The sequence below is a fragment of the Pseudoxanthomonas gei genome (assembly GCF_010119615.1).
Lineage (GTDB): Bacteria > Pseudomonadota > Gammaproteobacteria > Xanthomonadales > Xanthomonadaceae > Pseudoxanthomonas_A > Pseudoxanthomonas_A gei.
In genome coordinates, this window is record NZ_QOVG01000001.1 from 341052 (window position 1) to 397873 (window position 56822).

The window sequence follows — 56822 nt, forward strand, 5'->3', positions numbered from 1 at the left end:
CCATTGCCGGCCAGGCCGCGCTTCCTGATTACACCGGCGGCAGGTCGAAGACCAGCACCTCGGCATCGTGACCACCGGAAATATCGATGTCCGGCTCATCCCGGTAGAGCAAGGCATCGCCCGCGGACAGGGCGCGCCCGTTGACCACTACCTGGCCGCGTGCAACGTGGACATAGGCCAGCCGGCCCGTGGAAACTTGAAGACTGGCTTTCTCCTCGCCGTCGAACAATCCCGCATACATGCGCGCGTCCTGATGGATGCCCACCGAACCTTCCGCTCCATCCGGACTGATGACCAGCCGCAGCCGACCGCGCTTTTCGGCAGCCGGAAACTGCTTCTGCGCATAGGAAGGCGCCACGCCCTGCTCGGCCGGGATGATCCATATCTGCAGGAAATGGGTGGTGCCGGTTTCGCTGTAGTTGAATTCGGAATGCTGCACGCCGGTGCCGGCGCTCATGCGCTGCACATCACCCGGCACGATGCTGGAACTGGTGCCCATGGAATCCTTGTGGCCCAACGCGCCGTCCAGCACGTAGCTGATGATCTCCATGTCGCGGTGGCCGTGCTCGCCGAAGCCGCGGCCCGCGGCCACGCGGTCCTCGTTGATCACCCGCAGCGGACCCCAATGCACATGGTCGTCGTCGCGGTAGCCAGCGAAGGAAAAGCTGTGCCAGGAATCCAGCCAGCCATGGTCGGCATGGCCACGTTCGCCAGCAGGTCTCAGGGTGATCATGTTGCGCTCCTCAATCTGGGAGCCGACAGGATGAGGGCACCACGCATGATGCGAAAGGTGCCCGAAACCTACTGATTGTTCTGAATATAGAAATATTGGCCCCGGATCCGTGGGCCTGTTCCACTGGCGACTTACCTGACGGCAGTGCTTTCCTTCGGCACGTACTGCGGCCAGCCGCCTGCCAGCGCCTTGTACAGCGAGACCACGGCCAGCGTGTTGCGCACCCTGCCCTGGGCGAACGCATCCTCTGCCTGCAGGCTTGCGCGCTCGCTCTCCAGAACGTCCAGCACGTCGATGGCGCCGTTGTCGTAGCGCAGGCGCGCAATCGCGGTGGCCCGGGCGCCGGCGGCGGCGGCGCGTTCCAGGAACGCGTTCTCCTCGGCGCTGCGCGACACGCGTACCAGTGCGTTTTCGGTTTCCTCCAGCGCCAGCAGTACCGTCTGTTCGTAGGCGGCAAGGTCGGCGGCAGTGGCCGCATTGGCCGCGGCGATTCGCGAACGCACCCGGCCGACATTGAGGAAGGATCCGTCGATGCCGAAGGCGATCAGCCGGGTCTCGCTGTCGCGCTCGAACAAAGCCCCCGCGTCCAGTGCCTGGCTGCCGATCAGGCCGCCGAGGGTGAAGCGCGGGAACAGGTCGGCCGTCGCGACGCCGACACGCGCGGTGGCCGCGCCCAGCCTGCGTTCTGCGGCCGTGACGTCGGGACGCCGGCGCAGCAGTTCGGCGGGCGTGCCGGTGGCTATCGTTTCGGGCAGCGAGGGCAACGGCGTAATCGCATCCAGGCCGGCCAGCACGCTCTCGGGCGTCTGCCCGGCCAGCACCGCGATGCGATGGGTGGACACGGCGATGGCCGACTGCAACGCAGGCACGCGCGAACGCGTGCTTTCCAGCTGGGTGCTGGCCCGGTCCACTTCGAAGGCGCTGCCGATTCCCGCTGAACGCCGCAGGTCGATCAGGCGCAGGGTCTGGGCCTGGTTGTCGGCATTCTGTTGGGCGATTCGCAATTGTTCCTGCAGGCCGCGCAGGCCGAAGTAGGTTTCGGCCAGGTCACCGACCAGGACCACCTGCACCGCCGCCAGGTCCGCCGCACTGGCTTCGGTGTCGGCGTGCTGCGCTTCCACGCTCCGGCGGATGCGACCGAAGAAGTCCAGTTCCCACAACGCGCTGAAACCTGCGCTGTACTGGTCGCTGTCGCGACCTGCACGACCCACGCCCGGCAACTGGTCGCTGCTGCTGCGCGAATCGCTGGCCTCGGCGCTGGCGCCGAGCGTCGGCAGGCGATCGTACTTTGCATTGCGCAGCAGCGCATTGGCCTGCTCGTAACGGGCCAGGGCAATGCGCAGGTCATGGTTGGAAACCAGCGCCTGGTCGACCAGTCGTTCCAGCACCGGATCGCCGAAGCTGCGCCAGAACTCCAGGTCCACCGCGGGCGCCGTTTCCCCGGCCAATTGCGGCGATTGGCCATTGGAAAACTGGTCCACCGCCGGCAAGGTCGGCCGCACGTAGTCGGGACCGACCGTGCATGCCGCCAGCAGGATGCTGGCGACTGCAATCGTCAATGTGCGCATCACCATGGCAGCACCTCGCCCAGGTGGGTGAACGAGCCGGTCGGGCCGGCATCATCCAGCAATGCCATTTCCACGCTGCTCTTCGCGCCGGTGATGATGTCGAGGTCGCCATTGCTGTTCATGTCGGTCTTCACCGAACCCGGATGGATCGCGTTGACCTTGATGGCGGTGTCGCGCAACTCGTAGGCAAGGTGCACGGTCCAGCCATTCAACGCAGTCTTGGACACGTTGTAGGCCGGCACCTTGTAGTCGTAGATCGGCGACGCGGCATCGCTGTGCAAGGCCAGCGAGCCCAGCCCGCTCGAGACGTTGACAATGCGCCCGGCCGACGATTTGCGCAGCAGAGGCAGCATGGCCTGGGTGGTGGCGACCACGCCGAACAGGTTCGTGTCGAACGTGGTGCGCCAGGTTTCCAGCGATTGCCCGGACACCGGCTTGGCAAGATCATCGATGAAGACTCCCGCATTGTTCACCAGGATGTCGAGATGGCCGTGCTTCTGCGCGATCTCTTCGGCAGCCCTTGCAATGCTGGCACTGTCAGTCACGTCGAGCGCGATCGCTTCCACTGGCAGCCCTTCATCCTGAAGGGTTTTCGCGGCGGCGCCGGCCCGGGCGGCGTCACGCCCGGCCAGCAGCGTACGCACGCCGGCGGTGGCGAGTTGGCGGACGGTTTCCAGGCCGATGCCGCGGGTTGCGCCGGTAACCAGCGCGATTTTCAGGTTGTCGCTCATGCTGTGCTCCATTGATGCGCGCCTTGCGCGCAGGATTTTGCTGCCCGGATCAAGCCGGCAGGCGGTTCTTCACCACGGAAGTATGTTGTCGAGGTGGCGGTACGAGCCATTCGGGCCGGCATCGTCGATCAGCGCCATGGCCACGCTTGTTTTTGCTCCATCCGCAACATCGATCTCGCCTTCGCCCGCGTTCATGTCGGTCTTCACGTAGCCCGGATGGATGGTGTTGACCTTGATCTTGCTGTCCTTGAGTTCGTAGGCCAGCTGCACGGTCCAGGCGTTCACCGCGCTCTTGGAAACGTTGTAGGCGGGAACCTTGAAATCGTAGATCGGCGAAGCCGGATCGCTGTGCAGCGCGACCGATCCCAGCACGCTGGAAACATTGACGATGCGCGCGGACGGCGACTTGTGCAGCAGCGGCAGGAACGACTGGGTGACGGCGACCAGGCCGAACAGGTTGGTGTCGAAGGTCTCGCGCCAGGCCTGCAAGGTCTGTTCCGAGACCTTCCTGCCCTGCTCGTCGCGCAGGATCCCGGCGTTGTTGACCAGGATGTCGAGGCGCCCGAATTTCTTCGTCACTTTTTCGACAGCGGCGCCGATGCTGGCGGCATCGGTGACGTCGAGGACGATTGCTTCCACCGACAAGCCTTCGGCCTGCAGCTTCAGCGCCGCTTCGACGGCCTTGGCCTGGTCGCGTCCGGCCAGCAGCGTGTGGACGCCGGCTTGGGCCAGCTGGCGGACGGTTTCGAAACCGATGCCGCGGGTGGCGCCGGTGACCAGCGCGGTCTTGGATGTATTGCTCATGTGATGCTCCGATTCTTGGTGGGGGGTTATCAGTACCGGGGCGACGGGTTGGCGCCGCCCGTGCAATCTATGGATCGAGTCGCGGCGCCAGGTCGCGCCATCGGGTCCTTGCCTTGGCCTCAAGCCTGCACCGCGTGCGACGGCGGGATGCCGGGCTCGCCATGCTGGACCAGCGGGCGGCCGGCCAGTTTGCGCAGCGCGACGTAGAACACCGGGGTCAGGAACAGGCCGAACAGGGTCACGCCCAACATACCCGCAAAGACGGTAATGCCGGTGACCGAGCGGACTTCCGCGCCGGCACCATGCGACAGCACCAGCGGCACCGTGCCGGCGATGAAGGCAACCGAGGTCATCACGATGGGACGCAGGCGCAGGCGGCAGGCTTCCAGGGCGGATTCAACGATGCCCTTGCCCTGCATTTCCAGCTCGCGGGCGAACTCGACGATCAGGATCGCGTTCTTGCATGCCAGCCCCATCAGCACCACCAGGCCCACCTGCACGAACACGTTGTTGTCGCCGCCGGTCAGCCACACGCCCAGCAAGGCGGACAGCAGGGTCATCGGCACGATCAGGATCACCGCCAGCGGCAGCGTCCAGCTTTCGTACAGCGCGGCCAGCACCAGGAAGGCCAGCAGCACCGCCAACGGGAACACCACCAATGCAGCCTTGCCTTGGGTGGCTTCCTGGTAGCTCAGGTCGCTCCAGTCGATGCCCATGCCGGGCGGCAACGCGGTTGCGGCGATCTCCTTGACCTTGGCCATGGCCTCGGCCGAGGACAGCATGCGTGGATCGGCTTCACCCAGGATGTCGGCGGCCGGATAGCCGTTGAAACGGATCACCGGGTCCGGACCGTAGGTGCGGCTGATCTTGACCATGCTGCCGATCGGCACCATTTCGCCATTGACGTTGCGGGTCTTCAGGTTGCCGATATCCTCGACGTCGTCGCGGAAGGAACCGTCGGCCTGGGCGATGACCTGCCAGGTGCGGCCGAACATGTTGAAGTCGTTGACGTAGGCCGAGCCCAGGTAGGTCTGCAGCGTGTCGAACAACTCCGTCAACGGCACGCCCTGCGCCTTGGCCTTGACCCGGTCCACGTCGGCATCTAGTTGCGGCACGTTGGCCTGGTAGCTGCTGATCGGGAAGCCCATGCCCGGCGTCTGCGAGGCCGCGCCCTGGAATGCATTCACCGCATTCTGCAGCGCGCCATAACCCTGGTTGCCGCGGTCCTCGATGAACAGCGAATAGCCCGAACCATTGCCCAGCCCCTGGATGGGCGGCGGCATCAGCGCGAAAGCGAAGCCTTCCTGGATCCCGGCGATCTTCTGGTTGAGTTCGTCACTGATCTGCTTGGCGCTGTTCTTGCGCTGGTTGAACGGCTTCAGGGTGAAGAACGCCACGCCGCTGTTGGGCGTGTTGGTGAACTGCAACGGGTTCAGGCCGGGGAAGGCGATCTCGCTGTCCACGCCTTCGATGCCCTTGGCGATGGCCGCGACCTTCTTCAGGGCGGCATCGGTGCGCTCGATGGACGCGCCCTCCGGCATTTTCACGCCGGCGATCAGGTACAGCTTGTCCTGCAGTGGAATGAAGCCAGTCGGCACGGCCTTGAACATCACGCCCGCCGCGATCAGCAACACGAAGTAGACCGCGAACACCGCGCCACGGCGGCCCAGCGCCCGCGACACCGCGCCCTCATAGCGCTCGGAACCACGCTTGAAGAAGCGGTTGAAGGGACGGAACAGCCAGCCGAACAGGCGGTCGATCAATCGTGTCGGTGCATCCTTCTCGGCGTCGTGCGGTTTCAGCAGCAGCGCGGCCAGCGCCGGCGACAGGGTCAGCGAGTTGATCGCGGAGATCACCGTGGAAATGGCAATGGTGACCGCGAACTGCTTGTAGAACTGGCCGGTCACGCCCGACAGGAAGGCCATCGGCACGAACACCGCGCACAGCACCAGGGCAATGGCGATGATCGGCCCGGAAACTTCCTTCATGGCCTGGTGCGCGGCTGCAAGAGGCGTAAGCCCCTCCTCGATATTGCGCTCCACGTTCTCAACTACCACGATGGCGTCGTCGACCACGATGCCGATCGCCAGCACCAGTCCGAACAGGGTCAGCGTGTTGATCGAAAAGCCCAGCAGGTAGAGCACGGCGAAGGTGCCGACAATGGACACGGGCACCGCGATCAACGGAATGATCGACGCGCGCCAGGTCTGCAGGAACAGGATCACCACCAGCACCACCAGCAAGGTGGCCTCCAGCAGCGTGGTCACCACCGCCTTGATCGAATCACGCACGAAGATGGTGGTGTCGTAGACCGACTTGATCTCCACGCCCGGCGGAAGGGTCTTGGAGATCTCGTCCATCTTGGCGACCACCGCGTCGCGGATTTCCAGTGCATTGGCGCCCGGCGCCTGGAAGATGCCGATCGCCGATGCGTTCATGCCATCCAGGCGCGCGCGCAGCGTGTAGTCGCCGGCGGCCAGTTCGATGCGGGCCACGTCGGCAAGCCGCACGATCTCGCCATCGGCACCCGCCTTCAGCACGATGTTTCCGAATTCCTCGGTGCTCTGCAGACGCCCCTTGGCATTGATCGGCAGCAGGAAGTCGCTGCCGTTGGGCATGGGCTCGGCACCCAGCTGGCCGGCGGACACCTGCACGTTCTGTTCGCGCACCGCGCGCAGCACGTCGCTGGCGGTCAGGCCGCGCGCGGCCACCTTGTCCGGATCCAGCCACAGGCGCATGGCATAGTCGCCACCACCAAAGGCCTGCGCCTCGCCGACGCCGGGAATACGCGCCATTTCGTCCTTGACGTGCAGGCGAGCGTAGTTGCGCAGGTACAGCGAATCGTATTTTCCGTCGGTGGATACCAGGTGCACCACCATCAGGAAAACCGGCGACTGTTTCTGCGTGGTCACGCCCTGCCGGCGCACGTCCTCGGGCAGTCGCGCCAGCGCCTGGCTGACCCGGTTCTGCACGCGCACGGCAGCCTCGTCGGCGTCAACGCCCTGCTTGAAGGTGACGGTCATCTGCAGCACGCCGTCCGAGCCGGCAACGGACTTGACGTACATCATGTCCTCGACGCCGTTGATCGCTTCTTCCAGCGGCGTGGCCACCGTCTCGGCAATCACCTTGGGGTTTGCGCCCGGATATACGGTGCGCACCACCACCGATGGCGGCACCACTTCGGGATATTCGCCGATGGGAAGCAGCGGAATCGAGATCAGGCCAGCGGCGAAGATGACGATGGACAGCACCGCGGCGAAGATCGGCCGGTCGATGAAGAATCGGGAAAAGTCCATGGGTGGATTTCCTGTAGCTGATGAATCTGGAAAAAAGAAATCCGTCCCCTCGAAATCAGGGAGGTGATCCCTTCCCCTGCGAAGGGGGGAAGGTGCCCGAAGGACGGATGGGGTCGGCTCCTGCCGTCGGAAGTGAGCGCCAAGAGCACCCCTCCCCATCCCTCCCCTGCTTCGCAAGGGAGGGGGCTTTGCATGCTGCTATTTCATGGCCACCGCAGGCATCACTTCCGGCGCACCCATGACCACCGTCTTGTCGGCCACCGGCATGCCCGGGAAGAACACCTTCTGCACGCCGCTGACGATCACCTTGTCGCCGGGCTTGAGTCCGGTTTCCACGATGCGCAATCCGTCGGCGGTACGGCCCAGGGTCACGTCGCGGCGTTGCGCCTGGTGCTTGGCATCAACCACGTAGACGTACTTGCGGTCCTGGTCGGTAAGCACGGCCTTGTCGTCCACCAGCATCGCGTTCACCTGGCCACTGCCCAGCACGCGTACGCGCGCAAACAGGCCGGGTGTGAAGCTGCGATCGCTGTTGTCGAGCAGCGCCCGGGCGCGGATGGTGCCGGTGGCCGGGTCGACCTGGTTATCGAGGAAATCGACCACGCCGGTGTGCGGGAACCCTTCCTCGCCCACCAACCCCACCTGCACTGGCACCCCAGCACCGTTCTCGCTCGGCCGCTCGCCCTTGCGGGCCAGCTCCGCGTAATGCAGGAAAGTGCGCTCGTCGGTGTCGAAATGCACATGCACCTTGTCCAGCGATACCAGCGTGGTCAGCACGCTGGCGGCATCGCCGGCGCTGACCAGGTTGCCGGCGGTGACCAGCGCGCGGCCGGCACGGCCGCTGATGGGTGCGCGTACCTGGGTGAATTCCAGGTTGAGGCGCGCGGCATCCACGGCGGCCTGGGCGCCGGCGACACCGGCCTGGGCCTCGGCGGCGGCGGACCGGCGTTGCTCATAGGTCTCGGTGGAAATCGCCTGCAGCTCTGACAGCTTCTTTGCGCGCGCCGCCTCGCTGCGGCCCAGCTCGGCCTGGCTGCGGGCGCGCGCCAGCTCGGCCTGGGCACGTGCCAGCTCGGCCCGGTAGCTGCGCGAATCGATGGTGAAAAGCACGTCGCCCTTGCGGACTTCCTGACCCTCCTGGTAGTTCACGCGGTCGATGTAGCCGGAGACGCGCGGGCGCAGGTCGACGGTTTCCACCGCCTCCACCCGGCCGCTGAAGTCGTCCCACTGGCTGATCTGCTTGACCAGCACCGGTGCCGCACTGACGGCGGGCGGCGGCGGCTGGCCATTCTCGGCGGCCTGGCCGCTGCAAGCTGCGATCACCGCAACGGACAGGGCCAGCAGCACGCCAAGCGAGGTTGTGCGCAATGCGCGATTATCGATAAGGGATTGGATGTTCATGAGTTCGTCTCGCGGGTGGCCAAGGGGAAGGAGAATTCGGAAAACAACGCGCGTGGCGGCGTCAGGGCGCGGCCGGCATCGAAAGGCACGACCGCACGGGTGCGCTCGGTGCGGGTGAGCAGCGAAACGGCATGCCGGCCCACCGCCATGGCGCTGGGCCATTCGGCGCACGCATTGCGCGCGTTGTCCGGGGTGGTCAGCGGCTTGTCGACCGCCAGCATCTGCACGCGCACGCCCAGGGCCTGCGCTTCCTCATGCAGCACGTTGGTCAGCATGCGCAGCGCCGCGGCGGTGATCGAAGCATGGCCGTAGCCGGCCCAGCCGCATTCCGCGTGCGGGCCGCCGATCAGCACGTAATGCGACATGCCTTCCTGCTCGCCCAGCAGGGGAATCAGGTGGCGGGCGGCGGCCAGGTGTGGCAGCAGGTCGTATTCGAGCTTGTTGCGAAGGAAGTCGGTCGGCTTGTCCAGCAGGCGGCCGCTCTCGAGCGGCGTGGCAAGACTGGCGAATACCGCGCGCAGGGGCCGCTGGCGCTGGCGCAGGATCGCGACCAGTTTTGCGGCGTCCTCGTCGTTGCTGATGCAGCCCGGGGTCATAATTTCCAGCGCGGGCTCGTCGGCAAAGTGGGCCGCCAGTGATTGCATGCGAGGGCCGTCGCGACCCACGGCCAGCACAGGACTTCCGGCTTCGAGCAACGCGCCGACGACGCCTGACCCCACGGTTCCCGCCGCGCCCAGCACCAGGACTTCCGGATTCAATATCCCACTCATGGGACTTTTACTCCCGCGGACGGGATAATCCCGATAGTCGCTATAGTCCCGCGCCCCTTCCGGCCCAGGCGCAGGGCGCCACCGGCCTGGCTGCGATGGGGTGAGGTAAACTCGCGGAAAGCCACGCCGGACAAGCGATCAGTCAGTGCCTTCATCTCGGAAAGCGTTACCTGTTCGTTGATTTCCAGGTCGGGCTGGGCGCGGAAGAGTCGGGAAAACAGCATGGCTTCAGTCGGGTCTGGCGGGAAGTGACGCCAAGATAGACCTGCAATCAGGACTTGATTAGTCCGGATTTAGGGGAATAATAATCCCGCCAGCGGTCCAATACTTTCCCCACACCCCGGGAGCATCCCAATGACCCACGATCTCAACGACACCCTCATCTTCGTCAAGGTGGTCGAGCACGGCAGCTTCATCGCTGCCGCCAATTCGCTGCGGCTTCCCAAGACCACGGTCAGCCGCAAGGTGCAGGAGCTGGAAACCCGCCTGGGCGCCCAGCTCCTGCATCGCACCACCCGCAAGCTGGGGCTGACCGAAGCGGGCAACGTGTACTACGAACATTGCCAGCGCATCTCGCGCGAATTGACCGAAGCCGAAAGCGCGGTCAGCCAGTTGCATGCCGGCCCGCGTGGCTGGTTGAAGTTCACCGCGCCCTACTCCATCGGCATCGACAAGATCGCGCCGTTGCTGGGCGAGTTCCATGCGCGCTATCCCGAGGTGCGCGTTGAGATGATCCTCAGCAATGAGCCGCTGGATCTGATTGGCGGTGAGATCGACGTTGCCCTGCGCATCGGCAACCTGCCCGACTCCAACTTGGTAGCTCGACGCCTGGGCACCCTGCGCACGCAGGTGTATGCCGCCACCAGCTACGTGGCCAAGCACGGCGAGCCGCTGCACCCGGGCGACCTTCAACACCATCGGGTCCTGGCGATGCCAAAGCACCGCCAGGGCAACAGCTACCAGTGGAGCTTGAACGACGGGGTCAGCGACCAGTTGTTCCCGGTCAATCCGATCCTGGTGGCCAATGACCCCGCAGCACTCAAGGGCGCGCTGCTGTGCGGCGAAGGCGTGGTGATCGCCCCTGACGTGATGGTCAAGCCATTCGTGGAAAAGGGCCTCGTGCAGCGCGTGCTGGCCGGCTGGATCGGTGGTGAATACGAACTCAACGCTGTGTTCCCGCGCGGCCACACGCAATCGCCGAAGGTGCGTGCGTTCGTGGATTTCCTGTTGGAGCGGCTGAACCTGGAGATCGATTACATGAGCGTGCACTGCCCGCTCATGCAGGAGCAATTCCGCAGTGCGCAGGTTGCCGAGGACGCCGATGCCGAAGCAACCGCTGCCGTCGGCCTGCGCATCCTGGAAGCCGCGATTCCCTGAGCCGGACTTGTCGGCCTGGTGGGCAGCGTGCATTGACGCGCTCCCACCACGCCCCACACGCCGACGGCGGCATGAGGGCGCACAAGGTGCATTGGAACCCGTTTAATACCTTGATGCTGTCACAGTTCGAGAGCTGCCCGCAGTGGCGGTAATGCGCCTGACTTAGACTTGCGCACAGTCCACTTTTTCAAAGATGGACACTCGATCGGACGTCGTACTGGAATGCCGGAACAAGGGGACCTGGGCGGAGCGGCTTTTGACGCGTTTCCCGCCAGCGCTTGCATCGTAGACGCGATCGGCTCGGTAATCCGGTCGAACAGTGCGTGGGACGCGCGCGGCCGCATGGGTAGCGGCCTTGAGCAGCGCATCGCCCGCAGCGCCAACTACCTCGAGGCCTGCCAGGTCGCGGCCGCCGAAGGAGTAACGGAAGCCGCCCGCTTCCTGCGCGGGTTCAAAAGCCTGCTCCTGCGCGAGGCTGGAGACGTCCGGATCGTCTATGCAGCGCACGCCGGCAACGAAGGTGGCGGGTTCACGGCCACGGCCGCCCGTCTTCGTGGCGGCGATGCGTACTTCCTCATCACCCATGAAGATGCCAAGGCCCGCACGGGACTCGAATCCGGTGCGGGCGAGATCGACCGACCTGGCGTCTTTTCCGGCGCCGGCGCGCGCTTCGGCACCTGGCAATACGACGTGGCCGGCGCGTCGATCTCCTGGTCCGGCAACGCAGGAACGATGCCGGACACTGCCGGTGCAACCCATTTCAGCCTGGACCAGGCCCTTGCTTTCTGCGCCCCCGAGTGGCGCGACGCGCTGTCCACGCAATTGGCCGCCTGCATCGGCGACGGCAGGCCGCTGGATGAGGAATTCGAAGTCATCTCCACGCAGGGCGAGCGCATCCGCCTGCGCTGCCATGGCCTGGCCGAACGCTCTGAAGCCGGACACGTGGTTCGCGTGCACGGCGCATTCCTGGACACGACCGCCGGCCATCAGGCCGAAGCGCAGACCGCCCGGGTCGCGGCGCGCCTGGTGCGCACGCTGGAGAGCGTCACCGACGCCTTCTTCGCCCTGGACGCGTCGCTGGCGTTTTCATACGTCAATGCGCAGGCGGAGAAGCTCCTGCAGAAGCGCCGCCATGAATTGATCGGCCGCAATATCTGGGACGCCTTCCCGAATGCAGCCGGCACCGTATTCAAGGAAAGCTACCGGCGGGCGATGCAGACGGGCTTGCCGGTGGAGTTCGTCGCGCATTACGCGCCGCTGGAACGCTGGTTCGAAGTGCGCGCCTTCCCGGCCGAGGACGGGCTGACCGTCTATTTCCGCGATGTCACCGATCGTCGCGCCGCCCAGCTGGCCCTTGAGCACAGCGAGCAGAGCCTGCGCCTGGCCATCCGCGCCTCGGGACTGGGCACCTGGAGCTGGGACAAGGCGCTGGGCAGGATCTTCTGGTCCGACGAATGCGCCCGCATGTTCGGCGCCACCAGCGTGGGCAGCATCGACTATTCCAGCTTCCTGCTGCTGCTCAACGAGGAAGAGCGGAACCACAAGGACATCACCTTCCGCAACGTGCTGGAGCGCGAACAGGAATTCCGCGTGGACCTGCGCGTGCGCACGGAGGCAGGGGAAATCCGCTGGCTCTCGGTGCTTGGCCGCATGTTCCCCACCGACCAGGAGCACGCCGGCTCGATGCAGGGCGTGGCCTTCGACATCACCGACCAGAAGAACGCGGAAGGCGAGCTCAGGCGCCTCAACGAGCGCCTGGAAAGCAGCGTGGGGCGCCGCACCGCCGAACTGGAGAAAGCGACGCTGGAAGCCGAGTCGGCCAACCGCGCCAAGTCCGCATTCCTGGCGTCGATGAGCCACGAGATCCGCACACCCATGAATGGCGTGCTGGGCATGGTCGAGGTGCTTGCCCAGAGCGAGCTGGGAAGCCGCCAGAGCGAGGCGCTGAAGACCATCCACGATTCGGCCAACAACCTGCTCCGCCTGATCGACGACATCCTGGATTTCTCGAAGATCGAGGCCGGGCGCCTGGAGATCGAAAAACAGTCGACCTCGCTGGAGGCATTGGCTGACTCGGTCTGCCAGACGCTCAACGGCGAAGCACATGCAAAGACCGTAACCGTCAACGTCTTCGTCTCGCCTCTGCTGCCTGCCCACGTCATGGCCGACCCGCTGCGGCTACGGCAGGTGTTCTTCAACCTGCTTGGCAATGCCATCAAGTTCAGTGGCGGCCGCAACCAGCGCGGCAAGGTCCGCTTCTCGATCGAGCCGGACCCGGCCGATGCCCACTGCATCGTCGTCACCGTGGAAGACAACGGCATCGGCATATCCGAAGAGAACATGGACCGCCTCTTCCATGTATTCACCCAGGCCGAAGCCTCCACCACGCGCAGGTTCGGCGGCACCGGCCTGGGCCTGGCCATCTGCAAGCAGCTGGTCGACCTGATGGGCGGCTCGATCCTGGCCGAAAGCGAACTGGGCAAAGGATCCACGTTCCGTGCCCGCCTGCCGGTCGAGCCCTGCACGGCGCAGGCAGAACCCGAACCGCTGCGGCTGGACGGAATACAGTACCTTGTGGTCGATGACCCCCATTACGAAGCGCGCGACATCGCCGCCTACCTGAGCCATGCCGGCGCCAGCGTGCTGCGGGTTCGCAGCGTGCAGGATTCACTCGCTTTCCACGACCCGGCAAGGTCGCAGGTGCTGGTGTATGGCTCGGAATTCCGCGCCCGCAACAGCATGGCGGCGCTGTCGACGCTGGCCTCGGCGGAAGTCTATAGCCGCCTGGTCATCGTTCGCGGGACCCGCCAGAGGATCCGCAAGCTGAGCGACAAGCTGGTGGTGCTGGATGCCGCCAGCCTGCGGCGGCATCCCCTGCTGCAGGCCGCCGCTATCGCTTCGGGTGCGGACATCGATCCGGCCACCGAAGCCTTCGAGTCCGACGAACCCAGGTTGCGGCCCGCTGCCAGGAGTGCGGCGGCCAGCGAACGCATGGCCACGCTTCCGATCCTGATCGCCGAAGACGACCTGACCAACCAGAAAGTCATCCTGCACCAGCTGGAATTGCTGGGCTACCGGGCCGAAGTCACCGGCGATGGCGAGGAAGCCCTGTCGCGCTGGAGCGAGGGGCGCTATTCGCTGCTGCTCACCGACCTGCACATGCCGCATCGGGACGGGTTCTCGCTGGCCTCGGAAATACGCCGGCGCGAAAGTCCCGGCCAGCGCATGCCCATCGTCATGCTGACCGCCAATGCGATCAGGGCCGACCATAACGCCATGCACCCGGATATCGACGACTACCTGGTCAAGCCCGCTACCCTGGCCGCGCTGGCACAGGCCATAGAAGCCGGCATGGGCATGTCTCCGGCGGCCGTCCAGGAAGCTCCCGCGCCGGAAGACGACGGCGCCGGGCACGGCATCCTCGACCTGGACGTGCTGCGCGAACTGGTGGGCAACGACCCGGAAGTGCATCGCGAAGTGCTGGACGCCTACCAGCGGTCGCTGCACCAGGCCACGTTCGAGCTGCAATCCTGCAGCCTGCGTGGCGACATCGCGGCGCTGGCCAGCATCGCCCATCGGGTCAAGTCGTCTTCGCGCGCGGTCGGCGCGGTCCAGTTCGGCGAATTGTGTGCCGAGCTGGAAAAGGCCGGCCTGATGTCGGACGGGCACCTGGCCCAGGACCTGGTCGTGCTGTTCCTGAAGGACGTCGATCCGCTGCTTGCCGAAATAGAAATCCTGACCGGGAGCCCTTGATGGCTTCCACCCCACCGATCCACCCTATTGAAGGAAAACCATCATGAAGATCATGGTGCTGGATGACGACCAGGTGATGCTGCGCATATTGCCCATACAGCTGCGCAACTTCGGCCTGCGGGCCAAGGGCTTCACCGATATCGAGACCTTCGCCGACGCGGCGATTGCCCTGGAACACCTGTACGACCAGCCCGGCCAGTTCCAGCTGATCTTCTGCGACCTGCAAATGCCGGGCATGGACGGCGTGGAGTTCGTCGGCCACCTGGCCGAAGCCGGGTATACCGGCAGGCTGGTATTGCTGACCGGCGAAGACGACAAGATCCTCAGCGCCGTACGCGACCTGGCCATTTCACGCGGGCTCACGGTGATTGGCGCCCTGAACAAGCCGATCTTCCCCGATGCGCTGCAGGCCGTGCTGGCTTCGATAGACGATGTCGAGCAGGTGCAGGCCGCGCCCGTGCCACGGCGCACCCTGCATGACGCGGTACTGGACCACCTGCCCGCTGGTGAGGTGGAAGCCTGGTACCAGCCGCAGGTTTCGTTGCGAACCGGCCAGGTGCTGGGCTTCGAGGCACTGGCCCGCTGGACCGACGAGGAGTTCGGCCTGGTGTCGCCGGCCAACCTGCCTGCGGAGCTCGCCACGGCGGTTGAGATCGAACGCTTCACCGGGCAGGTCCTGCACCAGGCCCTGCTCCAGCTCGCGCGCTGGGCGGCGGATGGCCGGCCGTGGAGCGTTTCGGTGAACGTGGCCGCGCGCATATTTTCCGACGCCGGCTTCCCCGACCGGGTCAGGGACCTGGCCCAGGAACTGGGCGCGCCCCTCGACCGGCTGACCCTGGAAGTGACCGAGAACGAAGTATTCACCCAGTCCAGCGTGCAGCTGGAAACGGCCAGCCGCCTGCGCCTGAAGAAGGTCGGCCTGTCGGTGGACGACTTCGGCACCGGTTATTCCTCGCTGGCCACCCTGCGCGATTTCCCTTTCAGCGAACTCAAGATCGACCGCAGCTTCGTCACCGGCGCTTCCAGCAATCCGCGCCTGGCCACGATGCTGGAAGCCAACCTGAAAATGGCTTCGGAGCTGAAGGTTCGCACGGTGGCCGAAGGCATCGAAAGCGTGGAGGAACTGCGGCTGGTCCAGGGTTTCGGTTGCGATGCCGGCCAGGGCTACCTGTTCTCGCCGGCGCTGCCGGGCGAGGCGATCGACGAATGGGCCTCTTCCTGGGATCCATTGCGCCCCGAGTTCAGGGCCGTGGGCTGGCAGGCTTCGGCGTCACCCCGCCTTTAAGCGAAGCGGCTGGGACGCGCCCTGCAGCCGGCTGCACGATGCTGGCGGCATGCGCAAGCGCCTCGCGCGCGCATGACCGCCGAATGCGGGCGGGCCGCGCCTGCTCCGGTCAGCCCGCGTATTGCGTGAAGCCCGTCTGACACGGGAATGACATACGCCTGCAGCATGCTGGTCTTGCGACGGTCACGCGGCACTCGCGTTGCACCGCCGCCCGGGAGAACAACCATGCTCAAGAAACTGCTGTTATGCCTGCTGCTGTGCCCTGCCCCGTTGCTGGCTGAAGCGCAGGACTACGTGGACCTGGAACAACGCCTCAGCGCCGCGCAGCTGCATGCCACCGGCCTGGACAACCTGTCGCCAGCGCAGCTCGCGTTGTTGAACCAGCTGTTGCGCGGGCAGGCAGCCGATGCGCCGGAAACAGGCAATGGACCGCCCCGCCAGGAATACGCGTCGGGCCGCGGCGCCTCGTCCCTGGTCGGCTACAACGACCAGCCCGTGCGCAGCCGGGTCAAAGGCCCCGTCAGCGGATGGCAACCGGGTACCGAGTTCGCCCTCGAAAACGGCCAGGTGTGGAAGGTGCTCAAAGGCAGCATGACATTGCGCAAGCCATTCGAATCGCCCGAGATCGTGGTCGTGCCGGGCATCGCGGGCCGCTGGTTCCTGCAGGTCGACGAAGACCTGCCGAAGGCACGCGTGTATCGGATCGACTGAGCGGGCAACAGGCAACAGGCAACAGGCAACACGCAACAGGCAACAGTGCCACGGCGACACAAGCCGCTCGCCAGCATGGCTGCCGCGTCGGCCAGGCTTCACTCCGCCGCGACTATCAACACCAGGTCATCGGGATCGTTGGCGTTGGTCCACACCACTGCATAGCGTTGCGATTGCTGCGCGAACGCCCAGTTGCGGAATTCACCGATTACAGATTCGGGCGTGCAATCGCTGCGGCTGGCGAACTCGGCCAGGGTCATGCTGCAGCATCGCCTGTCGCCCAACCCGGTGGTCCAATAACCAGCCTCCAGGCCGGCCAGCCACCGGAAATCGGTCACGTCTGGGTGAAATCCAGGATATGCGCCGCGAGTTCCTCGGTGTCGGCGAACAGGTAGGCCAGTGGCACCTGGAGCACCGTCGCCAGGTCGGCGGCGGTCTGTATATCGCTCTTGGAAGTCTGCTGTTCGTAGCGGTTGACGCGTACGCCACCGGTGGCCTTGCCCAGGCCGAGAAGCCCGCCGAGCTGTCGCTGAGACAATCCACGCATTTCGCGTGCCTGCTTCAGGCGTTGCGAAAAGATGAGTGACGCATTCGGTTTTGTGTGCAATTCGCGGGTTCGGAAACCTTGACCGTCCGAATCATGCCCATCCTGAAAAGGTGTCACCAGACTATACGCACTTCGTAGTGGGATTCCCTACCTCCGGTCAGTGGGTCATAAAGCGGTTCATGGAACGCTTTTACTACTACGTAATGGCAAATGGCCCGAACTGGGAAGTGCGTTCATCGGGGCAATTCGACCTGCAATTGCATGAAACGCAGCAACTCGCATGCCTTGCCGCTGCAACGGCGGCAAGACTGAAATTCGCAGACAGCGGCATCCTGACCGGCGTGCGCATACAGGCCAGCAACCACACATGGCGGCAACTGGATCTGCTTGAATCAGGTGAATTGCGCGAACAACCCGCGTCAATGTGAGCCTGCTGAAGAATAAGGGCGCCGCAAGGCATCCGGCCCGTGGCTGCCATTGGCCTGGCTGCCGGCAGCGTATCGCCTGCAAGGGGCCATGAGCCTTCACCACCTGGGCTATTCAGGCACTCCCGTTTTCCGGGGCGTGCCAGCCACCGTCTTTGCATGGACAATGCGCGGGCGCCACGCCCCGTGTCGCGAGCCAACATGGAACGATCACCACGCATGCGAACCTTCGTACTCAGGGCACGGGCGGCCCCTACCGAGAGCCACAAACTGCTGGCGTCAATCGGCCACGATGCCCACTCGGAAATCCTGGCGCATACGCTGATGAACGCGATCTTCGTCGCCCAGTCGCATCGCCCCGACGTGATCGTCTACCTGGTACTGGAAAGCACGCAGGATTTCTCGCGCACGATCCGTTTCGAGGTCAACGCCATGCATGAGATCGGCGGCTTCGACGAGCGCGCGTTGCTGGGCAAGGTCGCCAAGGCGCTGGACGCCTCGCGCGGCATGGGCAAGGAGGAAACGCGCCCGGTGGAATCGGGCGTAACCGTGCAGACCGTGGCCTTCGAGCGACTGGTGCAGACGCTGGCCGAGGACCACCCGCTGTTCCTGATGGATCCCAAGGGCACGCCGATCGGCGAGCAGGCGTTCGCAGGCAATCCCTGCTTCCTGCTCACCGACCACATCCCCATGCCGAAGAAAATCGTCCCCAGCCTGGAACGCATGGGCGCGAAGAAGATCACCCTGGGACCGACGATGCTGTTCGCCTCGCAATGCGTGGTGTTGATCCATCACGCGCTGGACCAGCGCTGACACGGGGCGCTTGGATTCCGCAGAGCGGGTCTTGACCCGCTTCCGGCAGCAACCGGCAAAGCCAAAGGCGCTCAGGCGCACTGGTCACCGATTACGCGCATGCACGCAAGGCGGGTCAAGACCTGTCCTGCGCACTTGCTGGACCCGGGTTGACCAGCTTCGCTGCTGGAAACAGCCTGGCTCTCCGCCCAGGCTGCCTGCTTATCTCCTGCGCCGCGTTACTTCACCTCATCGAACAGATACTCGTGCTGGCCATCGCGCACGACCAGCTTGCGCGTGCCGTCCTTGTCGGCGCGGACGAACAGGAAGCCCAGCGCCACCGGGTCGATGGTGACGAAGCCCAGGCTGCCGTCGGGTTGCGGCATGGTCGCCACTTCCGAACTGAAGGCGCCGACATCGAAGGACACCTTGTCGTCCTTGCGCGTCACCAGCAATTCGCCCAGCGCATCGTTGTGGTAACGCGAGGCCAGCCCGGCCAGCGCCTGCTTGTCGCCCGGCACCTGCAGCAGCTTGCGGAAGGCATCGAAGCCTTCGCGATTGGCCTTGGAAGCGGCCTTCGCGGTGGCCTCGGCCTGCGCCTCGCCGTCGAACATCAGTTCCATGAGCCGGCGCTTCAGCGGACCGCGCAGGTTCACGCCTTCATCGGCGTTGGTCAGGATCACCGCGCCGACCTTCTGCTCGGGCCACCACATCATGTTGGAATGGAAACCGCCCATGTCGCCGCCGTGGTCGACCACGGTGACGCCATCGCTCTTGTCGACCGCCAGGGCCATCGCGTACTGGCGGTCCACGCCGGTCGCGATCTGCGGCTCGCGGCGCTGCAGCAGCGCGGCCTCGCCGATGTAGCGGCTGCCGTCGGGCAACAGGCCGTGGTCGATCTCCATCTGCACGTATTTCAGCAGGTCGTTGACCGAACTCCAGGCCGCGCCGGCCGGACGCGATGAAACGATGGTGTCGTTCAGGCCCATGCCCATCACTTCGACCTTGTGGTCGATGTCATAGCCGTGCGGCGCGGCATAGTCGCCGGTCTGCGCTTTTGCATAGTCGAACGTGGTGTTGCGCATGCCCAGTGGATCGAACACCAGCGCCTGCATGGCCCGGTCGTAGCCGGCGCCCAGCTCGGTGCCCGGATAGGCCACCTGGCCGCCAATGAAGCCGGCAGCGGCCGCCATCGGGTTGGAGTACTGGAACAGTTCGCCGAAGCCGCTGGTCGGTTGCATGGTGCCCAGCGTGGCCATCACCGTCGCCGGCGTCTGCTTCTCGCCCTCGAACAGCCATTCGAAATCCTGGCGCGGCACGCCTGTGCAGGCGCAGACCAGATGCTTGACCAGCACCTTCCCGGTGGTGGCCGCATCGCCCAGCTTGAATGCCGGATAGACGCTTGCCGCCGGCGCGCTCCAGTCCAGTTTGCCGGCGTCCACCAGCTTGGCCAGCATCAGCGTGGTCAGCGCCTTGGTGTTGGAGGCGATCATGAAGCGGGTGTCGCCTTCGACCTTGTCGGGCTTGCCCAGCTCACGCACGCCGAAGCCCTGCGACATCACCACCTTGCCGTCCTGGACGATGCCGATGGCCACGCCCGGCACCTCGAACTCCTCGCGCATCTCTTCGACGAAAGCGGCAACCTGCTGCAGGCGGGCCTGGTCAAGCTTGTGCGCAGTGCGACCGGCGAAGCTTTCGCGCGTATAACCGCCCGGCTGCAGGCGCTGCGACAGCTTGCCGAACTGCGAGCCACGCTTCTCGGCAATGGCCTGGTCCACGTCGATCACCATCGCGGTCCATTCCTTGCCCTTGCGCAGGGCGCGCGCGCCGACTGCGCGCTTGTCGTTGGCGGCCACGTCGTAATCGTAGAAGCGGCGTGCGTCCCAGCCATCCTTGGGCGCGGCATCGCTGGCCACCAGGAATTTCGGGGTCATGCCCAGCACGGTCCAGGCCTCGGCCACCGCCGCGTCGGCCGTGGCTGCCTTCGCATCGACGATGGCCACGCGCGAGCCATCGGCCTCGGGCGGCATCACCAGCACCGCGTTGCCCTGCACGCGCTGGGTCCAGCCACCGGGCAGGATGAAGGTGGTGCCACGCGGCGTCTTCGAAGGCGTGTCGGCCGCGGCGTCGGCAGGCGCTGCTGCTGCCTCTCCGGCGGCATGGGCAGGCAAGACGGCGAAGGGTGAAGCGAGCAGCAGGGCCAGCACCAGCGGATGGACGGAGGGACGCATGCGGAATCTCCAGTGGAAGGACGGCGCAGGATGCGCAGAACTCCTGCCAGGTACGCAAGTGCTGGGCGTCACAGGCCAGCCGCGGGCCCAACGCACTGCGCCGGCATATGGCTGGTTTGCAGGACAGGCGCAGTTCGACGCAGGTCAACCGGCATGATCGGCCACGCCGGCTGGCGTCGCGCGCCTGCTACGTCTAAGCCGGAACCTGCCTGGATTGTTGCACTGCGCTGTCGATTTCCCGCGCACCCGTACGTCGACAGGGCAACACACACTCCAGCGCAAGGAGAAGCCTCAATGAGAAAACTCATCGTCGCCGCAATGACCAGCCTCGACGGCGTGATCCAGGCACCGGGCGGCCCCGACGAGGACACCGGTGGCGGCTTCGCCCATGGCGGCTGGGCTTGGCCCTATGCCGACGACAGCGAAGACGCGATGGGTGGTGCGTTCAAGCGCCCCTTCGAGCTGCTGCTGGGTCGCCGCACCTACGACATCTTCGCCGGCTACTGGCCGCACGTGCCCAAGGGTGCCCCGCACCAGGACATCGCCGACCTGTTCAACGGCGTGGCCAAGCACGTGGCTACCCATCATCCGGACACGCTGGCCTGGCACAACAGCCATGCGCTGGGCGCCGACCCCGGCGCCGCGCTGCGCGAACTCAAGCGTGGCGAAGGCGCCGACCTGCTGACCCAGGGCAGCAGCGAACTGGTGCACCAGCTGCTGGCCACCGACCTGGTCGACGAACTGCGCCTGCTCATCTACCCCATCCTGCTGGGCCGCGGCAAACGCCTGTTCGATGACCGCGCGCAGGCGTCGGCATTCCGGCTGCAGGAATCCAGGACCGCCTCCACCGGCGTGCTGATCACCCGCTACGTCCGCGATGGCGAGGTGCGAACGGGATCATTCGAATCGTAGGGCGGGTCTTGACCCGCCTTCCGGCACCCCGCGTCAAAGCGTAGGAGCGCCCGCGAAACCCCTGCATTGCTTGCCGCCGCAGAAGGCGGGTCAAGACCCGCCCTACGCCATCCCATCTGGCCTGGCCGCGACAAAGGCCTGTTTGATAGCCATAGACTACGTTCGCGATGGCGACGTACGGAACGGATTATTTGACTCGTAGGGCGGGTCTTGACCCGCCTTCCGGCAATCCCCTGCCCAGTCGGCCGGAAGCAGCCCCGCTGCCACATGGCGATGGAATGAGGAATGCGGCCAATCCGCCACCCGGACGACATGGCCATGCTTTTTTGCGGATTGGCATGCACGTAGTCCACGCACTGCCGCAGATGCGATTCATCGCGCATCAGGCGCTCCCAGTAGCGGCGCTGCCAGATGCCGCGCTCGGACTTCTCCTGGCGTCGCTCCGAAAGGCGTTCGCCTGAATCAATCGAGCGGGAAAAATAGCTCTTGATATGCCGCCAACGGGCTCCGTTGTCGGCGTCACCTTCAGGCAGCCGCCACACGCAATGCAGGTGGTCGGGCAGGACTACCCAGGCCAACAGGAAACAAGGCCTTGCGGCGCGGGCGACACGGAAGGATTCGCGCAGCAAGCCAATGTGATCCACAAGCAGTGTGCGCCTGCGTTCCAGCGGTTGACTGTAAAGGCATAGGTCCCTCCCGGCACCCGCACGCTTCGGTAATTCGGCATGCAGGGAAGATCCTCCCTGCGCCGTCTGCGCACCATCGGCCAATGCCGCGCATCACCATCGGAATATTGCTGACCGGTACCGCCCACGCAGCGCACGTCCTGGCTGGACTTTTCCATCAAGGCACAGGGATCCAGCGCGAGCGATCCCGGAATGGCGGGCCGCCACGGAAGGCGGGCCAAGACCCGCCCTACATTGGCTCGCTCATCGTGCGACGCCCAAACCGCACGCATCACCCCATCGCCGCGCCGTAAAATCTTGCGGCCTGTGCGTTGAAATAGAAAATGCCCAGCCGGAAGCCCGCGTCCTGGAGCGCATCCTGCATCTCCACGCACAGGAATGCAGCGCCGACCGTGGAGCGAATGGCAAGCAGGCCCCGATCCCAGATCGCTTGCCGCTCTGCCACGGGACAGTTCACGCACTCCACCCAAAGCAGGTCCACCAGCTTCTGCAGCGAGCGTTCCAGTTGGGATCCGGTGCTACTCGGCATGGCCGCTTCCTCCGGCAGGCGACGGGCGCTCAGCCCGTTGCGACACCCATCCGTTTCCAGGTGGCCCTTACGATGGCCATGGCGTCGGCCCACTGCAGCTGGTCGCGCTCGTGCAGGCTGGTGTAGCGCCGTCGCAACATCGGCACCAGTTCCGGCAGTTGCTCGTGGTGGTGGATGAGGTAGGTGTCGTAGCCGAACTTGAAAGTAGGCACGTAAGTATCGAAAGGCAGGTGGGCATGGAAGAACCTGCGATGCGGATAGCAGCTTTTCCAGTAGACGAGTTCGGCGGCTATATCCAACACCATCCCCGGCGCCAGGCGATGGACACGCTCTTCTGAGAACAGCGGATACGACATTTGGCGAGGCCAATGGCGCCGCCCTGATTGCAGCGGCTATGCCTCTTGTACTCCTAATTGGCGCACGTGCCGCTCTGATTTACTTGCTGCGTGCATGGGACCGACCAACGGCCATCGGAATGCGTAAAAGCCCCATTTTTGAGGCAAAAACACTACAGCTGCTGAAGTGGTACGCATGCAGGCGGGAGTTTTCGCGGTGTGCATGCGCGCATTTGCAAGCGTCCACTTTCCCGATTGCGGAAACCGACATGCACGACGAAACAGGAGTGGCATGGACGCGATCGCCTCGTTGCCGTGGCCGATAGGCGTGGTGCTGGGACTCATCGCCTACTGCTGCATCCGCCAGCCCAACCGGCGGAGCGGCCAAGGGTTTTTCCTGGCTGCTCGCAATTCCCGAAATGCCGCGGCACAGCTGCAGCGTGATGCCAACGCAACTGGCGTTAACAGGCAATGGCGAGCCCAAGGCTCGTCAACCTGCAGTCCAAAGCGCCCCGGGTTGACCAGCTGTTGAAGCCGCTGTTCCTGCCCGGCCTGCGTCGTTACGCCGGCATCGGCACGGCCCGCATCAATCCTTGACCAGTCCCCCGTCTACCACCAGGTTCTGGCCGGTGATCGCGCGGGCCCAGGGTGAGGCGAAGAACAACACCGCATCGGCGAACTCTTCCGGCGTGGTCACGCGCCGCAGCGGGGTGGCCTGGGCAATCAGGTCGAAGACCGCTTCCGGCGTGGCGGCGCTGGCGTCGGTGGTCCGCAGCAGGCCGCCGGAGACCATGTTGACGGTGATGCCGTCGGGCCCCAGGTCGGCGGCCATGGTGCGCGTCAACGACATCAGCGCGGCTTTCGAAGCGGTGTAGTCGTGGTACGGCACCACCGGGTTCTGCACCAGGTTGGTCCCGATGTTGATGACCCGCCCGTTGCCCTGGGTGCGCATGCCGGGGACGGCTGCCTTCAGGGTGTTGAGTGCGGCGCGCACGCTTCCTTCGAACTGGCGCTCGAAGCGCTCCCAGGCGATGATCTCGCCCTGCGGGCGTGCATCGCCATCGAATGCGAAATCGACCAGCGCATTGTTGACCACGGTGGTCACCGCACTGCCGAAGTGGGCCTGCGCGGTGGCGACCATGGCAGCCACCGCGTCGGGGTCGGTCACGTCCGCCTGTACAGCAAGCGCGCGTCCGGCCGCCTGTTGCTCGATGGCGAGTGCGGCCTCACGGCTGTTGCGGTAATTGACCACTACGCGCGCGCCCTCGCGCAGGAATGCACGGCTGATCGCAGCGCCCAGCCCACGCGCACCTCCGGTGACCAGTACCACCTGTTCGTTCAACGCCAGCGCATTCGACATCCGGTTCTCCATTGAAGGCAAATCAGGTCCGCGGGCGCGCATGCGCGTGCCGGAGGAAGATGGATGGCGCCAGAGCACCCCCGGGTGCGCTTCGCTTACCCGGGCTACTCCGGGCTCGTGGCCCGCCTTGCGCGCGTTATTCCGCCAACACCTTGACCAGGTCGAACAGGTAGTCGCGCCCGGTATAGACCGAGCGCACTTCCAAGCGTTCGTCGAGCCCATGGACTCCGTTGCCATCGGGATCGCCCCACGGGCCCGGCACGCCATAGGTGGGAATCCCCACCGCCGACAGATACAGGCCATCGGTGGCGCCAGTGGACATGGACGGGATCACCGGCACGCCGGGGAAGTACGTCGCGCTCAGCTTTTCCATCGGGCCGATGAGGGCCGGGTCCAGCGCGGGCGACTTGGCCAGTGGCTTGTCCTTGCGTGCCAGCTCGAAGGAGATGTCGGGATTGCCGACGACCTTGACCAATGCGTCCTTGATCTCCGCTGGCGTATGGCCCGGGAAGATGCGGCAGTTGACGTTCGCACCGGTTCGCTGCGGCAGCGCGTTGACCGCGTGGCCGCCGTCGATCATGGTCCCCACGCAGGTGGTGCGCAGCATGGAGTGGAAGGCCTTGTCGGTGTTGACCACCGCCGCCGCCCTGGCGTCGCCCGGATCCTTGGCCAGCGCCACCATCGCCGCCCCCAGCGGGTCCTTGCGCGCGGCACCGGCGCGCTCGAAGAACACGCGGGTGGTGTCGCTGAATTCGGCCGGGAACTCGTGGTCGCGGATCTTCAACAGCGCCTCGGACATGGCGTAGATGGCGTTGTCACGCACGGGCTGCGAGCTGTGTCCACCCGGATTGGTCGCGACCAGCCTGTAGTCCTGGTAGATCTTCTCGCCGACCTGGATCGACTGCGCGACGATGTGGCCCTTGCCGTCGGTGTCGCCGCCGCCACCCTCGTTGAGCGCGAAGGCCGCGTCGATCAGGTCGCGCTTGTGGTTGGCCAGGTACTGCGCGCCATTGAACGCGGTGTCGGTTTCCTCGCCGCAGGTGAGCGCGATCTTGACGGTCCGGGCCGGCTTGTAGCCGTCCTGCTTGAAGCGCACCAGGGTGTCGGCCCAGGTCGCGGCCATCATCTTGTCGTCGGAGATGCCGCGTGCGTAGTAGTAGCCGTTTTCCTCGATCAGCTTGTACGGGTCGCGCACCCAGTCGGCGCGATTGGCCGCCACCACGTCGATATGCGCCAGCAGCAACACCGGCTTGAGCGTGGCCGAGGTACCCGGATAGACGGCGACAATGCCGCCCTCCTTCGGGTGCTCGGGCACGGAGAACAGGGTGATCTGGTCGTCGGCAAACCCCGCCGCCTTGAGGCGCGTTGCGATCTGTGCGGCCGCCCTGGTGCAGTCACCGCTGGTGACCGAGGTGTCGGTTTCAACCAGTTCCTTGTAGAGCGCGAAGAACTGTTGCTGGTCGGGACGCAGTTCGCCCATCTTGCCGGTCGGCACCTGTGCCATCCCCGGCCCCGCCACCAGCGCTGCCATGGCCAATGCAAGCATTTGTAATTTCATGGATCTTTCCTTTGAAGAAATGAAATACCAGCCTGCATTCGACGATCCCGGCCGGGCGCACCACGTGTACCGATAGTAGCGCGCATGCAGAACCGCAGGGCAGGTCGTGTCGGGGCAATGTGCCAGGTGTGTTGCATCGCCGCCTCATTGGCAACGCAGGCAAGTCCGGGCGACGTTTGCATGCGGGTCGGGTCAACCACCACGTCGCGCGCCGCGGCAGGAGGAAATGAATGACCCGCCTTGCGTGCAATGCGATTGGCCGGTGCATGAGCGTGCGCGCGTTGAAAAACCATGACCGGCATTTCGCCGCTGGAGCGCACCCATGGCTGAACGCATCCGCTTTCCCGGTAATGCCGGCAACCCCGCCATCACCGGCGAACTGCCGGTGAATCCTTTCGACCCCGAACAGCTGCGCCAGGTGCTGCTGCTCAACGAAGCGGTGCTGGTGTCGTTCTCCGCCTCGCCCAATCCGCGAGCGCCCTGGGACTGGTCCACGCTGTCCTGGAACATCACCATGCCCACCACGGTAATTCCCGGCGTGCATGTCGAAGTCACCCTGTTTGGCGAAGGTGAGCAGGTGGTGCAACCGCAAGGCAGTCGCCCTGCCAAGCCCTATGGCGACACCACCTACACACTGGTGCTGCGGACCCCGCTGGCCGCGCGGCAACTGGGAAAGGTGGACCTGGCGATCGACTTCGGCAGCTGCTTTGAACTGCCCCAGCGCATAGACGAGGTGCGCGAGATGATCCAGGCCGAGGTCAAGCGGTCATTTCCAAGTACCGGCAAGGTCACACTGCGCGACCAGGGCATCGAGGTCGATTTCGGCATCAACAGCTTCGTCATCGACATTCCGCTGACCACCGACGTACCCAACTGGTTCGACGCGGACATCGACCTGACGGTGGGCTTCCAGGTGTTCCCGGTCGATGGCCGCGTGGGTGCCAGCTACAGTTTCGCAAAGACCACGGTGTCGTTCGGTGCAGCGTCGGCCATTCTTTCCGGCGGTTGTTCGGTGGCGGTGGCCAAGGCATTGGAAGAGCAGTCGGATGGGTTCTTCGATGGCTTCATCGGCCCGGCCATCGCCCGCCAGATCCGCGAAAAAGTGCGGCTCGGCATGAATACCGCGCTTGCCGCCTTCAACAATGGCCGCACGCCACCCTACAAGGTGCACGACTTCACCCTGACGGAGTCCAACCTGCTGGTCCGCATCTGCCCGGTGAGCGCGCCACCCCAGCCCTCAGACCACGGCGGCGTGGGCGGTGGCGAGGTTGAACCCGCGCACGCGTAGTCCTGCGCAAGTAGCCCGGTGCGGTGCGTCTAGCCGGGCTACGCTGCCTACGCCGGGTACGTAGGATGGGTCGAGCCGAAGGCGATACCCATCGGCACGCGGCACCAAACAACGATGGGTAGACCAGCTTCGCTGTTGAAAGCCTCTGCGCTCCACCCATCCTACGGGGCTACGCTGACTTCAGCGGCGCGTGTTAGACGAACCCTTCTTCGATAAGCCTGACGCCTTCGCGCGCAACTTCATGTCGTTGACCCGATCCTCCGAGAACCCGCGACCAGCTTTCGATGACAAGCCGCGTGTCATCTCCCTGCCCCTCACCCCAATAGCTGAAGCCACCGTACATGCCAGGCACGGGAAACCATGTCGCGTCGGCCCGGGTTGGCAGAGGAAACGTCAGCCGGGGCAATGGCACTGCGGATTCCAACTTGAATTCATCGATGCGCCGACGGATCGTCTTGTGCAAGCCTGCCTGCAAACGACTGAGGTCTACCCGCTGGTCCTGCGCGTCAATTGCGGAAGCGGAAAACAAGGCATCGAAGACTTCAGCAATCGAGGCGAGTTTGCGGAATCGACTCTTTGGCACGTTTCGGAGGTCGGGGCGCGCCGCCTTGATTCCGCTTGCGTTCCCTTTGGTGTGCTTCGCAATCTTGAAATCGAGTATTGGAGGGAGCGGCTGACCGGCGTCGTTGCCAAAGAAAAGAAAGGGGCCCAACTCCAGTGTCTCGTTGTCGAACTGAATCCAGACGACGCAGCCGGATGGTTTCTGCGCAAGCCCCAAGTGGATCTTCTGGCTGCTGGCTGCCGCCTCGCGGTGGGAGGTCTTCAGCTGGATGTGACGTACTACACCACTGCGCTCGATGATGACATCGTAGCCACGGCTATCCACCTCTGGCTTAGCAACCTCCAGCGAGCACTCGCCCCTCAACCATGAGGTCCGCAGCAACTCCCCCACGAACAGATGCTCGACCAGCTTCTCGCGGAACGATGAAAACCTGAAGTGCTGATCCATGGACTATTCCTTTGCTATTGAGCGTCTTGCGGATTGCAACTTGGAAACAAGGTGGGCGGTCGCACAGATCGACAAGCTTCTCTCCATGCCAACCCAATCAAAAAGCACGTCGGATGGGTGGAGAAGAACGCGATATCCATCAGCACGCGGCGCCCAAGCAACGATGGGTAGACCAGCTTCGCTGTTGAAAGCCGCTGCGCTCCACCCTTCCTACGGAGCTTAGCGCCCTTCCATCAGCGCTTCTTCGTATCGCCTGTCGTTCTCTTCCAGGATGCGCATGGACTCGGCGTTCTTGCGCTGCCATTCGCGCAGCGCCGTGTCCTGCTGTTGCGCCGAGATCTCTGGCGGTTGAGGACGTTGCCGCTCCACGTTGATTACGACAGGCCTTTGCACTGGCGGGGGCATTGGGACAGAGGCTGGCTTCGGGCGAGTGACCACTGCGGGCGCGTTGACCGACTTTTCGATTGTCTTTCGAAAATAACCAGGCACGCACTGGACCAGGATGACGAGTGCAATGATCCCGACCCCAAGCCTTACGAGGGGCTCAAGCGAGGGCTTCTTATTGAGTTGACCGCTTACTGGCCTTCTCGCTGTCTTGTCCTGGCCCAGGCAGTCAGGTCGCCGGGTGCGATCCAGATCGGCTGGGCTTGTACTTGTTTCGGGCAGAGGACCGAGCATGGCGCGAAGCGCGTCGCCATCTATGAGCTGCACATGCCCTTCGCGTGCGGCAGCATCCTTCGCAGCCTGGGTGAACTCACCACTGGTGATGACTATGGCGCCAGTAGCATTCTGGTTGATCTTGAGACCAAGCAGTTCGTGCACGGCATTGTGTGGAACCTGCTTGGCATTCCAGTGTTTGCACTGGATCAGTACGTATTCTCCGCCCCTGCGCAGCTTCAGGTCGACGCCGCCATCGAAGCGGCTACGGCTGGCGCCCGTTCCCACATGGTCGACACTCCAGCCTTGCCGCCGGTAGTGGTCAGCCAGCATCTTCTCCAGCTGCTTCCAGTCAACGCGCGTCAAGGCATCATCGCGGCGATTGCGTACGTTCTTCAGTCCGTTCATTCCGTCCCCACGGCGAATGATGGGAGTAGCGCATAACCGTAGGGCGGGTCTTGACCCGCCTTCCTTGGTCGCAAGCGCACCACGGGTGGCGCGCAATAGTTCCGGATGCGTTGATGAGATCTGCCGGAAGGCGGGTCAAGACCCGCCCTACTAACACTCCTCAGACGGCAAACGTTTCGGGCCAGAGGAAATAGGCGCCGAAGCGGGGGCTCATGCGGAACTCGCCTCCGGCCTGCTTGCCTTTGTCGGTGAGGTGGGGTTTGCCGGACTTCAGTTCCAGGTGGCCGTTCTCCAGCAACTGGTCTGTCAGCGCGGCGGTCTTCAGCCCCAGCTTACGGGCCAGTTTGGAGGTGGTGAGCTTGCCGCCGGCATCGCCCTCCTCCGTGCCTGCTTCCTCCTGCTCCTCCGGCTTCTGTTCGGTTGCCGTGTCTACCCGCTCCATGGAAATACGGACTTCTTCGCTGATGCGGATGATGCGCGAGGCTTCTTCGTAGGCATCCCGGTACAGCTCGCTGTCTTCGGAACGACGGATGAGGATGCCCATCTCGTTGTTGTTGACCTGGCTGAACTCGTAGAGGTTTAGGCTGGTGATGATGCACAGCTCTTCGTTGAGGTAGCACTTGGCATGCAGATTCTTGCAGAAGCTGGTGCGGATGTAGGTCTGCTCGCGCAGCCAGCTGATCTCGGCCGGCTGCAGCTCGCTCTTGCCGTAGACCATGCGCACGTCGATCTTGAGGCGGTTCTTGTCGGCCAGGAGTTCTTTCACCCGGTCGTTGATCTTCAGATAGGGGCTGATCAGGATCAGCCGGTCCTTTGCGTCCTTGATCAGCTCTTCCAGAAAGTAGTTGGTGGCGCTGGTGTTGAGGAACTTGGCCAAAAGATGTCCTTTCTTAATTTATTGGAGCAACGCTGCCTGCACAACCCATAGTGTCCAGGCGCTTCCGGAAGGCGGGTCAAGACCCGCTCTAAACACTTCAGGAGCCTCCGGAACTAACCCGCCTTACGAGCGATCAGGTCGCCTTCGGTTTCATCATGGCGCTTGACCTAGATAACAGTATCTACGCTGGTACAAACCCGCCCTCCGTAATTGACGTGCCCTCTGTGATTGACCCGCTTACGCGGCGGCCTTTGCGAGGTAAAAAGATCCTAAACATTCATTGCAGCCTATCCTGCCGCCCTAGTTTGACTGCGTAAACGTTCGACTGCCTGCCGTATAGCGTCTTCGCTAGGCGCTTGTGATCCCCACTCTCTCCAGAAGTCGCGGGTTGCGCTATCGGGCGCTATAGCGGGCATATCTAGCTTGATACGGGACGGCAGTAGCACTGCGTCGCCGAGCATTAAAGCCTCACCAGTATCTAGCAAAGGTAAAATGCTCGTAAGGCCAGACAGCGAATCGGGCATCAGCCTCTTGATGACACCTTGATCGGTCTCGTTAGTCAATCGCAGCGATAGAAAATTGTTGCACTGACTCAGAATTGTTTTACTTACGTCGGAAGGTCGCTGACTGACGACCAACAATGAAAAGCCGTACTTCCGCCCCTCTTTTGCAATTCTTTCAAAAGCTCCTAAGGCTTGTCGTTGAACTGCATCAGCATCGTCACGAACCGGAAGATACAGATGTGCCTCATCACAAAGTAACGTCACTGGCGTGCGTCGCTCTTGGACCATCCAGAACTGAATATCGTAAAGCAACCTTGCGAGGGTCCCGGTAACAACAGGGAGAACATCTGAAGGCACTTCCGAGAAATCAATTATCTTTATTCCATGACCTCCGTTCGCACCGAGTAACCGAACAAGCTGACTTGCGAGCCAGTCATAGCTCAGAGCCTGCGCTGGAGGTGAAAACATAAAGCCATACCTGCGATCGCTAAGCTTCGTATCCAATCGCGACAGAAACCGAGTTAGCTTGCCCTCCCACTCACCGACTTTCTCGCCTTTACCATCAGCACGCATTGCCTTGTCGGTATTGTCTTTCTCGAGAAGCTTAACCAAATCATCAATTGAATATGGAATTGGCGAATCGACCGTGAATGTTTTAGCCACTTCCAGCTGATTTTCAACCTTCAATGTTTGCTCTTTTAGACTTCTCACGTGATGCGTAAATCGCGAGGCTTGGTTTGGTGCATTCTGATCACTTCGATCCACTATCATGGATAGCATCTCGTCGCGATTCAGAAGCCAATAAGGCAGGAAGAGCACATCATCACTGGGTTTTTCTAAATCCCCAGGCCCCGCTATCCTCACCCGAGTTGCAAATCCTTTCTTTGCAGGATCTGCAAGTGGCGCGTACTCGCCATGCATGTCAAATACTAAAATATTTGGATATTTAAGTTTAGATGCTCGCTCGAGTATCAATGCCACCGCATAGCTCTTTCCCGAACCTGTACTTCCGAGAATGGCTGCATGTCGCTGGAAGAATTTATCACCACTAGCGATGGCATCTGCAGTCCTATCAGCGACAAATGAGCCCAGCTTCAATCTTTCGTTCTCGGGATATTCCGCCCCTAACGTGCTCATGAATCTCTGCAGATTTCCGGCCTCAATGACATAACACTCACGATCAATTTGAGGAAAGCTGTCAGCGCCTCGCTTGAATGTATTCTTTTTTTCGCCGTCAACAGTTCGGAACGTACCTACTAACGCACCTCGAACCAGATCGGTTGGTACGGCTTCGAGAAGAATATCCTCCTCCCCGATAGGGAGTTCTGTCGGCAGGTCATCACGAAGACTCCTTGTTACCCGCTCAGTAATCGCAATCAAGAACTCTCGCTCAGTACTTCCTCGGATGGCGATTAAATTTCCAATCCCAATTCGCGTTAGGAGGACCGAGTTTGAAACATCGATCGTTACGCGACTAGTATCAACTGACACGACTTTTCCGAGCAAATCTTCCTTCTCGAACTGAAGCGCTGCGGGCACGTCATTCATGGCTCAAAAACCTCCGTGACAAAATATTTAACATCCCATAATTTCAGTTTCGGCAAAAAAATATGGTTGCGATCAATTATTACTCGACTGCCTTCGACGCCATCTCTAAATTCACGATCAATGGCCATTACGTTCCCATACTTACTGGCGAGATCCTTAGCCGAATTTGATAGTTCGTACGTTAAAAGCAGCGTGGGCTTGCCGCCTCGTATCGCGGGAGACAAATGAGTCTCCAGATGATCATCATTGAATCCATATCCGATGATCAGAAAGCGGCTCGCGCGATCTATGGCGTCATTTGCCCGTGCTCGATGCTGATCAAATGGGCTTTCATATCCATTGCGAAACTTGTTCTGTCCAGGCGTAATAATTAGTCTGGCAGCACTTTTCAGCTCGCCTTGATAACTTACGGGCACCCCGTTTCGCAAATACCAATCGAGGCTTCCATGGGGCTTGTAGACGAGCGCCCGAGTTTTGTACTGAAGTATTACTCTTGGTTTCTTATACGTCGCATTTCGACAAAAGCTTAAATGACTCTCCCGCTCATTAAGCGATCCAGCAAATCGGCCCGAGAACATCGTATCCACTCCGAGGCCCGCCTCCTCAACCGCGACCTCAATTAGCCGATCATAGTTGGTAGTAATAATTGGCAGCCCGGAGAAGGGTTTCAGCATGTGTGCTAGCAGCGGAGTAAGGCGCAGAGTCCGCCTCCCTTCGAACACCTCCGAGATTACCGAGCGCTCAGCCTCCGCAAAAAATACACCTGTCTCGGCGGAGATAGCGGCTTCTAAACGTTGCGACGGTGCCTTCTGAAGCAGCGCCGCCTCTAGACCCTTCTCTTGTATAAGCGCAACTATTTCATTCCAATCCTGTGCTTCATTGGATTCGGCAACGATGGTCTGGCACAGATGTGCCGCCAGGTCGCGCATTCCCGGCAAACCCTCTGCACACGAAAGTCCTGAGCCGACCACCAAGATGAGCCCATCGCTAAGGTGGGCCTGCAGCCGTGTCTTCAGTTCATGCAGCTCCATGAAAACTTACCTCCTAACTCAATGCATGTCTGTCTAGGGCTTCTACGCCATCTCGCAACCATTCCTAAATTTCCGACCGCTCCTCAAACTTCCCCTCCGACAACGCTCCCTCGCTCTACAGCCACCTGAACCGCCGCAGCTGCTGTGCAGGGCACTCGTCCTCGGCCGATGAAGTCGTACTCGCGCAACAACTGGCCGGAGCGCGGACTCTAGTTCCCGGATCAGGCGCGGACAGTGACATTACCGATCGCCTGCACACTCCACCTCTTGCAGACCAGCATCCACAACGTGATGCGCCCGAACCAGCGCGCCACTCAGCGCGACCCGATTACCAGCTACCAGCACGACAACCTGGCTGGACCTGCGCCCGCATAGCTCACCGCTACCCATCCCCCGCCCGACCACTTCCACCACAGGCTCGCATTGCGTAGCCACTAGCTGCGCCCTGGCAGTGACTGCCGGTAGCAGCTGATCTGCGTGTAGGGCACCGAAAGGGAACGGCGTCCCGCACCGTCCTCCAGCGAGTACTGCACCTCGTCTTCCCCCAACACGTACCGGATACGGTTCGAATGACGGCTCTGCTTCATTTCCACGGATAGCTCCCCAGCTTCGTTGGAATTCGTGCACGAGGCACGGTGCCCTACAGCGGGGACACGCGACGGCTCCCCCCGCCGGAGCTTGGCCTGTTTTGATGTCCGTGGACCGGATTGGCGGCCTCTGCCGTCTAGGAATAATTCTTGGGGGTATACGCGTCGCGTGGTGGTGACGCCGTCCGGCCCGGGTGTCGCCAGCGCGCGGACGACGGCGAACACGACTGGCGGCGTCACGGGGCTGGGAGGCCATCCAAGCTCACGAAGACTTCGTGCCGGGTCGGCGACCCGGAACGTGGGGTCGCCGAGCCCACGCGTGGGGTTGCGAAGCCCGCGCGTGGGCTCGGCAAGCCGGAGCGCGGGGTTGCGGAGTCGGCACGCGGGGTCGCGGACCTCACGCGCGGGGTTGCGGAGCCGGCGCGCGGGGTCGCGGACCTGACACGCGGGGTCGCGGACCCCGCACGTGGGGTTGCCGAGCCGGAACGCCAGGTCACGGAGCCCGCGCGCGGAGTTGCAGAGCCCGAGCTTCGGATGTGGCGTGGGTGCGCTTGCGTTGTGGGCTGGGTCCCGGCGTTCGCCGGGATGACGGTGTTAGTTGTGGGCGGCGACGGCGCTTCTAGGAGCGATGCGGGTCGCGACACACGCCCCGCCTTCCCCGGTCGTCATCCCGGCGCAGTCCGGGATCCAACTATGAGAGAGGAGGTGCCTGGAGCATGGTCGCGCCAGACGCACCGGATGTGGCGTGGGTGCGCTTGCGCTGTGGGTTGGGTCCCGGCGTTCGCCGGGATGACGGTGTTGGTTGTGGGCGGCGACGGGGTTTGTAGGAGCGATGCAAGTCCGTAGGGCGGGTCTTGACCCGCCATTGCCATGTGCCCGCCTGCGATGGCAACCGAGCGGCCCGCCCTCTCTGATCGTCATCCCGGCGGACGCCGGGATCCAACTTTGAGGGAGGAGGTGCGTGGAGCATGGGCGCGCCCGACGCACCGGGTGTGGCGTGGGTGCGCATGTGCTGCGGGTTGGGTCCCGGCGTTCGCCGGGATGACGGTGTTGGTTGTGGGCGGCGACGGCGTTTGTAGGAGCGACGCGAGTCGCGAAGCACAGATTGCCTGGTTGCCGCGTTGGCTGGAGGCCAGGATTTCCTGGCTTCGCGACTTGCGTCGCTCCTACAGGGGGGCGCGGCGTTGGCCGGGTGCGCTTGCGCTGTGGGTTGGGTCCCGGCGTTCGCCGGGATGACGGTGTTGGTTGTGGGCGGCGACGGGGTTTGTAGGAGCGACGCGAGTCGCGAAGCAGGCATTGTCTGATTGCCCGCCAGGTTGGAGGCCATGGTTTCGTGGCTTCGCGACTGGCGTCGCTCCTACAGGGGCCGCGGCGTTGGCCGATGACGGCGGTCGGTCGGCTTCACCTGCGTTGGGCGGCGTCGGGGGTGCGGGATGGCAATGGCGGGCCGGGGCCCGCCCTATGTTGCTTCCCGGTTGCCCCGCTACTCGCGGAACGCCTGCCAGGTGGCTTCGGCGCGGCAGAACACGCCGCCGCGCTGGCGCATGCCGCTGGCCAGCCATACCGCCGACACCTGGTCGATCGGCAGGTCCAGCACGCGCCACTGGATGCCCAGCGAACCGGGCGCCACCGTGGCCAGGCGATCGGGTTGCGACAACAACGCCGGCAGCGACTGGCGCTCGCGCACCGGCGTGTCGGCCAGCGCGTGCAGGGCGATGCCCAGCAGGCCCAGTTCCTCCAGTGGCTCGCCGCCCAGGCCGCTGACCAGGTAGTCCAGGTGCAGGCCGACCTCGGGCCGCGCCCGGCGGCCGTCCGGGCCCAGCACCGGCACCGCGCGCACCAGCGGCTGCAGGCCGACCCGGAACAGATGGATGGACAGGCCCGAGACTTCCTCGCCCTCGGGCGAAGGCGGCCCCACCAGTACCGCCGTACCGGCGGGCAAGGCAGACTGGATCAGGCCACGCAAGGCATCCGTGGCAACTGCAATCAACTGGTCCGACGACATGGCGACTCCCCTCGCTGCGTTCAGTGGGCCGACAATAACCGAGTAGCGGGCCGCGCGCCCATGGTCACGACGGACCCGGCGCCTGCCCTTGCCCGCCTACGGCGGCGGCTGCAGGTAGCGGGCCGCCGACAGCTCACCGACCTTCTGGCCCATCTCGCGCCCCACTTCGGTGGAGGTGCGGAAATGCACGCCGTCGTAGATGCGGGCCTCGGACACTTCCAGCACGAACGCGTCGATGTCCTTCCACTCGCGGCGCGCGCCATTGGCCGTATAGCTGGTCGTGGCCAGCACCGGCAGCGGATCGCTGCCCACTTCGGCCTTCAGCACCGCACCCATCGCCGCCGACACGATGCAGTGCGCGCACGGGTACTCCGGATGCATGGGCGTGTCGATGAAGGGCAGCCACGAGGGGTCGCGCACGGTGGCTTCATTGACGTCGCGGTCGCCATTGCGGATGGCGGTGATCGGCCGCCAGAAGTTGTAGTGGTACTTGGCTTCGAACACCGCGATGAGGGCATCGTCCATGGCCTGCGCCACCGCCATCATCAGGCGCGCGTTGCGGGTGGGTTCGCGCCCGGGCTGGTCGGCCACCGACTGCACCACCCCGTAATAGATGATCGGCATGTTGGCTTCCCAGAAATGCGCCAGGTCGGTCTGCGCCTGGGTGCGGGCGGTGCTGGTCTTGCCGCCCAGCGACTTGATCTCGTTGTAGTCGCGCGCCCAGGTTTCACTGGACATGGCCGGCGGCGGGCCGGGCCGCAATTGCGCGGCGTTTTCCAGCAACCACGGCGTGCGCTGCGGCCAGTTCGGCACGGCGGGCAACGAGGTGGGCACGTACACGCCGGGCTGGGTGGCGGGGCGGTAGCTTTCCACCGGCTCGATCACATCGTTGGCCCGCGCGGCCACCACCGCCGCGGCGGCCAGCTTGCCGACCTGGATGCCGTCACGCTTGCCCTTGCCGTCGGCGATGCGCTCCAGCGCGGCCTCGTAGGCGGCCTTGACCGCCGGCGCCTGCTCCACCGGCAGCAGGCGCAGCAGCATGACGTAGTTGGCCGAGGCCACCGCCGCGTTCAACGACGCGCCCGCGGGGGCCTTCACCAACGGCTTGTTGGCCGGGTATTCCCTGGTGATGGCATTGACCGCCACGTAGACCGCGGTCTGCACCTGCGCCAACGCCCGGTTGGCCAGCGGCGGCGGGAACTTGGCCTCGGTGGCGACCTGGGTGGCGATGCGGTTCCAGTCGGTGACCACGTCGGCGCGGGCGCGCGGCGCGGCCAGGACGGCGGCCAGCAGGAGCAATGCAGCGGGAATATTCGCGGACGCGACACGGGTGTGGACGACATTCAAGCGGGCGGCATTCATGCAGACTCCTTGGGTGGCCTTCCAGTCACAACGTCCTGCACGAAATGCCCAGGACACCGCAGCTTGCACCATCAGCCGGTTGGGTGTGCGGATGCTGCACGCAAGGCCGCCGCGCCTGCGCTACCAGATGAGGTCGTCGGGGACCTTGAAGCGGCTGTAATAGTCGTCGTCGCTGCCTTCTTCTCCACCGCCGTCCCCGGCCGCGGGCGTGCCGTGGTCCAGCACCACCATGGACGTGTCGCGGGCCAGCACCTGGTCGGCGGCCAGGCGCGGGATCAGGGCGTAGCCCTGGCCGTGGCGGACGATGACCAGGTTGCCGACCGCCAGCTGCGCGCGCACGGTCTCGTTGACCAGCACGTTCCTGATCACGCCGGCATCGGTGAAGCCGTAGGCGATTTCGCCCTCGGGCTTGAGCCGGTTCTGTTCGACGATCTGGCGCGCCTGCGCACGCTGTTCCTGCAGGCGCGCCTGCGCATTGCGTTCTGCCGACAGCGCGCGGTCGCGCTCGGCTTTTTCCAGGCGCGCGCGCTCGGCTTCCAACTGTTCGGCGCTGGCCTTGGGCCCGGACTTGCCATGGCGCTGTTTGGCCTGCTCGCGCGCCACTTCGGCCAGCTTGGATTTCTTGGCCAGGCCGGCTTTCAGGAGTTGTTCCTGGAGGGGGTTACGCATGGGCTTGCTGATCCTGATGCAACGCTACTGATTTGGCACGGCCGGCAGCGGGTCGGTCAAGCGTCGCGCGCAGCCGTGGCTGCCTGCAGCGCCGTCGAACGACAGGCTGCCGGTGAAGGGAAATGCGGCGCCGGACATGTCGTCCTGGCACGCCTTGTCGGTGACCGTCACCTCCAGCGTGCCGCCCGCATCGCGAGCGAGCACGTGGCGGCCGGTGGCGCTGACTTCGTTGCTTTCCACCACGAGCTTGCGTTCGCCGTCCGCTCCGGCCAGCGCCAGCGACGCGCCATCCACCCTGGCCTGCCAGAACGGTTCGTTGGTGGAGACGATGAACCCGGCGGGCACGGTCGAGAGATCCGCTGCGGGAGCGGCGACGGGAAGCGGATTGGTTGCTGGCAAGACGGGTGCCACCGGATCAGTGGACGCGGCGGGCGCTGGCGCGGGGCGATCGGCACAGGCCGACAGGCAGGCGGCGGCCAGGATCAACAGGGTTCGGCTGTACACGTTATGTCCTCTGCGCATTGGGTCGGCGGGTCGATGCCATCAGTGCACTACGGCTGTCTGCTTTTCATCGCCCGAGCATCTGTACAAGCAACTCGTCCCGGGTCATCTCGCGGTGCAAGGCCACATCGCCAAGGATCGAAGCAAGCGTTCCGACTTTCAACGGCGAATGATCGGGAATGGTGAGGGCGTGGGGCCTGGGTTGGTCGCACTGCAGGCGGATGTGACTGCCTGACTGGCGCACCACGCGATAGCCCAGGTGTTGCAGCGCCTTGATCAGTTCGGGAGCGTCCATGTCCCGGGGCAACTTCATGCAGCCAGCACCTCGTCCCTGACGTAATGCAAGCGGATCACCGCAGGCCCTTCGCCCTCCGGGAAATGACAGCGCACCGCGTCGCGCACTTCCTCGCGCAATGCCTCCAGGGTCTCGGCCTGGGTAAAGATGGATTCCCCAAGGGCCCGGGCTGTCAGGCCTCCCTCGGGGGCTTCCTCGACCAGGAATACGATTTCGCTCATGGGGATCTCCCTGCCTGCGGCCATATTACGCCGGATCACATATTCCGCCGGTATTCCCCGCCCACGTCGTAAAGCGCATGGCTGATCTGGCCCAGGCTGTGGGTCTTGACCGCTTCCACCAGCGCCTCGAACACGTTGCGGCGATCACGCGCCGTGGCCTGCAGGTAGCCCAGGCCGTGGCCGTCGTGGACCTCCTGGTCTTCCGATTCCACCACGTGGCCGTGCGAGGTCTCGCCGGCCGGGGCCAGCGCGTTGCGCGACTGCTGCCAGCCGAGCACGTTGGCGATCTGCTGGCCCTTCTCTTCCTCGGTCGAACGGATCAGTTCGATCTCGGTGATCACTTCGCCGGCGTGCTCGCGCGGCAGGAAGGTGTTGACGCCGACCAGCGGCAGGCTGCCGTCGTGCTTTTTGTGTTCGTAGTACAGCGACTCTTCCTGGATCTTGCCGCGCTGGTACATGGTGTCCATGGCGCCGAGCACGCCGCCGCGTTCGCTGATCGCCTCGAATTCCTTGTACACCGCTTCTTCCACCATGTCGGTCAGGTAGTCGACGGCGAAGCTGCCCTGCCACGGGTTCTCGATGAAGTTGAGCCCCAGTTCCTTGTTGATGATCATCTGGATGGCCACGGCGCGGCGCACGCTTTCTTCGGTGGGCGTGGTGATGGCTTCGTCGTAGGCGTTGGTGTGCAGCGAATTGCAGTTGTCGAACAGCGCGTACAGGGCCTGCAGCGTGGTGCGGATGTCGTTGAACTGGATTTCCTGCGCGTGCAGCGAGCGACCCGAAGTCTGGATGTGGTACTTCATCATCTGGCTGCGCTCGTTGGCGCCGTAGCGCTCGCGCATGGCGCGGGCCCAGATGCGGCGGGCGACGCGGCCGATGACCGTGTATTCCGGGTCCATGCCGTTGCTGAAGAAGAACGACAGGTTGGCGGCGAAGTCGTCGACCTTCATGCCGCGCGCCAGGTAGTACTCGACGATGGTGAAGCCGTTGCTCAGGGTGAAGGCGAGCTGGCTGATCGGGTTGGCCCCGGCCTCGGCGATGTGGTAACCGGAGATCGACACCGAATAGAAGTTGCGCACGCCGTTGTCGACGAAGTACTGCTGGATGTCGCCCATCATGCGCAGTGCGAATTCGGTGCTGAAGATGCAGGTGTTCTGCGCCTGGTCCTCTTTCAGGATGTCGGCCTGCACGGTGCCGCGCACGGTCTTCAGGGTCTGCGCCTTGATCCGCGCGTAGGTCCCGGCATCGACCACCTGTTCGCCGGTCACGCCCAGCAGGCCCAGGCCCAGGCCGTTGTTGGTCGGCGGCATTTCGCCGTGGTAGACCGGACGCTGGCGGCCTTCGAACAGCGCTGCGATTCTTGCTTCCGCCTGCCTCCAGCGTTGTTCGTCCTCGCGCAGGTACAGCTCCACCTGCTGGTCGATGGCGGTGTTCATGAACATCGCCAGGATCATCGGCGCCGGGCCGTTGATGGTCATCGACACGCTGGTGGTGGGCGAGCACAGGTTGAAGCCCGAATACAGCTTCTTCATGTCGTCCAGCGTGGGGATGTTGACGCCTGAGTTGCCGATCTTGCCGTAGATGTCCGGGCGCGGCGCCGGGTCCTCGCCATACAGGGTGACGCTGTCGAAGGCGGTGGACAGGCGCGCGGCCGGCTGTCCGACGCTGAGGTAATGGAAGCGCCGGTTGGTGCGTTCGGGCGTGCCTTCGCCGGCGAACATGCGGATGGGATCTTCGCCGGTGCGGCGGTACGGATACACGCCACCGGTGTAGGGATAGCTGCCCGGCAGGTTTTCCTTGCCGAGGAAGGTCAGCAGCTCGCCCCACGACTTGTAGGTGGGCGCGGCGATCTTGGGAATCGGCTGGTGGCTGAGCGAGGTGGTGTAGTTGTCGCCGGTCACCGCCTTGCCGCGCACCTCGTAGCTGAAGTGCTCGTCGGTGATCGACTTCAGGCGCTGCGGCCACTCGCGCAGCAGCTTGAGGTTCTCACTGGTCAGCGACTGCACGGCGTCCTGGTAGCGCTGGCGCAGGGTCAGCAGGGAGCGGTCGACCTGCGCGTCTTCTGTGGGCAGGGCTTTTGTGGGAGGGGCTTCAGCCCCGACGCTTGTGCCTGTCGGGGCTGAAGCCCCTCCCACAAGAACCAGATCATCGGCGGCATAAAGATCCAACGCCTTTGGCAGCTTCCAGTCACCGATCTCGCGCAGCGATTCCCACAGGTGCTGCGCGCGGCTGGCGGTTTCCGCCTGCTGCTCGACGGCCTTGTTGATGCCGCGGCCCTGCTCGGCGATTTCGGCCAGGTAGCGCACGCGTGCGCCGGGGATCAGCACGGTGGCGCGCGGCTCCTTCAGCGAAGTGTCCAGTTGCGGCGTCCACTTGGCGGCGGGCAGCGAGAGCTTGTCGCGCAGCAGGCGGCACAGGTTGACGAACATCCAGCTGATGCCGGGGTCGTTGAACTGGCTGGCGATGGTGGGATAGGCCGGCACGTCCTCGTCGGCGGTCTGGAAGGCGACGCGGTTGCGCTTCCACTGCTTGCGCACGTCGCGCAACGCGTCCTCGGCGCCGCGCTTGTCGTACTTGTTGAGCACGATGAGCTCGGCGAAATCCAGCATGTCGATCTTTTCCAGCTGGCTGGCCGCGCCGTATTCGCTGGTCATCACGTACATGGGGAAATCGACCAGGTCGACGATCTCCGAATCGCTCTGGCCGATGCCCGCGGTCTCGACGATGACCAGGTCATAGCCCAGTCCCTTCAGGAAACCGATGCAGTCCTTCAACACCCGGTTGGTCGCGGCATGCTGGCGGCGCGTGGCCATCGAGCGCATGTACACGCGATGGGACCTCAACGAGTTCATACGGATGCGGTCGCCCAGCAGCGCGCCGCCCGTGCGGCGGCGGGTGGGATCGACCGAGATCACCGCGATGCGCATCTGCGGGAAGCTGGCCAGGAAACGGTTGAGCAGTTCGTCGGTGACCGAGGACTTGCCGGCGCCGCCGGTGCCGGTGATGCCCAGGACCGGGGTGGAGCGTGCAGCGTGGATGGATACAGGAGCATGGGCAGGCCCGGCCGCCCATTGCTTGCGCAGCTTCTCCAACTCCGCTTCGGTGAAGCTGCCGTCCTCGATGGCACTGAGCACGCGGCCTATTCCGATCTCGTCGGCGATATCAGGCATGGAGGGAAGCAAGCCCTTGCCCTTGGCCATTTCCCCTTCGCGCGCCACCGAGGCGCGCTCGACCACGTCCTCGATCATCTCCACCAGGCCCATCTTCATGCCGTCGTTGGGGTGGTAGATGCGCTCGACGCCGTAGGCCTGCAGCTCGCGGATTTCCTCGGGGGTGATGGTGCCGCCGCCGCCGCCGAACACGCGGATGTGCGCGGCGCCGCGTTCGGCCAGCATGTCGACCATGTACTTGAAGTATTCGACATGGCCGCCCTGGTAGGACGACAGCGCGATGGCGTCGGCGTCTTCCTGCAGCGCGGCGCGGACCACGTCCTCGACGCTGCGGTTGTGGCCCAGGTGGACCACTTCGGCGCCCTGCCCCTGGATCAGGCGGCGCATTATGTTGATGGCCGCGTCATGGCCGTCGAAAAGACTGGCGGCGGTGACGAAACGCAGCGGCGTGTGATCGCTCTGCGCGGCGGGAAGATTGGATGCTGGCGTGCTCATGCGCGCGCTCTCTTGCTTCTGGACAGGCGCCGATTGTAGCGGCCGGCGCGTTATGCACCCATGCGCCCGAAGTGGGGTGGGCTTCCATGCCCACCCGTATGCATCGCCTTCTGGGAGGGTCAGGCGATACCAAACGGCAGTTCAAGGGTGGAGACCACGCGATCGCCAACGCATTCGCCGGCCAGGAAACGCAACGCATCGGCGATGACCTCCGGCTGCGACGCAATGCGGTGGTGGCCGAGCCCGGTGGTGCTGAGCAGGCGCGCCTGCGGCCAGTAGCGCGCATAGCGTTCGCCTTCGGCCCACGGCACTTCGCGGTCCTCGATGTCGTGCACGACCAGCGCGGGGCGCGCGATGTATGGCACGTTGAGGTGCGCCTGCATGCCGGCCACGGGGATGCGGAAGCGTCTTTCGAATTCGTCGAACAGGTGGCTGCGCAGCGACGGCGCCAGGCCGACCGCGCTGCCGAAACGATCGGCCGCGGCCAGCGGATCGGCCGCCGGCGCGATCAGCACGGTGCGTTCGACCTGCAACCCGCGCGCCAGCGCCAGCATGGTGGCGGCGCCACCCAGGGAATGGCCGATGACGGCATGCAGCGGACCGTAGTGCCTGCCGACCTGGAACAGCGTTTCCGCGAACGACGGCAGCGTGGCGCGTCGACCGCTGCTGCGTCCGTGGGCCAGCTGGTCGAAGGTGGCAACCGCGTAACCGGCCTGTCGCAGTGCGCCGATCCAGGGAGCGAAGCGCAGGCCGTAGCTGGACCAGCCATGGGCCAGCAATACCAGCGGCTGGGTGGACGGGTCGCCCCAGGTGTAGGTGGCCACCTGGTACGGGCCGTGCTCCAGCACCTGCATGCGCGCGCCCAGGGTGTCGGCGGCAAGTGCCTTTTCGCGGGCGCCGGGCATGGGCGTGCCGAACAGGCGGAAGGCACGATGCAGGGTTGCCCGCGGCATCAGCCAGCCGCCTACGGCGAAACCGATGCGCATGCCGGTGTAGCGGAGCGAGGAAAGAAGTGGTTTTAGTACGACCGTGCTATTTACGGGCCGAATGATGGCAGCCATGGCAGGTTCCTCGGTTGATCAGGGGGAATAGGAAGTGATGAGGCGCTCGAACGAACGACGGGCCAGCGCCTCGGCCGTGGCTGGATCGCGCAGGCGGGCGTTGTGCAGGCCTTCGGCCAGCGCCGCAAGCTCGAAGGCCATGAGTTCGGGGTCGGTATCGGCGGCCAGCTCGCCGGTCTCGATGCAATGGCCGACGGCCTTGGCCAACTGCTGGTGCCATTCGGCCAGCCAGCCGACGATCTGGTCGCGCATGGCGCCGGGACGACCGTCGTACTCGCCGGCGGCGCCCAGGATCACGCAGCCTTCTTCATTGGCCAGCACCCAGTCGAACCAGCCACCGACGATGGCGCGCAGCCGCCGCAGGCCACGCGGCTGCGACAGTGCGGGCCGCACCACGGTGTCGGTGAAGCGCTGCGCCGTCCAGTCCAGCACGCTGCGCTGCAGGTCCTCGCGCGAGCCGAAGTGGGCAAATACGCCGCTCTTGGACATGCCCACCGCCGTGGCCAGCTCGCCGATGGACAACCCTTCCAGGCCATTCCGGCGGGCGATGCCGAAGGCGCGCTCGACGATCAGCTCGCGGGTGGCGGTGCCCTTGGTAGTGGTGGCTGCAGGCGTCATGGCGAGAATAAATAGCACGACCGTTCGTTTCATTCAATGCCGCCCGTCGGCATGTTTGATTGGCGTTGCCGGACCCGGCGGCGCCCTGTCCCGGCCACCGCCGAGGACCGCGGAACGGCACAAGGTGACTGCGATACCCGTCACGGCGATTGGATTAGACTGTGCCGGCGCGACGCCCCTGCCCGTTTCCGGCAACGTCGCTTTTTTGTTTGCAGTCAATCCCTTAGGCAAAGTTCCTGGCAATTTGCAGCAGCCAGCAGGCAGCGCAATTCGGAGCCCTCCCCATGATTTTCGAAACCCTCGACACGTCCGGCCACGAACAGGTGGTGTTCTGCAACAACAAGGACGCCGGACTCAAGGCGATCATCGCCATCCACAGCACGGTGCTCGGCCCGGCCCTGGGCGGCGTGCGCATGCGACCGTATGCCAACACCCAGGATGCCCTGACCGACGCCCTGCGGCTCAGCCGCACCATGACCTACAAGAACGCGCTGGCCGGCCTGAACGTCGGCGGCGGCAAGGCGATCCTGATCGGCAACCCGTCGGTGGACAAGACCGAGACCGTGTTCCGGGGTTTCGGCCGCTATGTCGACTCGCTGGGTGGCCGCTACATCACCGCCGAGGACATGGGCACCGACGTCAACGACATGGAAAACGTGTACCGCGAGACCGAATACGTGGTCGGCGTGCACCAGGTGCATGGCGGTTCCGGCGATCCGGCCCCGTTCACCGCCTACGGTGCGTTGCAGGGACTGATGGCTACCTTGAACCGCAGGTTCGGCAACGAGGAAATCGGCAAGTACAGCTATGCCGTGCAGGGCCTGGGCCACATCGGCATGGAATTCGTGAAGCTGCTGAAGGAACGCGGCGCGAAGTTGTTCGTCGCCGACCTCAACCCGGCGCTGGTGGAACGCGCGGTGGAGGAATACGGCGCCGAGGCGGTCAAGCCCGACGAGATCTACGACCTTCCGGTCGACGTGTTCTCGCCATGCGCATTCGAGTACGCCTTGAATGCCGAAACGCTGCCGCGGCTGAAGGCCAAGGTCATCTGCGGCACCGCCAACAACCAGATGTCGCACGTCACCGGCGATGAAGCGGCCCGGCGCGGCATCCTGTATGCGCCCGACTATGCGGTCAACGCCGGCGGCGTGATGAACGTGTCGCTGGAGATCGACGGCTACAACCGCGAACGCGCGATGCGCCTCATGCGCAACATCTACCACAACGTCGGCAAGATCTTCGAACTGTCCGAACGCGAGAACATCGCGCCGCAGTACGCCGCCGACCGCATCGCCGAGGCGCGCATCGCCTCCATCGGCAAGCTGAAACTGCCGCTGGGACGCACCGCGCCGCGTTTCATGGGACACCTGCGCGGCGAACACTGACGTTCGCTTCGCAAGGCCGCACAGGAGGGAGGACCGGATGCGACCCGCTTCAATAGCTACGTTCCCGCTAGGGGAAGAAATAGACGCGTTGCGCGACGCCGTGCAGCGCTTTGCCGACAGCGAGATTGCACCGCGCGCCGAGGCGATCGACCACGACAATGCATTCCCGCAGGACCTGTGGCCCAAGCTGGGCGAACTGGGTTTGCTGGGCCTGACCGTGCCCGGCGAATACGGCGGCAGCGACATGGGCTACCTGGCCCACCTGGTGGCGATGGAGGAGATTTCCCGGGCTTCGGGTTCGGTCGGCCTGAGCTATGTGGCCCATTCCAACCTGTGCGTTTCCAATCTCTATTCCAACGGCACCGAAGCCCAGCGCCAGCGTTACCTGCCGAAGCTGTGCACCGGCGAATGGAAGGGTGCGCTGGCGATGAGCGAACCGGGCGCCGGCTCGGACGTGGTGGGTTCGATGAGTTGCCGTGCGCTACGGCGCGGTGACGCCTGGGTGGCCAACGGCAGCAAGATGTGGATCACCAACGGCCCCGAGGCCGACGTGCTGGTGGTGTACATGCGCACCGCCGGCAAGGAGGCTGGTTCAAAGTGCATCACCGCCTTCCTGGTCGAGAAGGGCATGCACGGTTTCCGCACCGCCCAGAAGCTGGACAAGCTGGGCATGCGCGGCAGCAACACCTGCGAGCTGGTGTTCGAGGACTGCGAGATCCCGCATGAGAACGTGCTGGGCCAGGTCGACAATGGCGTCAAGGTATTGATGACCGGCCTCAATACCGAGCGCCTGGTGATCACCGGCGGGCCACTGGGGCTGATGCAGGCCGCGCTGGACGCCGCCCTGCCCTATGTGCGCGAGCGCAAGCAGTTCGACGCGGCCATCGGCACCTTCGGATTGATGCAGGGGAAGATGGCCGACATGTATACCGCGCTGCAATCCAGCCGCGCCTACGCCTACCAGGTGGGGCGCGACTACGACGCCGGGCATGTGTCGCGGGCCGCGGCCGCCGGCTGCCTGCTGCACGCTTCGGAAGCCTGCGTGCAGGTCGCGCTGGAGGCCATCCAGGCCCTGGGCGGCAATGGCTATATCAACGAGTATCCGACCGGCCGGCTGCTGCGCGACGCCAAGCTGTATGCCATTGGCGCCGGCACCAACGAGATCCGGCGCATGCTGATCGGCCGCGAGTTGTTCGAAGGCCGCGGCTGAGGTTGCGCGGCAGGCGCCACGACGCCTGCCGATCCCCTGGTCCGCTCAGGCGCCCAGGTCAGAAGCCGTAGGCCAGTTCCAGGGCAACGGCGCGGGCCGGGCTGGTGGCGCCGACACGCTGGTCATAACCGAGCGACAGCCTGCCGTGCCGCAGCAGCTGCAGGTCCAGGCCCAGGCCAAGCAGCCCGCTGGAATCGCGCGCATCTGCCCCCAGCAACGGCGACCAGGACGGCACGCCGACGAAGCTGGCGTCGAATACCAGTCCCTGGCCTGCCAGGAACTGCTGCCATTCACCGTAACCCCTCAGGGTCAGCTGGCGCCCGTCGGCCAGCCGCCAGGCGCGTTCGGCGCGGATTCCGGCCAGCCCCTGGGTGCGCTGGCCACGGCTGTCGCGCGTTGCCAGGCCGAAACCATCCACGCCGCCTTCGCTGAATCCATTGCGATCGACCTGGGTGTGTTCCGCACCCAGGTAGGCGGTCACGTCGGCCGTGGCCGGGTCGAACAGGTGGTAGCCGGCCTCGACGCTGGCGGAGCTGAAATTGCCCGAATAGGCGGTGGCCGTGCCGCGATACCGTTCGCCCAGCAGCAGGCTGCGCTCGGTATGCCGGTCATAGCGGCCGAAGCCGAGCTGGCCCAGTGCATAGGCGCTTCCCTGGGTGGCGCCCAGGTAGAACTGCGCATGGGTCTGGCGGTCGCGGCTGTTGTCCAGCCCGGCCCCGCGCCTGCCGCGCACCTGGGTTTCACCGAAAGCGAAACCGGCGACACCCTGCCGGCCCCATCGCGCTTCCTGGCCCAGCATCCAGCCCGCGGTATCGAAACTGCTGCCGGCATAACTTCCGCTGCCCGGCCCGCCCAGCGCCTGGTACCAGGCCCCGCGTGGGGCCGCCTGCGGTTGGCCGCTGAAATGAGTGGACAGGGCGCGGCGATTCAGCCCGACCGCGTCGTAGGTCATCGCGTCGGCCACTGCATGCAGCTCGCCAGACAGGCTCTGCAACGAGGCCAGGGCCTGCGCCTGGCTGGTGGCCGCCTGGAACCGGCCCGCCGCGGCGATGAAATCAGCGGAGATTCCACCGCCCTCGCGTGGCTGGGCATCGATCAGGCCGAAGGCATCCTCCACGCGTTGCGCCGATCCCAGCGACACCGAACTGATGTTGCCCATGGCCATCGCCGCGGCCGCTACGTTGAGGCGGGTGATGTTCAACCACACGTGGGTGGCGGTGTAAGCCAGGGAGCCGTCCAGGAACACGGTGGGTGCGGCGGTCAGGCTGGCGAACCGGCCCACGATGGCGTTGGCGGCCAGGATGTTCTCGCTGCCGGTAGCCACATAGCCGGGTTTGGTGCCCAGCACATGCAGTTCGCCGTCCAGGTACGCCGTGCCGCCCACGTACAGCGGCGAGGACAACAGCACCGCCATCCGTGCCTGGCTGCCCTGGTAGTAATCCCCGGTCACGTTGAAGGCAGGCTGGTCCAGCCGCAGGGTGCCGTTGTTGCGGAGTTCCGCCACCCGCGCATAGCCCGACAGCGTGCCGGCAGGCCCCACGCTGACCTTCGAGGCAAGCGTGTTGTTGTCGCTGATGCGCAGCTCGCCACCGAGCACCTGGGTCGGCCCGCTGTAGGTGCTTGAACTTGCCAGCACCAGGGTGCCCGTGCCCTGCTTGACCAGGCCGCCGGCGCCGCTGATCGCATTGCCCCAGGTGGAGGTGCCGCCGCTGAAGTTGGCGGTCACATCGCCCCAGTCGAAGCGCGCGGGCCCCAGCACTGCCCTGCCCACGTTCAACGCGCCCTGCCCGAATACCGCGTCGACGCCCGGGGCACCCAGGTCAGTGGCGGTGCCCAGCAGCGTTTGCCGGACCAGGTCGTTGTTGAAGTAGGGAAATGCCTGCCATACCAGCGCCGCGGCGCCCGATACCTGGGGTGCCGCCAGGGAGGTGCCACTCCAGCTCCAGTAGGTGGGCGAAGCCGGCGCGTCGTTGGTGCCGGTGACCACCACCTTGCCGGGGGCGGCAAGGCAATAACGCATCGCCAGGCCACAGGCATTGGAGTAACTGGCCAGTTGCGTGGGGTTGTCGGTGTCCAGCGCCGCTACCGCCAGCCAGCCCCGCTCCAGGTCCGCTGCCGGGAAGCCGCCGCCGGTGCCCGGCTGGCTGGGCAGTGCCGCCATGTCCGATGGATTGGGCCTGGTCTCGTTCCCGGTGGCAAACACCACCAGGCCATCGTTGGCGAATATGAAGTCGCGGTATTCGCTGGCAATGGGTGCGGTGGCCGCGGGGTTGGTCCAGTACAGGCCACCCCAGGAATTGTTCATGATGCGGGCGCCGCGATTGATGAGGTCGCGATGGACGGAAGCCAGGCCCAGCGCGCCATTCACTTCATTGCCCTGGCCCGAACCATCATCCACCGGCGGCTTGTCTGAAATGATCCGTGCCGACACCAGGTTTGCGCCTGGCGCGATGCCGCCCGGCCACGCCCCGAACGGCTTGCCTGCGATGATCTGCGATACCGCCGTGCCATGGCCATCGACGTCATCGATGCTCAGGTTGTTGGGTGGCGAGCTGATGTAGTTGAGGTTGGCGATGACCCGCCCGGCCAATGCCGGGTGGTTGCGGTTGATGCCGCTGTCGACCACGCCGATGGTCACTCCCTGGCCGGTGAAACCGGCCGCATGCGCAGCCGCCGTGTTGGTCAGCAGCAGATGCTTGCCGTAGGCGGGATTGGGCGCTTCCACCACCGGCGGCGTCGGCGGTACCGGCGGCGGGGCGGCGGGCGGCGGATTGACCCGGACAGTGCTGCCTCCTCCCCCTCCCCCGCACGCAACCAGGGCCAACGCCAGCATGCAGGCGCACGCCACCTTGTCAATCTGCTTCGAACGCATTCCTTTCCCCCTCGCGTCGTGTTGCCTGACCGGGGCAATGCCCACGCGCGCCCTTGGACCGGAATCTACACCCAAACACCGCAATTTCCGCCAGCCCTTGCAGGCGTGCCTGCAGTCTCATTTGCCGCTGGGTCGGCGGGCCGCGATAATCGGCCGACAAACCCCCGCAGGAGCATCACCATGTCCGACATCGTCATCGCCGCTGCCAAGCGCACCGCGATCGGTTCCTTCCTCGGCCAGTTCACTGGCGTGCCCACCCCGACACTTGGCGCCGCCGCAATCTCCGCCGCGCTGGAACAGTCCGGCATTGCCGCCGCCGATGTCTCCGAAGTGATCATGGGCTGCGTGCTGCCGGCCAACCTGGGCCAGGCGCCCGCCCGCCAGGCGTCACTGGCCGCCGGCCTGCCGACGTCCGTCGGCTGCACCACCATCAACAAGGTCTGCGGCTCGGGCATGAAGGCGATCATGCTGGGCCACGACCTGATCAGGGCCGGTTCGGCCAGCATCGTGGTTGCCGGCGGCATGGAGTCGATGACCAACGCCCCGCACCTGCTGCCCAACTCCCGCACCGGCAACCGCTTCGGCAACTTCCAGGCCGTGGACCACATGTCATGGGACGGCCTGGTCAATCCCTATGACGGCCAGGCCATGGGCGTATTCGCCGATGCGACTGCCGAGAAGCATGGCTTCAGCCGGGAAGCGCAGGACGCCTACAGCATCGAATCGGTGAAGCGTGCCCAGGCGGCGCAGGCCTCGGGCGCCTTCAACGACGAGATCGTCGCGGTCAAGGTCAGCACCCGCAAGGGCGAGGTCGAGTACGCCACCGACGAGCAGCCGGGCAAGTCCGACGTCAGCAAGATCCCGGGACTGAAACCTGCCTTCAACAAGAACGGCACGGTCACCGCCGCCAGCTCGTCCAGCATCTCCGACGGCGCCGCGGCCACCATCCTGCTGAGCGCCGAGGAAGCGGCCAAGCGCGGCATCGCCCCGCTGGCCCGCATCGTCGGCCACAGCACTTTTTCCCAGGAGCCGCAGTGGTTCACCACGGCGCCGGTGGGCGCAATTGAAAAACTGCTCAAGCAGGTCGGCTGGAAGGTCGAGGACGTGGACCTGTTCGAGATCAACGAGGCGTTCGCCGTGGTCGCCATGACCCCGATCCAGGAACTGGGAATCCCGCACGCGAAGGTGAACGTCAATGGCGGCGCCACGGCGCTCGGCCACCCGATCGGTGCCTCCGGTGCCCGCCTGGTGGTGACGCTGGTACATGCGCTGCGTGCCCGCGGAGGCAAGCGCGGAATCGCCTCCCTGTGCATCGGCGGCGGCGAAGCCACTGCGATAGCGATCGAAATAGTGTGACAAAACCGTACGTTATGTTACGTTTAACGAAGCGTTGACAAAAATAACTGCGCAACCGCTTGACAGCCGAATCCGGATTGTCATCATGTCACCCGGCGCGCAATAGCGCGTTGCCAACTAAACGACGAGGAAATTCCAAAATGACCATCAACAAGACGCTGATCGCGCTGGCTCTGGGCCTGGCCCTGGCCGCTTGCTCGAACAAAGAGCAGGCTGCTGACGCCGCGACCGACGCTGCTGCCACCGCCACCGAAGCCCAGGCTGCTGCTGACGCTGCTGCCGCCACCGGCGCTGCCACGGCCGACGCTGCCCAGACCTCCGCCGACGCTGCCGCCCAGGCTGCTGACGCTGCTGCCACCGCCGCTACCGACGCTGCTGCTGCCCCGACCGCCGCTGCTGCTGACGCCGCTGCCGACACGGCCGAAGCCGCTGCCGACACGGCCGAGCAGGCTAAGGACGCTGCAGAAGAAGCCAAGAAGTAATATCGAAAGATATAGCTTCCGCTTTTCGTAGAACAAGAAGGTCGTCGGCGCATGCCGGCGGCCTTTTTCACTATCAGGCCGGGACCATGGCTCACCAGACTTCGCCTGCGTTGCCGATCTGTTGTTCCCATCACTTCCGGAGATAAACATGAAGACCAAGCTCATTGTCCTGCTGGCCGCTTCCGTACTGGCCCTCAGCGCCTGCACCAAGTCCGAATCCGACCAGGCCGCCAACGACGCTGCTGCAACCGCCGACCAGGCTGCGGCGCAGGCTGACCAGGCCGCGACGGCCGCCACCGACTCCGCGGTTGCCGCGACCGACTCTGCCGCTGCCGCCGCCGATTCGGCCGCCGCCTCGGTGACCGACGCCGCCAACACCGCCGAGAACGCCGTGCAGGGCGCCGCCGCCACCAGCGCCGATGCGGTTGCCGACGCTGCCCAGGCCACTGCCGACAAGGCTGCCGAAGCCGCCGACAAGGCCGAAGCTGCCGCCAAGAAATAAGCCACGGGCCACGGCCGGCGACTGCATTCCAACAAGGCCCGCAACCGCGGGCCTTGTTGCGTCTGGGGCTTTCGGGGATCGGGTTGTATCCTTGCTGCCTCCTCACAGCAGGCTCCGATCGTATGTCGGTACTGACTTCGCAACTCGATCCCCGCTCTGCCGACTTCATCGACAACGCCGCCTATCACCGCGCCCTGGTGGACGAACTGGACCGCCGCCTTGTCCGCGCCGCCGAAGGGGGCGGCGCCAGGGCCCGTGACAAGCACACCGAGCGCGGCAAGCTGCTTCCCCGCGACCGCATCACCGCCCTGCTGGATCCCGGCTCGCCGTTCCTTGAAATCGCGCCGCTCGCAGGCGAGGACATGTACGACGGTGCAGCGCCAGGTGCCGGCATGGTCGCCGGCATTGGCCGGGTGCAGGGCCTGGAAGTCGTGGTCGTGGCCAACGATGCGACCGTCAAGGGCGGCACCTATTTCCCGATGACGGTGAAGAAGCACCTGCGCGCGCAGGAAATCGCGCGCGAGAACCGCCTGCCCTGCATCTACCTGGTCGATTCCGGCGGCGCCTTCCTGCCCCTGCAGGACGAGGTCTTTCCGGACCGGGAGCACTTCGGCCGCATCTTCTACAACCAGGCCCGCCTGAGCGCGGAGAACATCCCGCAGATAGCCGTGGTGATGGGCAGCTGCACGGCAGGCGGCGCCTATGTGCCCGCCATGTGCGACGAGAGCATCATCGTCAAGGAACAGGGCACCATTTTCCTGGGTGGCCCTCCGCTGGTGAAGGCGGCAACGGGCGAAATAGTCGATGCCGAAGCCCTCGGTGGCGCCGACGTGCACACCAGCGTCTCCGGCGTCGCCGACCACTTCGCCGAGGACGACCGCGATGCCCTGCAGATCGCCCGCAACCTGGTCGGCAACCTCAACCGCATCAAGACACTGGCCGTGGCGGTCCGCCCCAGCGAGGAACCGCTGCATGCGGCACATGAGCTGTATGGCATCGTGCCGAAGGACACCCGCCGGCCGTTCGACATCCGCGAGGTCATCGCCCGCATCGTCGACGGTTCCCGCTTCGACGAGTTCAAGGCGCGCTACGGCAAGACCCTGATCACCGGTTTCGCCCACCTGCACGGCTACCCGGTCGGCATCATCGCCAACAACGGCATCCTTTTCGCCGAGAGCGCGCTCAAGGGCGCGCACTTCATCGAGCTGTGCAACCAGCGCGGCATCCCGCTGGTGTTCCTGCAGAACATCACCGGCTTCATGGTCGGCAGGAAGTACGAGAACGCCGGCATCGCCAAGGACGGGGCCAAGATGGTGACCGCCGTGGCGTGCTCGTCGGTTCCCAAGTTCACCGTGGTCATCGGCGGCAGCTTCGGCGCCGGCAACTACGCCATGTGCGGACGTGCCTACGGCGCGCGCTTCCTGTGGATGTGGCCGAACGCGCGGATCAGCGTGATGGGCGGCGAGCAGGCCGCCAGCGTGCTGGCAACGGTGCGCCGCGACGGCATCGAGGCCTCGGGGAAGGCATGGTCCGCCGAAGAGGAAGAGGCCTTCAAGGCGCCGATCCGCGACCAGTACGAATCCCAGGGCAGCCCCTGGTATGCCACGGCCCGCTTGTGGGACGACGGCATCATCGATCCTGCGGATACGCGACGCGTATTGGGGCTGGCGATCTCCGCTTCGTTGAACGCGCGGATCGAGCCGGCCAGGATCGGCGTATTCAGGATGTAATGGAATGAAACCGGCGGCTGGATACTTCTGACCGGCATGTGTGCATGTGTAAGTGTTTACCTGAAGTCCCTTGGCCAAGTGTGCGCTGCACTGGGCGTTTGGTGAGCCAAGTCACAGCACGAACGTGGCCGCGAGGCGATAGTCTGCAATCCCCCGTACTTTGCTGGAGCCATACCGATGTCTATCTGGAAGGATCAGAACCCCGCCCGAAAGGATTCGATCCCGCTGCCACCCGAGCCCGTGACACAGCGCGACCCGCCTGCGGCGGCCGATTTCTCGCCCACCACCACGGCCCCGCCGCGCCCGGCACCGGTCGCCAGCAACGAGCGCGAACTCAAGGAGTCGCTGATTGCCGCTGACCTGACCATCGAGGGCAAGATCGAGGGCACGGGTCATATCCGCATCGCCGGCAAGTTCAAGGGCGACGTCAACGTGCAGGGCGACCTGACCATCGAAACAGGCGCCAAGTTGAACGGCGGCGTGCGGGCCAAGAAGGTCACCATCGCCGGCGAGCTGGAAGGCAATATCGAGTCCGCCTCCCGCGTCGAGTTGCTGAGTTCGGGCGTGATCATCGGCGACCTGAAGGCCGGCTCACTCACCGTTGCAGCGGGTTCCCGCATGCGCGGACAGGCCGACTTCGGCTGGGAAGAAACCAAGGCCACCTCCGGTAAATCCGGCAGCGCCAACAAGGATGCAGGCAACGACGCGGCTTCATGAGCACGCCGCGTCCGGGCACGGCGGGCGCCACACGCAGTTGCCCGCACTGCAAGACCACTATCCTGGAGAGCGCAAGCGTCTGTCCGGCGTGCAAGCATCATCTCCGCTTCGATGAGGCGGCAGTCACGGCCAAACGCGTCGCGGAAACCATCGTGCCCCTGCGCGTGCAGGGCACGGTCCGCCATCCACCCGATGGCGGTCCCTGGGAATACACGGTGGTGCTGACGATCAGGAACGACCGTGGCGACGAGATTGCGCGCCATGTGGTGGGCGTGGGCGCGATGCAGCTCAACGAGGAACGCACTTTCACCCTTGCCGTGGAAGCAGTGCCGCGCAATGACCTGAAGGGCTTGCGCGGACGCAGGGATCACTGAGCGGGCCAGGCCCGCGCAGAAGTTGCAGGACGTCGCAGGAGCGACGCGAGTCGGCAAACTGACAGAAGGAAAGGAAGCGCTGCTTCCTTGATGGCAGTTCGCGGCTTGCGTCGCTGCTGCGGTTGCCCCGGGGCTTCTTTTACGGGGCCGGGTCAGCGCTTTGGGGTTGCCGGCCCGCAGTTGTCGCAGCCACCACAGGCGCCGTCACCCGATTGCGCCACGGGCGAGATCCGCAGCCCGATCGCACGCGCCCACGCGGGCCGGCCCTGCCGCAACAACGGCAATGCCAATGCAACGCGCAGCTTGCGCACGCTGCCCGGGAACTGCTTGCTGGCCACCACCCAGGCGCTCACCACCACGGCAAGCGCAATGACCACGTACTGCAGCAGCAGCGACGTACTCACCCTGCCCCCAGCAGCACCGCGACCTGGTAGGTCACGAACGAGGCGCCATACGCCAATGCGAACAGGTAGATGGTGGCAAAGGACATCTTCCGCCACGAGTTGGTCTCGCGCTTGATCGTGGCCAGGGTGGAAATGCACATCGGCGCATAGATGAACCACACCAGCAGCGACAGCGCGGTGGCCAGTGACCAGCCATCGGAGATCAGCGGCGTCAGCGCCCGGGCGGCGGCATCGTCATCGACCGCCGACAAGGCGTACACGGTGGCCAGTGAAGACACGGCCACCTCGCGCGCCGCCATGCCCGGGATGAGCGCGATGCAGATCTGCCAATTGAAACCGATGGGCGCGAAGATGGCGGTCATCGCATGGCCGATGCGGCCGGCGAAGCTGTAGTCGATCGCCGGCAGGGTCGCGTCCAGCGGCGCGGCCGGGAACGAGAGCAGGAACCACAGCAGGATGGTCAGCGCCAGGATGATGCCACCGACCCGGCGCAGGAAGATCCAGGCGCGTTCCCACAGCCCGATCAGCAGGTCGCGCGGATGCGGGATGCGGTAGGACGGCAACTCCAGCAACAGCGGATGTTCGCTCTTGTCGCGACGCCATTTCTTCATCACCCACGACACCAGCAATGCGCTGAGCACGCCGGCGGCATACAGGCCGAACAACACCAGCCCCTGCTGGTTGAACACGCCCCAGACCTTTTTCTGCGGAATGAAGGCACCTATCAGCAGCGCGTAAACCGGCAGGCGCGCCGAACACGTCATCAGCGGCGCGACCAGGATGGTGGCCAGCCGGTCACGTGGATCCTGGATCGAGCGCGTGGCCATGATGCCGGGGATGGCACAGGCAAAGCTCGACAACAGCGGAATGAAGGAGCGCCCGGACAGGCCCGCCGAAGCCATCATCCGGTCGAGCAGGAACGCGGCCCGCGGCAGGTAGCCGGATTCCTCCAGCGCGAGGATGAAAGCGAACAGGATCAGGATCTGCGGCAGGAACACGATCACCCCGCCAAGGCCGGCGATGATGCCATCGACCAGCAGGCTGTTCAGTGGACCGGCCGGCAACGCCGCACCCACCGCCCCGCCCAGCCCGCCGGTGCCGGCATCGATCAGGTCCATCAGTGGCTTGGCCCAGGCGTACACGGCCTGGAAGATCAGGAACATCACCACCGCCAGCGCCAGCAGGCCGAACACCGGATGCAGCAGCCAGCGGTCCAGTGCATCGTCGACCCTGGCGGTACGCGTGGGCATGCTGACCGCCGCCGAAAGCAGGCGGCGGGTTTCCTGGTGCAGGTCGGCCCCTTCGGCCAGTTGCCTGCGGGGCGCATGCGGTTGCGCGGCCATGCCCTCGATTTGCCCAAGCAGCTCGCTGGCGCCATTGCGCCTGACCGCGACGGTCTCCACTACCGGCACGCCCAGTTCGCGTTCCAGCAGGGCCAGGTCAATTGTGACGCCGCGACGGCGGGCCACGTCGGCCATGTTCACCGCCAGGATCATCGGCTTGCCCAGCTCGCGCACCTCCAACGCAAAGCGCAGGTGCAGGCGCAGGTTGGTCGCGTCGACCACGCATACCAGTACGTCGGGGGCCGGCTCGCCGGGCAGGAACCCACGGCAGAGGTCACGGGTGATCGCCTCGTCCAGGCTGGCCGCATGCAGGCTGTAGGCGCCGGGCAGGTCCAGCA

General features: G+C 64.8%; 51 protein-coding genes (1 of these 51 only partly in view). 17 read left to right on the top strand and 34 right to left on the bottom strand.

Annotated elements, in window-relative coordinates; translation table 11 throughout:
- Positions 1–28: 28 nt before the first annotated feature.
- The 8 genes from DT603_RS01530 to DT603_RS01565 form a co-directional block, all read right to left on the bottom strand.
- A complete protein-coding gene (locus DT603_RS01530; protein ID WP_162348079.1) occupies positions 29–733 on the bottom strand; it encodes a pirin family protein in 705 nt (234 codons plus the stop codon).
- 131 nt (positions 734–864) lie between these two features.
- Positions 865–2307, bottom strand: coding sequence for an efflux transporter outer membrane subunit (locus DT603_RS01535; RefSeq protein WP_162348080.1), 1443 nt, complete (start codon positions 2305–2307; stop codon positions 865–867).
- The gene (locus DT603_RS01540; RefSeq protein WP_162348081.1) at positions 2301–3032 is read right to left on the bottom strand and encodes an SDR family oxidoreductase; all 732 of its coding nucleotides are present in this window, start codon (positions 3030–3032) and stop codon (positions 2301–2303) included. Before DT603_RS01540 ends, DT603_RS01535 begins: the two co-directional genes overlap by 7 nt.
- Before the next feature lie 69 nt (positions 3033–3101).
- Positions 3102–3836, bottom strand: coding sequence for an SDR family oxidoreductase (locus tag DT603_RS01545; protein ID WP_162348082.1), 735 nt, complete (start codon positions 3834–3836; stop codon positions 3102–3104).
- 119 nt (positions 3837–3955) lie between these two features.
- Positions 3956–7132, bottom strand: coding sequence for an efflux RND transporter permease subunit (locus tag DT603_RS01550; RefSeq protein ID WP_162348083.1), 3177 nt, complete (start codon positions 7130–7132; stop codon positions 3956–3958).
- Between the two features lie 198 nt (positions 7133–7330).
- On the bottom strand, positions 7331–8500 hold the full coding sequence (locus DT603_RS01555; RefSeq protein ID WP_281350866.1) for an efflux RND transporter periplasmic adaptor subunit: 1170 nt from the start codon (positions 8498–8500) through the stop codon (positions 7331–7333).
- Between the two features lie 29 nt (positions 8501–8529).
- Positions 8530–9303, bottom strand: coding sequence for an SDR family oxidoreductase (locus tag DT603_RS01560; RefSeq protein WP_162348085.1), 774 nt, complete (start codon positions 9301–9303; stop codon positions 8530–8532).
- Positions 9300–9527, bottom strand: a complete 228-nt coding sequence (locus tag DT603_RS01565) for a hypothetical protein (RefSeq protein WP_162348086.1) — start codon at positions 9525–9527, stop codon at positions 9300–9302. The genes DT603_RS01560 and DT603_RS01565 overlap by 4 nt, the downstream gene beginning before the upstream one ends.
- Before the next feature lie 130 nt (positions 9528–9657).
- On the opposite strand from DT603_RS01565, the gene DT603_RS01570 reads away from it, so the two are divergent.
- The 4 genes from DT603_RS01570 (at position 9658) to DT603_RS01585 (ending at position 16429) form a co-directional block, all read left to right on the top strand.
- Positions 9658–10680, top strand: coding sequence for a LysR family transcriptional regulator (locus tag DT603_RS01570; protein ID WP_162348087.1), 1023 nt, complete (start codon positions 9658–9660; stop codon positions 10678–10680).
- 342 nt (positions 10681–11022) lie between these two features.
- Entirely contained in the window at positions 11023–14433 is a 3411-nt protein-coding gene (locus DT603_RS01575) for a PAS domain-containing hybrid sensor histidine kinase/response regulator (protein WP_162348088.1), read from the top strand.
- A gap of 43 nt (positions 14434–14476) precedes the next feature.
- Positions 14477–15718, top strand: a complete 1242-nt coding sequence (locus tag DT603_RS01580) for an EAL domain-containing response regulator (RefSeq protein ID WP_162348089.1) — start codon at positions 14477–14479, stop codon at positions 15716–15718.
- A gap of 225 nt (positions 15719–15943) precedes the next feature.
- Positions 15944–16429, top strand: a complete 486-nt coding sequence (locus DT603_RS01585; RefSeq protein ID WP_162348090.1) for a hypothetical protein — start codon at positions 15944–15946, stop codon at positions 16427–16429.
- 98 nt (positions 16430–16527) lie between these two features.
- On the opposite strand, the gene DT603_RS01590 is transcribed toward DT603_RS01585, so the two are convergent.
- Together DT603_RS01590 and DT603_RS01595 are read right to left on the bottom strand one after the other, a co-directional pair.
- Complete coding sequence (locus DT603_RS01590) at positions 16528–16767, bottom strand: hypothetical protein (RefSeq protein ID WP_162348091.1); 240 nt, start codon at positions 16765–16767, stop codon at positions 16528–16530.
- A complete protein-coding gene (locus DT603_RS01595; protein WP_343037700.1) occupies positions 16764–17093 on the bottom strand; it encodes a helix-turn-helix domain-containing protein in 330 nt (109 codons plus the stop codon). Before DT603_RS01595 ends, DT603_RS01590 begins: the two co-directional genes overlap by 4 nt.
- Before the next feature lie 62 nt (positions 17094–17155).
- Between DT603_RS01595 and DT603_RS01600 the strand changes: the two genes are divergently transcribed.
- On the top strand, positions 17156–17404 hold the full coding sequence (locus DT603_RS01600) for a hypothetical protein (RefSeq protein WP_162348093.1): 249 nt from the start codon (positions 17156–17158) through the stop codon (positions 17402–17404).
- A 216-nt stretch (positions 17405–17620) separates the two neighbouring features.
- Entirely contained in the window at positions 17621–18214 is a 594-nt protein-coding gene (trmY, locus tag DT603_RS01605) for a tRNA (pseudouridine(54)-N(1))-methyltransferase TrmY (RefSeq protein WP_162348094.1), read from the top strand.
- A 218-nt stretch (positions 18215–18432) separates the two neighbouring features.
- Here the strand turns inward: trmY and DT603_RS01610 are convergent, their stop codons facing one another.
- Positions 18433–20424: a serine hydrolase domain-containing protein gene (locus DT603_RS01610; protein ID WP_162348095.1), complete on the bottom strand. Its 1992-nt coding sequence runs from the start codon at positions 20422–20424 to the stop codon at positions 18433–18435.
- Between the two features lie 294 nt (positions 20425–20718).
- On the opposite strand from DT603_RS01610, the gene DT603_RS01615 reads away from it, so the two are divergent.
- Complete coding sequence (locus DT603_RS01615) at positions 20719–21336, top strand: dihydrofolate reductase family protein (RefSeq protein WP_162348096.1); 618 nt, start codon at positions 20719–20721, stop codon at positions 21334–21336.
- Here DT603_RS01615 and DT603_RS16275 read toward each other — a convergent pair.
- From DT603_RS16275 to DT603_RS01630, 3 genes are all read right to left on the bottom strand, one after another.
- Complete coding sequence (locus DT603_RS16275; protein WP_425500913.1) at positions 21291–21980, bottom strand: REP-associated tyrosine transposase; 690 nt, start codon at positions 21978–21980, stop codon at positions 21291–21293. The two genes, DT603_RS01615 and DT603_RS16275, sit on opposite strands and share 46 nt — an antisense overlap.
- A gap of 313 nt (positions 21981–22293) precedes the next feature.
- Entirely contained in the window at positions 22294–22551 is a 258-nt protein-coding gene (locus DT603_RS01625; protein ID WP_162348097.1) for a hypothetical protein, read from the bottom strand.
- Between the two features lie 29 nt (positions 22552–22580).
- Positions 22581–22907: a hypothetical protein gene (locus tag DT603_RS01630; RefSeq protein ID WP_162348098.1), complete on the bottom strand. Its 327-nt coding sequence runs from the start codon at positions 22905–22907 to the stop codon at positions 22581–22583.
- A 450-nt stretch (positions 22908–23357) separates the two neighbouring features.
- Between DT603_RS01630 and DT603_RS16180 the strand changes: the two genes are divergently transcribed.
- Positions 23358–23483 (top strand): hypothetical protein, encoded by a 126-nt coding sequence (locus DT603_RS16180; RefSeq protein ID WP_281350868.1) that lies wholly within the window; start codon positions 23358–23360, stop codon positions 23481–23483.
- Here the strand turns inward: DT603_RS16180 and DT603_RS01635 are convergent.
- The gene (locus DT603_RS01635) at positions 23473–24246 is read right to left on the bottom strand and encodes a 3-oxoacyl-ACP reductase (protein WP_425500914.1); all 774 of its coding nucleotides are present in this window, start codon (positions 24244–24246) and stop codon (positions 23473–23475) included. The two genes, DT603_RS16180 and DT603_RS01635, sit on opposite strands and share 11 nt — an antisense overlap.
- A gap of 136 nt (positions 24247–24382) precedes the next feature.
- On the bottom strand, positions 24383–25804 hold the full coding sequence (locus tag DT603_RS01640; protein ID WP_162348100.1) for a M20/M25/M40 family metallo-hydrolase: 1422 nt from the start codon (positions 25802–25804) through the stop codon (positions 24383–24385).
- A gap of 322 nt (positions 25805–26126) precedes the next feature.
- Here DT603_RS01640 and DT603_RS01645 point away from each other — a divergent pair, with 322 nt between their 5' ends.
- Entirely contained in the window at positions 26127–27092 is a 966-nt protein-coding gene (locus DT603_RS01645) for a hypothetical protein (RefSeq protein WP_162348101.1), read from the top strand.
- A gap of 193 nt (positions 27093–27285) precedes the next feature.
- On the opposite strand, the gene DT603_RS15945 is transcribed toward DT603_RS01645, so the two are convergent.
- The 15 genes from DT603_RS15945 to DT603_RS01720 form a co-directional block, all read right to left on the bottom strand.
- Positions 27286–28101 carry a hypothetical protein gene (locus DT603_RS15945; RefSeq protein ID WP_211368229.1) on the bottom strand — a complete coding sequence of 272 codons (816 nt, stop codon included), beginning with the start codon at positions 28099–28101 and terminating at the stop codon, positions 27286–27288.
- 219 nt (positions 28102–28320) lie between these two features.
- Positions 28321–29166 (bottom strand): restriction endonuclease, encoded by an 846-nt coding sequence (locus DT603_RS01655; RefSeq protein ID WP_162348102.1) that lies wholly within the window; start codon positions 29164–29166, stop codon positions 28321–28323.
- A gap of 160 nt (positions 29167–29326) precedes the next feature.
- Positions 29327–30043, bottom strand: coding sequence for a phospholipase D family protein (locus DT603_RS01660; protein WP_162348103.1), 717 nt, complete (start codon positions 30041–30043; stop codon positions 29327–29329).
- A gap of 287 nt (positions 30044–30330) precedes the next feature.
- Positions 30331–32094, bottom strand: a complete 1764-nt coding sequence (locus tag DT603_RS01665; RefSeq protein WP_162348104.1) for an ATP-binding protein — start codon at positions 32092–32094, stop codon at positions 30331–30333.
- Positions 32091–33125, bottom strand: a complete 1035-nt coding sequence (locus DT603_RS01670; RefSeq protein WP_162348105.1) for an SIR2 family protein — start codon at positions 33123–33125, stop codon at positions 32091–32093. Before DT603_RS01670 ends, DT603_RS01665 begins: the two co-directional genes overlap by 4 nt.
- A 434-nt stretch (positions 33126–33559) precedes the next feature.
- Positions 33560–33712: a hypothetical protein gene (locus DT603_RS01675; protein WP_162348106.1), complete on the bottom strand. Its 153-nt coding sequence runs from the start codon at positions 33710–33712 to the stop codon at positions 33560–33562.
- Positions 33713–35195: 1483 nt separating this feature from the next.
- Positions 35196–35717, bottom strand: a complete 522-nt coding sequence (locus DT603_RS01680; RefSeq protein ID WP_162348107.1) for a Pvc16 family protein — start codon at positions 35715–35717, stop codon at positions 35196–35198.
- Positions 35718–35813: 96 nt separating this feature from the next.
- Positions 35814–37079, bottom strand: coding sequence for a vanadium-dependent haloperoxidase (locus tag DT603_RS01685; protein WP_211368230.1), 1266 nt, complete (start codon positions 37077–37079; stop codon positions 35814–35816).
- A gap of 120 nt (positions 37080–37199) precedes the next feature.
- The gene (locus DT603_RS01690) at positions 37200–37748 is read right to left on the bottom strand and encodes a DUF2058 domain-containing protein (protein ID WP_162348108.1); all 549 of its coding nucleotides are present in this window, start codon (positions 37746–37748) and stop codon (positions 37200–37202) included.
- Positions 37749–37772: 24 nt separating this feature from the next.
- Positions 37773–38252 carry a hypothetical protein gene (locus DT603_RS01695; RefSeq protein ID WP_162348109.1) on the bottom strand — a complete coding sequence of 160 codons (480 nt, stop codon included), beginning with the start codon at positions 38250–38252 and terminating at the stop codon, positions 37773–37775.
- Positions 38253–38316: 64 nt separating this feature from the next.
- Positions 38317–38562, bottom strand: a complete 246-nt coding sequence (locus DT603_RS01700; RefSeq protein ID WP_162348110.1) for a type II toxin-antitoxin system HicA family toxin — start codon at positions 38560–38562, stop codon at positions 38317–38319.
- Entirely contained in the window at positions 38559–38765 is a 207-nt protein-coding gene (locus DT603_RS01705; RefSeq protein ID WP_162348111.1) for a 2-oxoisovalerate dehydrogenase, read from the bottom strand. Before DT603_RS01705 ends, DT603_RS01700 begins: the two co-directional genes overlap by 4 nt.
- Positions 38766–38800: 35 nt before the next feature.
- Complete coding sequence (locus DT603_RS01710) at positions 38801–42430, bottom strand: methylmalonyl-CoA mutase family protein (RefSeq protein WP_162348112.1); 3630 nt, start codon at positions 42428–42430, stop codon at positions 38801–38803.
- A gap of 119 nt (positions 42431–42549) precedes the next feature.
- Positions 42550–43491 (bottom strand): alpha/beta hydrolase, encoded by a 942-nt coding sequence (locus tag DT603_RS01715; RefSeq protein ID WP_162348113.1) that lies wholly within the window; start codon positions 43489–43491, stop codon positions 42550–42552.
- Between the two features lie 18 nt (positions 43492–43509).
- Positions 43510–44109 carry a TetR/AcrR family transcriptional regulator gene (locus tag DT603_RS01720; protein ID WP_162348114.1) on the bottom strand — a complete coding sequence of 200 codons (600 nt, stop codon included), beginning with the start codon at positions 44107–44109 and terminating at the stop codon, positions 43510–43512.
- 284 nt (positions 44110–44393) lie between these two features.
- Here DT603_RS01720 and DT603_RS01725 point away from each other — a divergent pair, with 284 nt between their 5' ends.
- A complete protein-coding gene (locus tag DT603_RS01725) occupies positions 44394–45494 on the top strand; it encodes a Glu/Leu/Phe/Val family dehydrogenase (RefSeq protein ID WP_162348115.1) in 1101 nt (366 codons plus the stop codon).
- Positions 45495–45531: 37 nt separating this feature from the next.
- Positions 45532–46704, top strand: coding sequence for an acyl-CoA dehydrogenase family protein (locus DT603_RS01730; RefSeq protein WP_162348116.1), 1173 nt, complete (start codon positions 45532–45534; stop codon positions 46702–46704).
- Positions 46705–46762: 58 nt separating this feature from the next.
- Here DT603_RS01730 and DT603_RS01735 read toward each other — a convergent pair whose 3' ends face one another.
- Positions 46763–49576: an autotransporter serine protease gene (locus tag DT603_RS01735; RefSeq protein WP_162348117.1), complete on the bottom strand. Its 2814-nt coding sequence runs from the start codon at positions 49574–49576 to the stop codon at positions 46763–46765.
- Between the two features lie 180 nt (positions 49577–49756).
- On the opposite strand from DT603_RS01735, the gene DT603_RS01740 reads away from it, so the two are divergent.
- The 6 genes from DT603_RS01740 (at position 49757) to DT603_RS01765 (ending at position 54737) form a co-directional block, all read left to right on the top strand.
- Complete coding sequence (locus DT603_RS01740; protein WP_162348118.1) at positions 49757–50932, top strand: thiolase family protein; 1176 nt, start codon at positions 49757–49759, stop codon at positions 50930–50932.
- Between the two features lie 140 nt (positions 50933–51072).
- Positions 51073–51414: a hypothetical protein gene (locus tag DT603_RS01745; protein ID WP_162348119.1), complete on the top strand. Its 342-nt coding sequence runs from the start codon at positions 51073–51075 to the stop codon at positions 51412–51414.
- A gap of 148 nt (positions 51415–51562) precedes the next feature.
- Positions 51563–51916: a hypothetical protein gene (locus DT603_RS01750; protein WP_162348120.1), complete on the top strand. Its 354-nt coding sequence runs from the start codon at positions 51563–51565 to the stop codon at positions 51914–51916.
- Positions 51917–52038: 122 nt separating this feature from the next.
- Positions 52039–53646, top strand: a complete 1608-nt coding sequence (locus tag DT603_RS01755; RefSeq protein WP_162348121.1) for a carboxyl transferase domain-containing protein — start codon at positions 52039–52041, stop codon at positions 53644–53646.
- Between the two features lie 177 nt (positions 53647–53823).
- Positions 53824–54363 carry a bactofilin family protein gene (locus tag DT603_RS01760; protein WP_162348122.1) on the top strand — a complete coding sequence of 180 codons (540 nt, stop codon included), beginning with the start codon at positions 53824–53826 and terminating at the stop codon, positions 54361–54363.
- Positions 54360–54737 carry a hypothetical protein gene (locus DT603_RS01765; protein ID WP_162348123.1) on the top strand — a complete coding sequence of 126 codons (378 nt, stop codon included), beginning with the start codon at positions 54360–54362 and terminating at the stop codon, positions 54735–54737. The genes DT603_RS01760 and DT603_RS01765 overlap by 4 nt, the downstream gene beginning before the upstream one ends.
- 152 nt (positions 54738–54889) lie before the next feature.
- On the opposite strand, the gene DT603_RS01770 is transcribed toward DT603_RS01765, so the two are convergent.
- Both DT603_RS01770 and feoB read right to left on the bottom strand, forming a co-directional pair.
- Complete coding sequence (locus DT603_RS01770; RefSeq protein ID WP_162348124.1) at positions 54890–55141, bottom strand: DUF6587 family protein; 252 nt, start codon at positions 55139–55141, stop codon at positions 54890–54892.
- On the bottom strand, positions 55138–56822 hold the 3' portion of the coding sequence (gene feoB, locus DT603_RS01775; protein ID WP_162348125.1) for a ferrous iron transport protein B. The gene runs 172 nt beyond the window's last position; the window shows 1685 of its 1857 coding nt (coding positions 173–1857); the start codon falls outside the window, past its right edge; its stop codon occupies positions 55138–55140. The genes DT603_RS01770 and feoB overlap by 4 nt, the downstream gene beginning before the upstream one ends.

Coding starts and splice junctions, on each gene's coding strand:
- DT603_RS01530 (WP_162348079.1), bottom strand. CDS start 733: ATGATCACCCTGAGACCTGCTGGCGAACGTGGCCATGCCGACCATGGC.
- DT603_RS01535 (WP_162348080.1), bottom strand. CDS start 2,307: ATGGTGATGCGCACATTGACGATTGCAGTCGCCAGCATCCTGCTGGCG.
- DT603_RS01540 (WP_162348081.1), bottom strand. CDS start 3,032: ATGAGCGACAACCTGAAAATCGCGCTGGTTACCGGCGCAACCCGCGGC.
- DT603_RS01545 (WP_162348082.1), bottom strand. CDS start 3,836: ATGAGCAATACATCCAAGACCGCGCTGGTCACCGGCGCCACCCGCGGC.
- DT603_RS01550 (WP_162348083.1), bottom strand. CDS start 7,132: ATGGACTTTTCCCGATTCTTCATCGACCGGCCGATCTTCGCCGCGGTG.
- DT603_RS01560 (WP_162348085.1), bottom strand. CDS start 9,303: ATGAGTGGGATATTGAATCCGGAAGTCCTGGTGCTGGGCGCGGCGGGA.
- DT603_RS01565 (WP_162348086.1), bottom strand. CDS start 9,527: ATGCTGTTTTCCCGACTCTTCCGCGCCCAGCCCGACCTGGAAATCAAC.
- DT603_RS01570 (WP_162348087.1), top strand. CDS start 9,658: ATGACCCACGATCTCAACGACACCCTCATCTTCGTCAAGGTGGTCGAG.
- DT603_RS01575 (WP_162348088.1), top strand. CDS start 11,023: ATGGGTAGCGGCCTTGAGCAGCGCATCGCCCGCAGCGCCAACTACCTC.
- DT603_RS01580 (WP_162348089.1), top strand. CDS start 14,477: ATGAAGATCATGGTGCTGGATGACGACCAGGTGATGCTGCGCATATTG.
- DT603_RS01585 (WP_162348090.1), top strand. CDS start 15,944: ATGCTCAAGAAACTGCTGTTATGCCTGCTGCTGTGCCCTGCCCCGTTG.
- DT603_RS01600 (WP_162348093.1), top strand. CDS start 17,156: ATGGAACGCTTTTACTACTACGTAATGGCAAATGGCCCGAACTGGGAA.
- trmY (WP_162348094.1), top strand. CDS start 17,621: ATGCGAACCTTCGTACTCAGGGCACGGGCGGCCCCTACCGAGAGCCAC.
- DT603_RS01610 (WP_162348095.1), bottom strand. CDS start 20,424: ATGCGTCCCTCCGTCCATCCGCTGGTGCTGGCCCTGCTGCTCGCTTCA.
- DT603_RS01615 (WP_162348096.1), top strand. CDS start 20,719: ATGAGAAAACTCATCGTCGCCGCAATGACCAGCCTCGACGGCGTGATC.
- DT603_RS01625 (WP_162348097.1), bottom strand. CDS start 22,551: ATGCCGAGTAGCACCGGATCCCAACTGGAACGCTCGCTGCAGAAGCTG.
- DT603_RS01630 (WP_162348098.1), bottom strand. CDS start 22,907: ATGTCGTATCCGCTGTTCTCAGAAGAGCGTGTCCATCGCCTGGCGCCG.
- DT603_RS16180 (WP_281350868.1), top strand. CDS start 23,358: ATGGCGAGCCCAAGGCTCGTCAACCTGCAGTCCAAAGCGCCCCGGGTT.
- DT603_RS01635 (WP_425500914.1), bottom strand. CDS start 24,246: ATGTCGAATGCGCTGGCGTTGAACGAACAGGTGGTACTGGTCACCGGA.
- DT603_RS01640 (WP_162348100.1), bottom strand. CDS start 25,804: ATGAAATTACAAATGCTTGCATTGGCCATGGCAGCGCTGGTGGCGGGG.
- DT603_RS01645 (WP_162348101.1), top strand. CDS start 26,127: ATGGCTGAACGCATCCGCTTTCCCGGTAATGCCGGCAACCCCGCCATC.
- DT603_RS15945 (WP_211368229.1), bottom strand. CDS start 28,101: ATGGATCAGCACTTCAGGTTTTCATCGTTCCGCGAGAAGCTGGTCGAG.
- DT603_RS01655 (WP_162348102.1), bottom strand. CDS start 29,166: ATGAACGGACTGAAGAACGTACGCAATCGCCGCGATGATGCCTTGACG.
- DT603_RS01665 (WP_162348104.1), bottom strand. CDS start 32,094: ATGAATGACGTGCCCGCAGCGCTTCAGTTCGAGAAGGAAGATTTGCTC.
- DT603_RS01670 (WP_162348105.1), bottom strand. CDS start 33,125: ATGGAGCTGCATGAACTGAAGACACGGCTGCAGGCCCACCTTAGCGAT.
- DT603_RS01675 (WP_162348106.1), bottom strand. CDS start 33,712: ATGAAGCAGAGCCGTCATTCGAACCGTATCCGGTACGTGTTGGGGGAA.
- DT603_RS01680 (WP_162348107.1), bottom strand. CDS start 35,717: ATGTCGTCGGACCAGTTGATTGCAGTTGCCACGGATGCCTTGCGTGGC.
- DT603_RS01685 (WP_211368230.1), bottom strand. CDS start 37,079: ATGAATGCCGCCCGCTTGAATGTCGTCCACACCCGTGTCGCGTCCGCG.
- DT603_RS01690 (WP_162348108.1), bottom strand. CDS start 37,748: ATGCGTAACCCCCTCCAGGAACAACTCCTGAAAGCCGGCCTGGCCAAG.
- DT603_RS01700 (WP_162348110.1), bottom strand. CDS start 38,562: ATGAAGTTGCCCCGGGACATGGACGCTCCCGAACTGATCAAGGCGCTG.
- DT603_RS01705 (WP_162348111.1), bottom strand. CDS start 38,765: ATGAGCGAAATCGTATTCCTGGTCGAGGAAGCCCCCGAGGGAGGCCTG.
- DT603_RS01710 (WP_162348112.1), bottom strand. CDS start 42,430: ATGAGCACGCCAGCATCCAATCTTCCCGCCGCGCAGAGCGATCACACG.
- DT603_RS01715 (WP_162348113.1), bottom strand. CDS start 43,491: ATGGCTGCCATCATTCGGCCCGTAAATAGCACGGTCGTACTAAAACCA.
- DT603_RS01720 (WP_162348114.1), bottom strand. CDS start 44,109: ATGACGCCTGCAGCCACCACTACCAAGGGCACCGCCACCCGCGAGCTG.
- DT603_RS01725 (WP_162348115.1), top strand. CDS start 44,394: ATGATTTTCGAAACCCTCGACACGTCCGGCCACGAACAGGTGGTGTTC.
- DT603_RS01730 (WP_162348116.1), top strand. CDS start 45,532: ATGCGACCCGCTTCAATAGCTACGTTCCCGCTAGGGGAAGAAATAGAC.
- DT603_RS01735 (WP_162348117.1), bottom strand. CDS start 49,576: ATGCGTTCGAAGCAGATTGACAAGGTGGCGTGCGCCTGCATGCTGGCG.
- DT603_RS01740 (WP_162348118.1), top strand. CDS start 49,757: ATGTCCGACATCGTCATCGCCGCTGCCAAGCGCACCGCGATCGGTTCC.
- DT603_RS01745 (WP_162348119.1), top strand. CDS start 51,073: ATGACCATCAACAAGACGCTGATCGCGCTGGCTCTGGGCCTGGCCCTG.
- DT603_RS01750 (WP_162348120.1), top strand. CDS start 51,563: ATGAAGACCAAGCTCATTGTCCTGCTGGCCGCTTCCGTACTGGCCCTC.
- DT603_RS01755 (WP_162348121.1), top strand. CDS start 52,039: ATGTCGGTACTGACTTCGCAACTCGATCCCCGCTCTGCCGACTTCATC.
- DT603_RS01760 (WP_162348122.1), top strand. CDS start 53,824: ATGTCTATCTGGAAGGATCAGAACCCCGCCCGAAAGGATTCGATCCCG.
- DT603_RS01765 (WP_162348123.1), top strand. CDS start 54,360: ATGAGCACGCCGCGTCCGGGCACGGCGGGCGCCACACGCAGTTGCCCG.